This is a genomic window from Rhizobium zaerense (genome assembly GCF_051810725.1).
In the GTDB taxonomy this organism is placed as follows: domain Bacteria; phylum Pseudomonadota; class Alphaproteobacteria; order Rhizobiales; family Rhizobiaceae; genus Rhizobium; species Rhizobium leguminosarum_I.
In genome coordinates this window covers 2,836,244-2,891,339 of record NZ_CM132690.1, presented here as the reverse complement: position 1 = coordinate 2,891,339, position 55,096 = coordinate 2,836,244, and the positions used below count along the sequence as shown (strand labels likewise).

The following is a 55,096-nucleotide window of genomic DNA, read 5'->3' as shown; positions in this document are numbered from 1 at the left end:
GCCGTGCAGGCTGACTTTGATGGCTGTGACCTGTGCGCCCGATGACGGGCGCGGCCATTCGTTCGACAGGATCAGCTCCAGGAACCGGTTGGCGGCCGACATCGGACCCATCGTGTGTGAACTCGACGGCCCGACACCGATCTTGAAGACATCGAATACCGAGAGAAACATGGGTGCGCCTTCTGTATATGAGGATGCAAGCTTAAGCGAGGTCGGTTTCAGATCCGTGCAGCACACCGACATCGCATGGAGCCGGTGCGACATTCCGGCTGCCCACTGGAGCGCCGCGTGTCCCATAAGACGCGCTGGCACTTTGAGTGTGCGCATAATCCCTTCCGAAAATCGAATCCGATTTTCGGGGTCATGCGTTAAGCCAAGCGGTCCGCCTTACCAATGATTGCTGCATTCAATGAAGCCTAGGCGGAGGAAGAACTGGTTGCCTTATCTTGACAGTCTGCACCGACTCCCAATGTCCTGCTGACGTCGATGCTAGAACCTTGCAGATTGGGAGATTGGACACATGGCGCTCAAACGGATGGACAACGTAGGAATCGTCGTCGAAGACCTCGGAGTGACGATTGATTTCTTTCGCGAGCTCGGCCTCGAGCTCGAAGGGCGGGCCACGATCGAAGGAGAATGGGCCGGACGTGTCACTGGACTGGGCAATCAGCATGTCGAGATTGCCATGATGCGCACACCGGATGGCCATAGCCGGCTCGAGCTCTCCCGCTTCCTCACGCCGCCCGTCGTCGCAGATCACCGCAACGCCCCGGTCAACGCGCTCGGCTACCTCCGCGTCATGTTCACGGTTGATGACATCAATGAGACGCTTGACAGGCTGCGTAAGCGCGGCGCGCAGCTCGAAGGCGAAGTCGTGGACTATCAAGACACGTATCGGCTCTGCTACATCCGCGGGCCTGAAGGGCTTCTCATCGGACTGGCCCAAGAACTCTGAGCGCGATACGAAGTCAATGACGACGAACGGCAACTGCGCTATGCGCGAAGCTTTTCGTTACGATCATCTTGAATGACCGTGCCGTCGGCTCCATCCGGTGGGGTGGACGTCGTCGAGATCTGTCGTTGATCGACCATGGTTGACGTTGCCCCGTTCAGCAGGCGTTTTTCGATCTCCTGCAGGTCGAGGATCGCGCGGTTCATTTGGCCAACTGGAGTTTCGCGCCAAACCAGACGCGAGCGATTATCCTGCCATAGCTGGATCAGCCACCGTCGGCCTGGAACCTCGATCGTCTCGTGGATGAACCATGCCCCGACTGCCGCAACGAAAAGCGTCACCATGATGAGCGCCGGTTTCGGCATCAATGCATCAAAAGTCAGACGCGCCAGGAACATGATGGGGACATGGAAAAGGTAAAGTGAAAAGCTGATCTTTCCGAAAAACCGTACCGGCCCAGCTGCCAGGACACGGGCTGCGATGGGAGGCTGTCGAGCGACGAGCCCGACAATGACGGCCGCGGCCACCGCACTTTGCAGGCTCCAAAATACCGGGGAAAAGCCGGGCAAGATATGCCGGTAAGTGAAAAACACCGCCAGAGCGAAGAGCGTTAAAATGCCTGTAAGGGCAGATGGAATCCAGCTGTTCCAGTAGGAATGCATCATTCCGGCAAGTGCGCCGAACAGAAAGTAAGGGAGCTTGGAGACGAGCAGGATTCCCGGGCCTGGCAATTCGACCAGGCCATCCACGACGACGGCCACGGTCAGGCCCACAATTATGCCGCTATAGCGGTGCGGCTGGGCCAAGCAAAGCCACAGGACAGGAAAGAACAGATAGAACTGGATCTCGGGTGGTATCGACCAGAAAACACCACTCGAGCCGAGAAGAAAGATATGACGTACAAAGTCCGTGCCGCTAACGATCGGCTGAATAAAATCCAGATTTTGCATGCTCGACAGCATCGCCACGAGAATGACGGCCGCCAGGTAAACCGGATAGATGCGGGCAAAGCGGCTCACCAGAAAATCCAGCACGTTTTCTCTCGTGACCGGCCGTGAGCCATAGAGATGGGCCATCAGGAAGCCGCTGAGCGCAAAAAACAAACCGACGGCTTCGTCGCCCATCGTCACGAGATGCGGAGCTGTGATCGGAAAGATAAGGCCAATATGGGCTCCAACGACCAGAAGCGCAGCGACACCGCGCAGGCCATCGAGACTCGGGATGTAATCCGGCCGACTCATGGGTCACTTTTGAATTCGGAGTTCAGGTTCAGTCCTGAACAATTGGCCATCACGACTTTACAAGCGGTTAACACGGCGCCCTGCTCGCGCACCTCTAGACTGGTGTGGCGCTAGCATGCATCGTCAAGACGGCAAATTGCTTTGGAAAACGGAACCACTTCTCCATGACAGCCACCAACCGCATCGCCCTCTCCAGCGACCACGCCGCCATTCAACTCCGGCAGGCCATTGCCGGTCATATCGCGGCGCAAGGCTGGATAGCGGTCGACATCGGACCGACAACGCCGGAGAGCACACACTATCCTCACCACGGCCAAGCGGCGGCGCGTCTCGTCGCCTCCGGCGATTGCCGGTTTGGCATCATCCTATGCGGCACCGGCCAGGGCATCATGATGGCGGCGAACAAGGTAAAGGGCATCCGTTGCGGCGTCTGCGCAGACACATTCTCCGCCCGTATGATCCGCCAGCACAACGATGCCAACATGCTTTCGATTGGCGTGCGCGTCGTGGGCGAAGGGCTGGCGCTCGATATCGTCGATGCATTCCTGACCGCTCGCTTCGAGGGCGGCCGGCATGCGACGCGGGTGGGGATGATTGAGGCGGGAGGGGTAGCGCCGTCCTTTTCTCCTTCTTTGGGTTCCATCCCTAATCCCCAGGCTGACGGATCACCGCATTGCTCCATTTAGGCCCAGAAGATGCCGGTCGGCTATCCGCCAAGCCTTGTCGTTTCCCGACGGCTCGATTATGCCGAACTGCCGCATGGCCAAAAGCTCGCGTAAAGCCGCCGAACTCGGCCATGCAGCATAATCCGACTTGCGGCATAGTGGTCGCGTTCATGCGGAGACCGAATCACTGATGACGACGGCGGATTATATCGCTCTGACTTTCTTTGCCTTTGTCTGGATGGGCTATTCCTGGCTGCTGCACGGCCGCACCTTCTTCGGACGCACCAGCCTGACCCATGCGATGACCGAACGGCGCCGGGAGTGGATCTACAATTCGCTGCGCCGCGACCTGAAGATGATCGACACGCAAATCATGGCCGGCCTGCAGAACGGCACCGCCTTCTTTGCCTCGACGTCGATCTTCGCGATCGGCAGCTGCTTTGCTTTGCTCGGAGCGACGGAGAAGGTCGATGCCGTCTTCGCCGACCTGCCCTTCGTCTTCCATGGCGGCCATGCCGTCTTCGAGATGAAGGTCGGTGGGCTGGCAGCGCTTTTCGGCTACGCCTTCTTCAAATTCGGCTGGTCCTATCGGCTGTTCAACTACTGCACCATTCTTTTCGGCTCGATCCCGATGATGCGCGACAGCGAGCGCGACGTCATCGCCGCCGAGCGGGCGGCCGAACGCGTCATCCGCATGAACGTCATTGCCGGCAGCAATTTCAACGAGGGGCTCAGGGCGATCTTCCTGTCGATCGGCTATCTCGGCTGGTTCATCAACCCCTATGTCTTCATGATGACGACGGCGATCGTCATCTTCGTGCTGACACGCCGGCAATTTTTCTCGCAGGCGCGACTGGCGATCATGGATGCCGGTCCGCCATCAAATCTCCACCTTTCTGCTATTGGCCGCGATAGTCCGTCGAGCGGCGGAAATGATTTGCCCGAGGGACTTTGATGATATTGCCGGCAACGAAAGCCGATGCGGCGGTAAAACCGCCGCGCATCGGTCTATTGGATACGGCGCGCGGCGTCGCGCTGATCGCCATGGCGAGCTACCATTTCAGCTGGGACATGGAGTTCATGGGCTATCTCGCGCCGGGCACGGCCGAAACCGGCTGGCTGAAGATCTATGCCCGGGCGATCGCCACGACCTTTCTCTTCATCGTCGGCATCAGCCTGGTGCTCTCAAGCACGCCCGAGATTCGCTGGCCCTCCTACTGGAAGCGCTTCGGCATGATCGCCGCGGCTGCCGCGCTCATCTCGATCGCCACGCGCATCGCGATGCCGAACGAGTGGATCTATTTCGGCATCCTGCACTGTATCGCGGTGCTCACGCTCATCGGCGTCGTTTTTTTGAGGCTGCCGCTCGCCTTCACGCTCATCGCCACGCTCGCGCTCTTTGCCGCCTGGATCACCGATAATTTCGGGCCACCCGGCCTGCTTCGCTCATCCTTCTTCGATCCCAGATATCTCGCCTGGATCGGCCTTGCCGTGACGCCGGAACGCTCTAACGACTACGTCCCGCTGTTTCCCTGGGCCGTGCCCTTCTTCGCTGGATTGAGTATTGCCTCGATCGCCATCAAAACCGGGCTGCCGCAGCGGCTTGCCGCCATTGGCACCGGTTCCTGGTGGCCGGCAAGGCTCGGCCGCCACAGCCTTGCTTTCTATCTCATCCATCAGCCGGTGTTGATCGGCATCGCCTACGGGCTTTCCCTCGTCGCCCCGCCGCAGGCGCCGGATCCGCTCGCGACTTACCTAAGGCAATGCAACGCCTCTTGCGTCATGCAGCAAGGCGAAGCGCTTTGCCGTGGCTTCTGCCAGTGCACGCTGGACAAATTGCAGGCTCAAGCCCTGTTCACGCCGCTGCAGGCGGGAGAGATCGATATTCGGAACGACGAGCGGGTCCAGACGATCGCCGCCGAATGCAGCGTCGAGGCACGATAGAGGTTGGCAGCCCGGTAGCCGCTTTTCAGGTGGTGACGCCGATTTCGGCGAGGCGGCCGAGGCAGGTCTCTTCGATAGCGTCAAGTTCCGCCAGCGTGTCGTCGATATCCTTGCGCTTCTGGCGCAGGTCGTCGCGCTTCTCGTCGACGCGCTTCATCAGGAGCTTCAGCTGGCCGAGTTCGCCCGGCGGCTCCTTGTAGACCTGTATGATCTCGCGGATTTCTGCGATGGTGAAACCGATGCGCCGGCCACGGAGGATTTCCCCGATGAGGCGCCGGTCGGCCTGCCGGAACAGACGGGTGCGCCCGCGCCGCTCCGGATGGATCAGTCCCTCGTCCTCGTAGAAGCGGAGCGTGCGCGTCGAGACCCCGAATTCGCGCGTCAGTTCCGTTATGCTATAATATTTGTTCACCGGCATGTGTTCCCCGTCGTCGGACAGACGATAATATTGACTTTTACGTAATAGTCAATTTTTGGCCGTTCAGATGCCGAACCACCAGGTAGCGATGCCGAGAAAGGCGAAGAAGCCGGTACAATCGGTCACTGTCGTGACGAAGACGGAAGAGGCGATCGCCGGGTCGGCGCCCATCTTGTCGAGCAGCAGCGGCAGAAGGATGCCGGCAAGAGCGGCTGCCATCAGGTTGATGACCATCGCCGCTGCGATCACCGCACCGAGCTGGTAACTTTGGAACCAGATCCCGGCGATGGCGCCCATGATCGTCGCGAAGACGATGCCGTTCAGGATGCCGACGCCCGCCTCCCTGCGGATGATGCGGCCGGCATTGTAGATGTCGAGATCGCGGGTCGCGAGCGCGCGCACCGTCACCGTCATCGTCTGCGTGCCGGCATTGCCGCCCATCGAGGCGACGATCGGCATCAGCACGGCAAGCGCAATCATCTTCTCGATCGAGCCGTCAAACAGCCCGATGACACTGGCCGACAGCATCGCCGTGCCAAGGTTGATCAAAAGCCACAGGAAGCGCGAACGCACCGTCGAGAGCACATTGTCCGAAAGCTCTTCGTCGCCGACGCCGCCGAGGCGCTTGATGTCCTCGTCCGCCTCCTCGTGGATGACGTCGACGACGTCGTCGATGGTCAACACGCCGACCAGCCGGCCGTTCTCATCAACGACGGCGGCCGAGAGAAGGTCGTACTGCTCGAAGAGCTGGGCAGCCTCCTCCTGATCCATCTCGGCTGGAACCGGATGGTTCGTCTCGCGCATGATCTGCTCGATTTTCGTCTGCCGCTTGGTGCGCAGGATCTGATCGAGATCAACGGCGCCGAGCAGCTTGAAGGTCGGGTCGATGACGAAGATCTGCGAGAAGGAATAGGGCAGATCCTCCTCGTCGCGCATGTAGTCGATCGTCTGTCCCACAGTCCAGAACGGCGGCACGGCGACGAATTCCGTCTGCATGCGGCGCCCGGCCGAACTTTCGGGATAATCGAGCGCCCGGCGCAGCCGCACCCGCTCGGTGAACGGCAGCTGGGCGAGAATTTCTTCCCGGTCTTCCTTATCGAGGTCTTCGAGAATGTAGACGGCGTCGTCCGAATCGAGCTCGCCGATCGCGGCGGCGATCTGGTCGTTCGGCATCTGGTCGACGATCTCGCGGCGGATCGCCTCGTCGACTTCGGTCAGCGCCGTCATGTCGAAATCGTCGCCGAGCAGGCGTACCAGCGCCAGGCGCTGATCCGGCTGGATCGCCTCCAGCAGATCGCCTATTTCGGATTCGTGCAGCCGGGCGACATTCTGGCGCAGGAACAGCGTGTCGCGATCGGCGATTGCGGCGCCGACAAGCGCCAGGAAATCGCCGCGGACATTGCCGTCCTCGTCGTAGATATCGGCTTCCTCGTCATCAGGACGCCTGCGAATGCGGTCTTCCCCATCGGTCGTCGTCATCTGCCGCCCTCGCATCTGGTTCGAATTTCAACGACTGCCGCGCCGCATTCGCAAATGTTGGCCGAAAACACATTATCAACAAGCGGATAAGTGAATCCAGCGCGAGGCTCCCGCGGCCGGAATTCTTGGCCCCTGCTAGCCCAAAGCACCGGTGTCGTAAAGCGGCAAACCGCGCTTCGTAATGACAAGGCCCGCGGCCGGCGATAGTTTCCTCACCCGTCCAAGCAGAGGAAGCCTGCCCCATGCCCATCCGTCCGATTCTGCGCTATCCACATCCGGGCCTGAAGACTGTCTGCGCGCCGGTGACGGCCTTCGATTCCTCGCTCGCCACGCTTGCCGACGATCTGCTGGCGACGATGCGCGCAGCCCCCGGCGTCGGCATCACTGCCGCCCATATCGGTGTCTTCAGCCGTGTCACGGTGCTGGAACTCGACAAGGCCGACGGCGTGCGCCTCTATGTCAATCCTCATATCACCTGGTTTTCGAAGGAGACGGTGAGCCATACCGAAGGCAGCGTATCCATGCCTGGCGCGACCGACGAGGTGACGCGCCCGCGAGCAATCCGCTTCCGCTATCAGGATGCCGAGGGCGCCGTGCACGAGGACGGTGCCGAAGATTTCCTTGCCATCTGCATCCAGCACGAAGTCGACCAGCTCGATGGCATTTTCTGGCTGCAGCGCCTCTCGCGGCTGAAGCGCGACCGTCTCGTGAAGAAATGGGAGAGGGCCGAGAGTTAACAATCACAACTGACAATCACGGCTGACAAATCGCCGTCCGCACCGAACCATTCGCCGCTGCCGGCGTTTCCAGCAAAAGCAAGAAGGAGCGACTGCAATGGCAAGGATCGGTGACAAAACCCCGATTTCCCGGGAAAAGCCTGAGCTTTCCCGTGAAGAGGATTATCGCGACCTCGAAGAACGCAACCTCGATGACGGCTGGCCCTATGCCGATGACAGCGGCGCCGGCACCGGCGGCCCGGATAATGGCCCTTACGGCGAGACTGCGGCCAATTTCGACAGCGATCCCAACAAGGGCTTCCGGATAGACGGCACGGATGAGGACGGCAACGAGAACCGCCTGAAGGATTCGCTGCGCGCCGATACGATCGAACGCGATGAAAGTGACGAGCTGGAAGCGCGGGTGAACGACAATCTCGAAAACATCCCTGATGTCGATATCGACAGCATCGAGGTTCATGCAGACGGTCACGTCGTCACCCTGGAAGGTTCGGTGGAAACGATCGGCATCGCCCGCAAGGTCGAACTCGCCGCGCTTTCGGTCGACGGTGTCCATCATGTGCGCAACAAACTGCAGCTGACCGGTGTCGACGCGCATATCCCGAACGAGGACTAGCGTCACGCATACGGACAATCGGCGGAAGGCGCCGATGCCTCCCGCCCGCCTGTTACATTACCAAAAGTTAACAATTTCAGATTGTAGCCCGATACGGCTTTTGAGGTACCGTATTTTGCCGTTTTACTTAGGCAGGTTTTGTAACGCGAACGTCAATTTCGTTGATAACACCGTGATTTCATTTGGACAAAAGGTCGCGGCTGCGTCGCCTTTTTTATCACAAAATTGCCTGAATTGGGGCGCGAACTCGTGTTTGCCGAGGGTTAGTTTATGTTGTGGAATTCAACAACAGATTGAGGAGATAGACCCATGCGCATCAAATTTACCCTTGCCGCTTCCCTGTTCGCCGTCAGCCTTGCAGGCGCTGCCTTCGCCCAGCCGACCTATTCCGATGACTACACCAACGACAGCGACGGCTTCGCGCCGAGCCCGACGTCGAAACCGGCCCCGGTCCACTACAGCAGCCGCAAGGCCCCGGCCTATTCCAGCGACTATACCAATGACAGCGATGGTTTTGCACCGAGCGCCATGGCAGCCCCTGCCGTCGACAAGACCGCAACGGCCAGCATCACGCCGCTGCCCCCATGCCACAGCATGATCGGCCCGAAGGGCTCCCACACCAAAGGTGCCGACAGCGGCGCCTCCCGCACCGAAGCATGCCGCGCGACGCATTGAACCGATAGAAGACCTGGATCCGATTAAAGAAAGGGATCCGACAAAAGAAAGGGCCGGAAACCGGCCCTTCTCTTTTCAATCCATCTTTATGTCGTCTTAGAATGCCAATGGAACGAGCCGGTAACGGGTCGTGGCCATGAAAGCCTCGTAAGCAGGATCCTGCTTGAGCAGACCTTCTTCCGCCAGGAGGCGGAAACATTGTGCGGCCAGGGCCGTCGCATAGATGGCGAAATTCAAAAGGCTCGGATGAGCCAGGAAGAAGCCGATGTGTGTCATCAGATATCCCGCATACATCGGGTGGCGGATAAATTTGTAAGGCCCGCCGATCTTGACGCCGCGATTGGCCGGCACCAGGCCGAAGCTTCGCCGCAATGTCAGCTTTGCCGATATCTGCAAGATGAAACCGAGCGCCATCACCGTCCCGCAGAATGCGAGCGGCGCTAGCGGCTGTGTCGCGGAGGGCGCGGCAAGCAGCGGAAAGATCGTGCCAATGGCGGTAACCGTCCAGTCGAAGAAGCGTAGCGACGCATTTCTCGTCGGCCGGCGGGTCAGGATGAGGAATGCGGCAGCTCCCTCCGAAACGATCAGCAGGCAGTCGATGATCGCGCGATCGTCCTGCATCTGCGGCAGGACCCGCATGACGATCCCAACGAAGAAATAACCGATGAGAACCTTCTCGATAATATCGACAACCAAATACACATCGAGGAACGACCAACTTGCCGCTGCTTTTTTTCTCATTGTCCTCGGACTTCCATATTCACACTGCTGTGATGTCCTATATATTTTCCGCCGCTAATTATCGGTTAAAACGCTGGCTCAGATCTGATGGTGAAGCGATTGCCGAGCCTGACGGTAGAAAGACTCGAACGTCCAAGGGTTCCTCGACAGCGACCTCAACGCCACGCGACCGCCAAAGCTTCCACGAAGCATTGTTCCCCTAGAAACAGCCGAAACCAGCCTTTCTTTCCGATACAAATTGCCCCGGTCGCCGCGATCAGTCAGGTCTCGCCGGTCGTTTCGCCGAAAACCGCTTCGAAGGCGGTGCGCAGCCGGATATCGACATCAGCCACCATCACCGGCAAGCCAAGATCGACGAGGCTGGTCACGCCATAGGCCGATATCCCGCAGGGCACGATGCCGCCGAAATGATCGAGATCGGGATCGACGTTGAGCGACAGTCCGTGGAAGGTCACCCACTTCCGCAGTCTTATGCCGAGGGCGGCGATCTTGTCCTCGGCCATCGTCCCATCGGCCAGCAATGGCTTTTCCGGCCGGCGCACCCAGACGCCGACGCGATCTTCACGTCGCTCACCGCGCACATTCATCATGTCGAGCGTGCGGATGACGACATCTTCAAGGGCGGCAACGAAGGCGCGCACGTCCTGACGCCGCCTCTTCAGATCGAGCATGACATAGGCGACGCGCTGGCCGGGCCCATGATAGGTGTATTCACCGCCACGCCCGGTCGCAAAGACCGGAAAACGGTCCGGCTGGACGAGGTCCCTCTTATTGGCGCTGGTGCCGGCAGTATAGAGCGGCGGATGTTCGACGAGCCAGACGAGCTCATCACCGCCATCTGATATCACCGCCACCTCGCGCTCCATCGTCTCCACCGCCTCCTCATAGGGAATGAGGCCATCGGCGATGCGCCAACGGACCGGCCGCGTGCCGAGTTGGGGAAGCATGGAGAATTCGAGATCGGTGCGAAGCATGGCCATTCCTTGCCGCTCTCCCCGAAATGCCTGTGAAATAGGGGCGGCCGGACAGCTATATGGACCCGTTTCGGGGCCAATTCAAATGCTGTGACCGGTTTTCAAAAAAACTGTCATATCGCCCTTGTGCACCCCAGATGCTTTTGCTACATGCTGCCCCGCCGACGCAAATCGGCACCTACCACGATGCGGTCGTGGCGGAATTGGTAGACGCGCAGCGTTGAGGTCGCTGTGGGGCAACCCGTGGAAGTTCGAGTCTTCTCGACCGCACCATTTCCCTTCAGGGAAACGCTTTCTAAGCGAAGATTTCGTTTTCACCTCGAAGCCATTTGCGATTGCTCGGCTTGATCGCCCGGCCTTCTCATGGTTGATGGCGTCATCCTCGCAAGAATCAGCGGCCATGTCAGCGTCCCATCAAAATCCCCTGCAGGGCATGGCCATCATGTCCGGCGCCATGCTCATCCTGCCGACCATGGATGCGATCGCCAAATATATGGCGACCTTCGAGGCGATGTCGCCGGGTCAGGTGACCTTCTACCGATTCTTCTTCCAGATTGCCTGCACCCTGCCGATTCTTTTCGCCCTTTTCGGGCTGAAGGCGCTCTCGGCCAAACGGCCATGGATGAACCTGCTGCGCGGTGTGCTGCACGGTGCTGCAAGCCTGCTGTTCTTCGTCGCCGTCAAATACATGCCGCTCGCCGATGTCTTCGCCATCTATTTCGTCGAGCCCTTCATGCTGACCGCCCTGTCGGCGCTGTTTCTCGGCGACAAGGTCGGCTGGCGGCGCTGGACAGCGATCGTCGTCGGTTTCGCCGGCGCCATGATCGTCATTCAGCCAAGCTACGAAATTTTCGGCTTGAAGGCGCTGCTGCCGGTCGCCTGCGCCTTTCTGTTCTCGCTCTATCTCTTCCTCAACCGCGCCATCGGCGAGGCCGATCTGCCGCTGACCATGCAGACAATGGCCGGCATCGGCGGAACGGTCTTCATGGCGGCTGCCCTTCTCGTCGGCAGCAGTTCCGGCAATGCCGATTTTACCGTCTCCCTGCCCTCCTCCATGCTCGGCCTTGTCCTGCTTCTCGCCCTCGGCTCGATCTCGGGATATGCGCATATGCTGGTGGTCCGGGCTTTCCGGCTCGCGCCGCTGTCGCTGCTTGCGCCGTTCCAGTACTTCGAGATCATCTCGGCGACCGTTCTCGGTTATGCGCTGTTCAACGATTTCCCGAGCTTTTCCAAGTGGATCGGCATCTTCATCATCGTTGCCTCTGGCCTCTTCATCATCTGGCGCGAGCGGCTGCAGGCGCAATCGTTAAAATCTTCCTGACCTCGGGAATGTCGGGTTAACTCCTCTTCTTGAGGGATCGTCAATTCGCCGGCGCTAAAATTGTCTCCGGTTTCATGATGAAGCCTGGAGTTAAAACATGAGCGAATTTCGTCTCGCTTTTCCGGCCTGTGTGGTGGCCGGCAAGCATCGGCTGACGGCCGAAGATATAGTGCTGCTGCGCAAACATGCTTTTCCGGAGGGCATCCGGACATCCGACGATGTCGTGGCGATGTTGGCGCTCAATAATTCCTGCCCTGAAAAATGTGCCGCTTGGAACGCTTTTTTCGTGGAGCAGCTCGCCGGCTTCATCGTTCATTATACCTATCCGCAAGGCTCGCTTGATGAAATCAACGTCGCCTGGATCATGCGCATGTTTACGACCGATAGTGTCGTCAACTCGGCGCTGGAACTCGAGCTCATTCTTCACGTCATGGAGATCTCGGCCGATGTCCCGGGCGAGTTGAGAGCGCTCGCCCTCGATCAGCTCCGCCTGGCGATCACCGACAATATCGGTGGCTACAAGCTGTCGCGTGCCGTCGATCGCCGGGGCATCACCCGCCAGGACATCGATTTCACGATGCGCATCTTTAGAAGCGTCGCCGAAGGCGGCGTTATCCCCGTCTCGTCGGTCGAATATGGTGTGCTCCAGCAGATCGAGCAGGCAACTCTGGCCTGCGCCAATCATCCGCACTGGGCGGGGATCATGGCCGCCGTCAAGCTGCGCGACTATGCCGAGCCGCGGCGCAGCCGCTGGCTGCGCATCGTCGACGAGGAACCCGTCTCGGAAGCCGCTGTCGCTTGACGCTCCGCAAGCCTGATTGTGCGTTCCGGTGTTTTATGCGTAAAACTCCGGAATGCATTTCTGGGTGGAGTCTCGATGTTCAAGAAAATCCTGATCGCGAATCGCGGCGAAATCGCCTGCCGCGTGATCAAGACTGCGCGCCGCATGGGCATTCTGACCGTCGCGGTCTATTCGGATGCGGATCGGGACGCGCTGCATGTCGAGATGGCCGACGAGGCTGTTCATATCGGCCCGGCCGCAGCGTCGGAGAGTTATCTGGCTGCCGAAAAGATCATCGCGGCCTGCAAGGCGACGGGCGCCGAGGCGGTGCATCCCGGTTACGGCTTCCTGTCCGAACGCGCCTCCTTCTGCGCCGAACTGGAAAAACAGGGCATCGTCTTCATCGGCCCGAAGCCGAAGGCCATCATGGCGATGGGCGACAAGATCGAATCGAAGAAATTCGCCAATGCCGCCGGTGTATCCACAGTGCCTGGCCATCTTGGCATCATCGAGGATGCGGCCCATGCGGAGGTGATCGCTGGCGGGATCGGTTATCCCGTCATGATCAAGGCATCGGCTGGTGGCGGCGGCAAGGGCATGCGCATTGCATGGAACCAGGCAGAAGTGCGCGACGGCTTCGAGCGTGCCCGCTCCGAGGCGAAAAGCTCCTTCGGCGACGACCGCGTCTTCATCGAGAAGTTCGTCGTCGAACCCCGCCATATCGAGATCCAGGTGCTGGCCGACGCGCATGGCAATGTCGTCTACCTCGGCGAACGCGAATGCTCGATCCAGCGGCGGAACCAGAAGGTGGCGGAAGAGGCGCCCTCGCCCTTCCTCGATGATGCCACCCGCAAAGCGATGGGCGAGCAATCGGTGGCGCTGGCCAAGGCCGTCGACTACCAGAGCGCCGGCACGGTCGAATTCATCGTCGACCACGACCGCAATTTCTATTTCCTCGAAATGAACACCCGCCTGCAGGTCGAACATCCCGTAACCGAACTCATCACCGGCATCGATCTTGTCGAGCAGATGATCCGGGTCGCAGCGGGAGAGCCCCTTCCCCTCACCCAGGAGGATGTCAGGCTCGACGGCTGGGCGATCGAGAGCCGGCTCTATGCCGAAGATCCCTACCGCAACTTCCTGCCCTCGATCGGCCGCCTGACAAGTTACCGCCCGCCGGCGGAAGGCAGGACCGGCAATGTCGTCCTCCGCAACGATACCGGCGTCTTCGAGGGTGCCGAGATTTCGATGTATTACGATCCGATGATCGCCAAGCTCTGCACCTGGGCGCCGACACGGCTTGAGGCGATCGACGCCATGGGCCGGGCGCTCGACGGCTTCGTCGTCGATGGCATCGAGCACAATGTTCCTTTCCTGTCGGCGCTGATGAAACATCCGCGCTGGCGCGAAGGCCGGCTGTCCACCGGCTTCATCGCCGAGGAATATCCCGATGGTTTTGCGCCGATGAAACCGGACCCGGCGGAAGAAGCCGTGCTTGCGAGCATTGCCCTCTCCGCTTCGCTGATTGAGACGAACCGCCGCGAACGTTTCGCCGATCGCCTGCGCGCCGCATCGGGCGCGTTGCGCGAAGATTGAGTGGTCAAGATCGGCGACAAGTACGTCGCGGCACGATTGCTCGATGGTCTCGTCACCATCCCCTTCGATATGGACATCGCGATCGAGGGCGAGAACAACAGCGTTGTCACCGATTGGAGACCGGGCGACCCAGTCTGGAGCGGCAAGGTCGGAGGTCGCGACATTGCCGCGCAGATTCGCCCCGTTCTAAACGGGTTGCGTATCGACTGGCAGGGGCTTTCGGTGATTGCCAAGGCCTTTTCGCCGCGTCATGCCGAACTCGACAGGCTGATGCCGGTAAAGCTGCCGCCCGATACCTCCAAGCTCCTGCTCTGCCCGATGCCCGGCCTCGTCGTCGCCATCGCAGTTGCCGAGGGCCAGGAGGTCAAGGCCGGTGAGACGCTTGCGATCGTCGAAGCGATGAAGATGGAGAACGTGCTGCGCGCCGACCGCGATCTCGTCGTCTCGAAGATCAATGCCGCGGCCGGCGAAAGCCTGGCCGTCGATGCCGTGATCATGGAATTCGCCTGAGAGGAAGAGACCGGGCGAATGGCTGTTTTCGCTTGAGCCGAGTTCGTCGACCTTCGCGTCGGGGCTTGGCCAAGTCAGTGGTCATCGGCAGGCCGGCGCCGGCCAGGAGACCTCCATCTTGTCACCGACCGACTGCCGAAGATCGTCGCCTGATACTTGCGAGGTAAGAGCCAAACCGAGCCGATAATCACCCACAACGACGCCGCTTGAAGACATCAACAGAAGCATCGAGCTGATGCACCAGGGCAAGAGCATCCGCTGCGTGGTCTTGTACTAAACACTGCCATAAAGACTGCGGGCTTGAAGTAAAACTGCCCGCTACCCCAAAAATAACTGGCCGGATCTGCAAAGGGCTTCACCAAGTGTGAAGCCCTTTCGTGTTACCGCTTCGGTGCTTGGCACTCATGCTTTGGCAAAGGGGACCCTATGATCTTTCGGACTGTTATTTCGGCTTGCGCATTTGTGTTACTGCCCGCCATCGCACTTGCGGACCCCACAGGTTCCTACAAGGTCGCCGGCACCAGCGAGGACGGCAGCGAGTATCGGGGCACCGTCAAGGTGCTTCGCAACGGCGAGACTTATATCGTCGACTGGATGATCGGCAAGAACGAGTCGATCGGCACCGGCCTCGGCGCAAAATTCAGTGGCGATCGTTTCGAAATGGGTCCGGCAAGCGACGAGGACACGGCGATCTCCGTCGGTTACGTCTCCAAGGAGAATTTCGGCATCGCCATGTATTTCGAGCAGCCGGACGGCAGCTGGCAGGGTGTCTGGACCTATGGCGGCTCGGAAAAGGTTTCGAGCGAAATCTGGACTCGTGAGTAAACCGCGCGTATCAGGCGTCGGCATTGGATCCGGAAGTTTTTAGGTCCGGATCTAAATCAAAGAATTAGAGCATGATGTCTTGCGAAAACCGCCACACTTTTCGGCCTCGTGCTCTGAGTGAGGTAAACAGCCTTTGATCTATGTCGACGCCGATGCCTGCCCGGTAAAGCCGGAAATCCTGAAGGTAGCCGAACGCCACGGCCTCGAAGTTACCTTCGTTGCCAATTCCGGCCTGCGCCCCTCGCGCGATCCGATGATCCGCAACATCATCGTCTCCAACGCCTTCGATGCCGCCGACAACTGGATCGCTGAACGCGCCGGCACGGGCGACGTCGTTGTCACCGCCGATGTGCCGCTCGCCGTGCGCTGCGTCGCGACCGGCGCCTTCGTCAGCGGACCCACAGGGCGCGTCTTCGACGAGACCAATATCGGCATGGCAAGCGCCATGCGCGATCTCGGCGCGCACCTGCGCGAAACCGGCGAGAGCAAGGGCTACAACGCCGCCTTCAGCCCGAAAGACCGCTCACGCTTCCTCGAAACCTTCGATCGCCTCTGCCGCCGCGCCAAAAGCCTTGCCGCGGAGGCTGACGGGCAGCCGTGATGCAGCAACTAAAGGTGCGATAGCGTCCTTTGCACGTCTGAAAGACGCGCGGCGCTGTAAGCGGCAAGAAGCGGCCGGCATGGCAGCTGTGCCGATTCCGATCTTGAACACCGCCGCTTCCTCACGCATATAGGCTTCATCGCAGACGACTGCGGCATCCTCCAGGATGCAACTGTCGCGGGGACGGCCTCGCTCTTCAACAAGGAGAGTCGCATGGCCTGGTTTCTGCTATTTCTCGCCGGTCTTTTCGAATGTGGTTGGGCAATCGGCCTTAAATATACCGGTGGCTTCACCCGGCCGCTGCCGACGGCGCTGACCGTCATATCGATGGTCATCAGCATCGTGCTGCTCGGCCTGGCGGTGAAGCATCTGCCGATCGGCACTGCCTATGCGGTCTGGACCGGCATAGGCACGGTCGGCACCGTATGTCTCGGCATCTGGCTGCTTGGTGATCCGGCAAGTGTCTCCCGCCTTGCCTGCATCACGCTGATCGTCGCCGGCATCGCCGGTCTCAAGCTTACCGCCTGATGTGAGGTTGAGGGGCGTCGCCGACGCCCCTCAGTGTATCGTTCAGGCTGCTTTGCGGTTATCGACGGCAAAAGCGCCGGGACCGGAGAAGAACAGGTAGAGGAAAACGAAGCAGAACAGGATCGCGGCGTCGCCCTGGTTGACGGCCGGGAAGAAGCTGTTCGGGGCATGCGCCATGAAATAGGCGACCGCCATTTCGCCGGCCAGCAGGAAGGCGACAGGCCGCGTCAGCAGGCCGACGAGAATGAGGATACCGCCGATCAGCTCAAGAAGGGCGGCGAAAAGCATCAGCGGCGGCAACGGGCCGGCCATCTGCGCAGCCGGGAAAGCGAAAAGCTTCATCGTGCCGTGTTCGATGAACAGCAGCGCGGTGATGATCCTGAGAGCGGCCAGCCCATAGGGGCGATAGGCAGAAAGACGCTCGAAAGTTGACATTAAACCTCTCCTTTAAAACAATGAGAGTCGAGCGTTAGCCTGTCCCCCGCAGGGATTGAACACACGGATCGCTGACGGCCGTTCACTTTTTCGACAGTGGCTAAACACCTGAGCGGACAGTTTTATTCGTCGGCCAGCCGTCAAAGCGGAATGTTGTCGTGTTTCTTCCACGGATTGGCGAGATCCTTGTTGCGCAGCATCTTTAGACCGCGCGCCAGCCGCCGGCGGGTCGAGTGCGGCATGATCACCTCATCGACATAACCGCGCTCGGCGGCGACGAAGGGCGAGAGGAACCGGTCCTCATACATTTTCGTATGCGCGGCGATCTTTTCGGGATCGGCGATATCCTTGCGGAAGATGATCTCGACAGCACCCCTGGCGCCCATCACGGCGATCTGCGCCGTCGGCCAGGCATAGTTGAGGTCGCCGCGAAGATGCTTTGACGCCATCACGTCATAGGCGCCGCCGAAGGCCTTGCGGGTGATGACGGTGAGCTTCGGCACCGTCGCCTCGGCATAGGCAAAGAGCAGCTTGGCGCCGTGCTTGATGAGGCCGCCATATTCCTGCGCCGTCCCCGGCAGGAAGCCCGGCACGTCGACGAAGGTGACGATCGGAATGTTGAAGCAATCGCAGAAGCGCACGAACCGGGCCGCCTTGCGCGAGGCGTCGCTGTCGAGAACGCCGGCCAGCACCATCGGCTGGTTGGCGACGACACCGACGGTGGAGCCTTCGACGCGGCCGAAGCCGCAGACAATGTTTTTGGCAAAGCTCGCCTGGATCTCGAAGAAATCCCCCTCGTCCGCCACCTTCCGGATCAGTTCCTTGATGTCGTAAGGCTTGTTGGAGCTCGCCGGCACCAGCGTATCGAGCGACATGTCGACCTCCGTCACCGACTGATAGCATTCGATCTCGGGCAGCGGCGCGGTATTCGAAAGCGGCAGGAAATCGATCAGCCGGCGCACCTGCAGCAAGGTTTCGACATCATTGTCGTAGGCGCCGTCGGCAATCGACGAGCGAACCGTATGCACGATAGCGCCCCCGAGTTCTTCCGCCGTCACCGTCTCGTTGGTGACGGTTTTCACCACATCGGGACCGGTAACGAACATGTAGGAGGTGTCCCGCACCATGAAGATGAAATCGGTCATGGCAGGCGAATAGACATCGCCGCCGGCGCAGGGACCCATGATCACCGAGATCTGCGGTATGACGCCGGAGGCGAGCACATTGCGCTGGAATACCTCCGCATAACCGCCGAGAGCCGCCACGCCCTCCTGGATACGGGCGCCGCCCGCATCATAGATACCGACGATCGGCGCGCGGTTCTTCAGCGCCATGTCCTGCACCTTCATGATCTTCTCGGCATGCGCTTCCGATAGCGAGCCGCCGAACACGGTGAAGTCCTTGGCAAAGACGAACACCGTTCGGCCGTTGACCGTGCCCCAGCCGGTAACGACGCCGTCGCCGGCAATACGGCTCTTATCCATGCCGAAATCGGTGGAGCGGTGTTCGACGAACATGTCGAACTCCTCAAACGAGCCTTCGTCGAGGAAGAGGTCGATGCGCTCGCGCGCCGTCAGCTTGCCGCGCTTGTGCTGGGCGTCGATACGCGCCTCGCCGCCGCCGAGGCGGGCAATGCCCCGGCGCCGTTCCAGTTCCTCGAGAATTTCCTTCATGCGATCTCCCTCGCCGCTGCGGGCGGCAATCCGGCGGTTAGATTATGCGCTAGAGCATGATGCCGAAGAGTGTGAGCGGTTTTCGGGCAACATCATGCTCCAATTATTTAGCGCCCGCGCCCGCTGAGTGAGAAAACCGAGCGTATCCTTGCCGCGACGTCCTCGGCCAGAATCTCGTCGGCAAGCTTGGGATCGGCGGCGATGCTGGTCACGTCGAAGGCACTGACGGCGATGACCGAGCCGTCTTCGACCGAGGCCGCATCGATGCTGATCTTGGCGACGTTGCGGTCCTTCTGAAAGCCGAGGCCCTTCTGGACGGAAACCACGCGGATCGTCAGCACCACCCGCGGCAGCACGGTGTCGCGCACGGTAGCGTTGATCGCCGCGTTGACGCGGTCGTTGATGCCGGAAAGCAGCTCGGCCGGCATGTTAGGGCCGGAGAGAACGACGGCGCTGCGCACATCATAGACCGGCGCCGCCGGCTTGGTGGCCGAGAGGCTGCCGCAGGCCGTGAGCGCGACACAGATGAGTGTCGCCCGGCAAAAACACGACCTCAGCCAATTCATTGCAAAATCCCGCACCACCCCGTTGGAGTCGCAGACTTCGTCATAATGCATTGGAAGGCAATATGTTTCAGGCGCTTAGGGCGAAAAAAACATCCGCTGCGGCTTTGAACTCGGCAAAGCGCTTGGCACGCCGCTGCTCGGCTTCCTCGTCGCTGCCCCAATGTTCGATCGTCCAGTCTTCGTCGAGATGGGCCAGCGACCAGGCCTCCTCCACCGTCACCCGGCCCTCGGCCAAGGCGAGCGCCAGGATCGCCGAGCCGGTCAGCGTGGTGACTGTGTGGAGCGCGGCAAGTGCCATCGGGTTATCATATCTCGCGAGTGTGACGGCGAAGGCGGCCGTCGCCTCGCGCGGCTGCTCATGCGGCATCACCCCTTCGACGAGGATGAACCGGGCGCCGAGATCATTCGCCGCCCAGTCGATCACCGGATCCCAGCGCTCGGCCTGGCGCTCGACCAGCAGTTCCGGCTCCTCGGCGCGGTAGCAGATGAGGTCGCTGGAGGAAAAGCGCAGAATATCTTCGAAGATCGCCTGCGCATTGGCGGCAACGCCGTCGAGTGCGGTGTTAACGAGCCGCGTCACCGGCATGCTCATAGGATTGATCTCCTCGCCCTGCGCCTGCCATTCGGCAGCGACAAGCCGCGCCAGCGCCTCGGTCGGCACGGCGAGAACCTGCCGCGCCGGTGTGCGCACCATCTTGCCGTCGAGCGTAATCGCAAAACCGCCCTCGTGCTCGGTGACGGCGACATCGGTATAGAAACGCTTCGGCAGCGGCTTCTTCATCTGGATCTGCGCGCGGCGGATGGGATCGGGATGGCTCAGGCCTTCGGAAAGGTCGTTCAGCAAATCGCGCATGGGCTCACCTCAGGAAAAATGACGCAATATCTCGTTCGGATGGTAGGCGATCGCATCAGCGCCGTTGGCGATCAGCTCATCCACGCTGGCATAGCCCCAGGCAACGCCGATCGCCTTGGCGCCGGCAGCCTTTGCCATCTGCATATCGTAAACCGCATCGCCGATGACAATGGTGTCGGCAGCATTCATACCGGTCTCATCGCAGCATTCCGTCACCATGGCCGGATGCGGTTTGGAGGGGCAATCGTCGGCGGTGCGTGCGACGATGAAATGCTTGTCGAAACCATGCGTCTCCATCACGAGATTGAGCCCGCGGCGGGATTTACCCGTGACCGCGCCGATCAGCAGGTCGTCGCGCCCGATGATCGCGCCGATCATCTCGCCGATGCCGGGAAACAGCGGCTCTTTGTAATCGAGATCCTGACGCACAATCGAGAACAGCGATTTGTAATGCGCCGTCATGTCGATGTCTTCCTGCACAACATGCGGCCTGCCCAGCATGCGGGCAATCGCAATATCGAGGGACAGGCCGATAATGGCCTTGGTATCTTCAAAGCGCGGTTCCGGCTTGCCGAACTTGTCGAAGGTCCTGCGCATGGTTTCGTGGATCAGACCGGCGCTATCGACCAATGTGCCGTCGCAATCAAAAAGCGCCAATTTCATTCGGCGTCCCTTTCGGCACCGGCGAGGTCGAGGCCGAGAAGGTTCCAGGTCTGCACCATATGCGACGGCAGCGGCGCGGTGACGCGCAGGCGCCCGCCGGAGGGGTGCGGGATGTCGATGCGACGTGCGTGCAGATGCAGCTTCTTCTGGACGCCGCCTGGAAAATCCCAATTCGGATCGTCGTCGAAATATTTCGGGTCGCCGATGATCGGATGGCCGATATGCAGCGCGTGCACACGCAGCTGATGGGTACGGCCGGTATAGGGTTCCATCTCCAACCAGGCGAGGTTCTGGGCGGCGGTTTCGAGCACGCGATAGAAGGAAACGGCGTGATCTGCTCCGTCCTCGCCGTGTTTGGCGATCCGCATGCGGTCGCCGTCGATCGTCGGCTCCTTGACAAGCCAGGTCGAGATCTTGTCCTCGTGTTTGCGCGGCACACCCTTGACCAGCGCCCAGTAGGTCTTCTTGGTATCGCGCTCGCGGAAGGCGGCCGTCAGTTTCTGTGCTGCGCCGCGTGTGCGGGCGATGACGAGAACACCCGATGTGTCGCGGTCGAGACGGTGAACGAGCCGCGGCTTCTCGCCCTTCGGGCTGGTCCAGGCTTCGAGCATCTGGTCGATATGCCTGGCCACACCCGAGCCGCCCTGCACCGCAAGACCAGGAGGCTTGTTGAGCACGATTACCTTTTCGTCCTCATGCAGCACCATGCGCGACAGCAGCTCGAAATCCGTCGAATGCTTGAGATCCTTGCCGGCGATCGGTCCGGATTTCAGCTTCGCATCGACGTCGAGCGGCGGCACGCGCACCGTCTGGCCGGGCTGCACGCGCGCATCCGATTTGACACGTCCGCCGTCGACGCGCACCTGGCCGGAGCGCAATAGCTTCTGCAGCGGACCGAAGCCGAGCCCCGGAAAGTGCACCTTGAACCAGCGATCGAGCCGCATGCCCGCTTCGTCAGGTTCAATCTTGATATGTTCTATGCCAGCCATTAGAAATCTTTCGGAAATTGCAGCGCAGGCCGAGCCGGCGTTCTTGCCGCAGCCTTTAGAGCATTTTCACGCAAAACGGAAACCGGAATCGAAATCAGGCCAAAGCGCGCATGGTGGCGAGCCCCGCGATGACGGCCGCCATCGAAAATCCGACGCTCGCAGCGATATAAATACCCCCGGCGACGGTCTCGCCGCGCTCGAACAGCGAGATGGCATCCAGCGAGAACGCCGAGAAGGTGGTGAAGCCGCCAAGGAAGCCGGTGATCAACAAGAGGCGCAATTCCACCGAGGCGTTGAACTTGCGCGCGATCAGCTCGGCGAAGACGCCGATGACGAAGCAGCCGACGACATTGACGGCAAGCGTGCCCCAGGGGAATGCCGGCCCCATCAGTTTCAGCGCCCACCGGCCGACATAATACCTGAGAACGGAACCGATAGCGCCGCCGAAGGCGACAAGGAGAGCCTGGATCATGAGCCGGATTTACCGCGTTGCGAAAGTGATTCCAATCGAGCTCATATGAATTCTTACCATTTTGTAAAATGCCAATGATTTTCTTATGAGGGCACCAAGATCATGCCGATACGGTGACTGGCATGACCCAGCTCCTGTCCGTATCGGCCAATACCGCCGCCATTGCTTTCGAGTCGCTGCGAATCCCGCAGCGTGTCGCGACGAGCACTGCGGCGCGCGACGCACGGCGCGTTGCCGACCGGCAGTTGAAGGCCGAAGGCACTGAGGAAATAGACGAGCCCTCCAGCATCATCCAGTCGACCGAAGTGGCACTCGACCTGATGGCCAAGGGCAACCGCCAGCCGCAGGCCGGCCTGAAACAGGCGCTGCGATCCTACGAAGATTTCTGAGGCGATCGCCTTCCAAACGAAAGCCCGCGACCGCGATGGCAGTCGCGGGCTGTTTGTTTTATCGACAGCGCCGCGCGTCCTTTAAGACGCGCAAAGGGCGCTGTAGCACTTTGAATCGCTGCTCTCACTTGCCCTGGCCGGAGAGCACCTGCAGGACCAGATCGACTTTGCCGGCCTTTTCGAAGGTCAGCGTCACAGGAACCGTGTCGCCCTGCTTGAACGGCGTCTTCACCTTCTGGAACATCAGATGCAGGTTGCCGGGCTCAAGCTTGATCGTCTCGCCCGCGGCGATGGCGATACCGTCCTTCAGCTGGCGCATCCGCATGACGTTATCCTTGGTCTCCATCTCGTGGATCTGAACCTCGCCTGATACAGGCGACGTCACGGACAGCAAGCGATCGTCCGTCTTGCCGTTGTTTTTCACCATGAAAAAGCCGCCGCCGACCGGCTGGCCGGGCAGCATTGCCTTGGCGAACCCGCCGGAGATTTCGAGATCGCCGGCCTTGACCGTTTCGCCAGCCGGTGTAGCAGCGCCCATGCCCGCCGTCCCGCTCATGTTCATACCGGACATGTCCATGCCGGCCATATCGTCATGGTCGTGACCGTGGTCTTCGCCGGCCATGACCTTCAAAAGCGGTGCCGGGCTTTTCAGCCCGTGCGCATCGCCGCCTTCTTTTGCCACCTGGTCCCAGGCCGTGACCATATCGCCGCACATCTGCGTCACCGGAAAGGCGAGCGAGGTGCCGGCCTCGACGCCTGATACTTTACCCTGGATGACGAAGGTGTCGTAGAATTCGTCGGCGAGATTGCCGTTCTTCCAGCGCACTTCGATCGCGCCCTTGTTCACCTTGTCGCCGTGATTGTCGTAGGTCTTCTGATAGTCGCCCTTGATCACCTCGAGCTCCCAGCCGGCCTTCGGTTGCGGTTTGGCGAAGACGAAGCCTTCCGGCAGCTTGACCCGCACTTCCGTGGTCGCCTTGCCGTCGCAGCCGTGCGGCACCTGCAGCGTGGCGAGAATGGTGCTCTCCTGCGTCGCTTGCTTGTCGAGGAAGCTCACATGGGCCTCGGCGCCGGCAATGGCGGTTGCGAAAAGAAGGGCGGCAAGCCCTAGCGTTTTGCCGAATGTCTTGCCAAAAGTCTTGATGGTCTTCATCGGATATCTCCTCACCGGCCGCGGTATTTTCTCGGGCGGACCGGCATGCTGAATCATAGGCGGTGGAGGAAGATCAGACGAGAATGGGAGGCGCGCGCGAATTCGGCCGCCAGACGGCGCTTGCGCCTGAAACGGCCGATGTTTCGATCGGCGCGTTGATCAGCGCAGCGAGTTCGCGCTCGAGCCAAGAGTCCGCATCCGGCGTCGGCAGGATGGTGGAGACCGACAGCCGGCAGGCTTCGCAATTCGGCTTGAAGGCGATGGTCTTGCCGTCGGCATCCTTGACGGTGACGCAGAGCGAGGCGAAGGTGCCGTCGGGCAGCACATAGGCCGCGGCATCGTAGCCTTCGGCAGCGACAGCCTGCGGCGCCTGATGGGCAAGGCCGAGCAAAAGCAGGCTCAATGCGCAAAGCATGCGCAGGAAGAGCGTCGCTTTCAGTCCGGTCTGCCGCATGAGATCCCCTTCAACAGAAGGCCGCGATAGCCGGTTTTAGCACGGAATGCAAAAGCAGATTTGCCTGAGATCAATGCTTGCTGGGAATAAGACGACAAAAATTTGCCCGGTCACGACATTTGGTCTTGCCAAGTGCTGCACCCACCGGATAATTGCGCCAACCTTGTTGGGAGAAGCCGGTGCTTTTGCCCCGGTGCCGAAGGAGCAACCGCCCCGGAAACTCTCAGGCAAAAGGACCAGCAAGGGGCAGACGGAACTCTGGAGAGAAGCGTTCTCGAAACGCTCGCCGAAGGGATAACAATCTCAGGCACAGGGACAGAGGGGGCTCAGGAGAGAAGTGCGCAACCGCGCCTTCAGATTTGAGCCCGCGCCTTCTGGGGAAGGCGCAAACCCCGGAGGCGTCTTTTGGACGATACTGCTGCCCTGAAGAAAACCCCGCTGCATGCCCTGCATCTTTCGCTTGGCGCCCGCATGGTGCCGTTCGCGGGCTATGACATGCCGGTGCAATATCCCGCCGGCGTGATGAAGGAACATCTTCACACCCGCGCCGAAGCCGGTCTCTTCGATGTCTCCCATATGGGCCAGGTCATCGTGAAGGCGAAATCGGGCAGCTACGAAGATGCGGCGCTAGCGCTCGAAAGCCTGGTGCCGGTCGATATCCTTGGCCTTGCCGAAGGCCGCCAGCGCTACGGCTTTTTCACCGACGATACCGGCTGCATTCTCGACGACCTGATGATCACCCATCTCGACGACCACCTTTTCGTCGTCGTAAATGCCGCCTGCAAGGAAGCCGATGTAGCCCATCTCAAGGCCCATATCGGCGACCAGTGCGATGTCACCGTCCTCGACCGCGCCTTGATCGCGCTGCAGGGACCACGCGCGGTCGAGGTTCTTGCCGAACTCTGGGCCGATGTCGCGGCAATGAAATTCATGGACGTGCGCCACTGCCGCCTGCACGATGTTTCCTGTCTGGTCTCGCGCTCCGGCTATAGCGGCGAGGACGGCTTCGAGATCTCGATTCCATCAGACAAGGCCGAAGATGTCACCATGCGGTTGCTCGAACATCCCGACGTCCAGGCGATTGGCCTCGGCGCCCGCGATTCGCTGCGCCTCGAAGCTGGTCTCTGCCTCTATGGCAACGATATCGACACGACCACCTCGCCGGTCGAGGCAGCGCTGGAATGGGCCATGCAGAAGGCAAGGCGCGGCAACGGTGCGCGCGCCGGCGGCTTCCCGGGCTCCGGCCGCATCCTGTCCGAACTCGAAAACGGCGCCGCGCGCCGCCGCGTCGGCCTGAAGCCGGAAGGCAAGGCGCCGGTGCGCGGCCATGCCAAGCTCTATGCCGATGCTGAGGGCAAGGTCGAAATCGGCGAAGTCACATCAGGCGGCTTCGGTCCCAGCGTCGAAGGCCCCGTCGCCATGGGATACGTGCCGGTCTCCCACGCTGCGCCGGGCACGCTCGTCTACGCCGAGGTGCGCGGCAAATATCTGCCGATCACCGTCAGCGCCCTGCCCTTCGTCACACCGACCTACAGACGCTAAACCTTTTCCAGAGAGGACGAACAATGCTGAAATTTACCGAAGAACACGAATGGCTGAAGATCGAAGGCGGCGTTGCGACGGTCGGCATCACCAACTATGCCGTCGATCAGCTCGGCGACCTGGTTTTCGTCGAGTTGCCGGAAGTCGGAGCGACCTTCTCCAAGAACGGCAATGCCGCGACCGTTGAATCCGTCAAGGCTGCTTCCGACGTCTATTGTCCCCTTGATGGCGAGATCACCGAGGTCAATCCGGCCATCGTTGCAGATCCGTCGCTGGTCAATTCCGATCCTCAGGGCGCCGGCTGGTTCTTCAAGCTGAAGCTTGCAAATGCTGCCGACGCCGATGGCCTGCTCGACGAGGCGGCCTACAAGGAGCTCACTGCGTAATGACGACGCCGACAGAATTCCAGTTCACCGACTACCAGCCTTACGATTTCGCCAATCGCCGTCATATCGGCCCCTCGCCGGCCGAGATGACCGACATGCTGAAGGTGATCGGCTATAACAGCCTCGACGGCCTGATCGACGCGACGTTGCCGCCCTCGATCCGCCAGAAGGAGCCGCTCGTCTGGGGCGCGCCGATGACCGAGCGCGAGGCGCTCGACAAGCTGCGCGAGACCGCGAACAAGAACAAGGTGCTGGTCTCGCTGATCGGCCAGGGTTACTACGGCACCATCACGCCGCCGGTCATCCAGCGCAACATCCTGGAAAACCCCGCCTGGTACACCGCCTATACGCCTTATCAGCCGGAGATCAGCCAGGGCCGCCTGGAAGCGCTGTTGAACTACCAGACGATGATCTGCGACCTGACCGGCCTCGACGTCGCCAACGCCTCGCTGCTCGACGAGGCAACCGCCGCCGCCGAAGGCATGGCGATCGCCGAGCGCGTCGCCAAGTCGAAAGCGAAGGCCTTCTTCGTCGATGCAGACTGCCATCCGCAGACCATCTCCCTCATCCGCACCCGCGCCGAGCCGCTCGGCTGGAGCGTCATCGTCGGCAATCCCTTCACCGATCTCGATCCCGTCGACGTCTTCGGCGCGATCTTCCAGTATCCCGGCACGCACGGTCACGTGCATGATTTCACTGGCCTGATCTCGCGCCTGCACCAGACCGGCGCCATTGCCGTGGTCGCCGCTGATATCCTGGCGCTGACGCTGCTGAAATCGCCCGGCGAAATGGGTGCCGATATCGCCGTCGGCTCCTCGCAGCGCTTCGGTGTCCCGGTTGGCTACGGCGGCCCGCATGCAGCCTATATGTCGGTCAAGGATACCATCAAGCGCTCCATGCCCGGCCGCCTCGTCGGCGTTTCCGTCGATGCCCGCGGCAATCGCGCCTATCGCCTGTCGCTGCAGACCCGCGAACAGCATATCCGCCGCGAGAAGGCGACGTCGAACATCTGCACCGCCCAGGTGCTGCTTGCCGTCATGGCCTCGATGTATGCCGTCTTCCACGGCCCGAAGGGCATCAAGGCGATCGCCCAGCAGGTGCACCAGAAGGCCGTGCTGATGGCCAAGGGGCTGGAAAAGCTCGGTTACAAGGTCGAACCCGACACCTTCTTCGACACCATCACCGTCGACGTCGGCCACATGCAGGGTCTGATCATGCGTGCCGCCGTCGCCGAAGGCGTCAATCTGCGCAAGGTCGGCGAAACGAAAATCGGCATGAGCCTCGACGAACGCACCCGGCCGGCGACGCTCGAAGCCGTCTGGCGCGCCTTCGGCGGCAATTTCACCATTGCCGATTTCGAGCCCTCCTATCGCCTGCCGAAGGGCCTGCTCAGAACCAGCGATTACCTCGCCCATCCGATCTTCCACATGAACCGCGCCGAAAGCGAGATGACGCGTTATATCCGCCGGCTTTCCGATCGCGACTTGGCGCTCGACCGCTCGATGATCCCGCTCGGCTCCTGCACGATGAAACTCAACGCGACGGCGGAAATGCTGCCGATCACCTGGCCGGAATTTTCCGACATCCATCCCTTCGTGCCGGCTGATCAGGCACTCGGCTACCGCGAGATGATCGACGACCTGATCGAAAAGCTCTGCGCCGTCACCGGCTACGACGCCTTCTCCATGCAGCCGAATTCCGGCGCGCAGGGCGAATATGCCGGCCTGCTGACCATCCGCAACTATCATATCGCCAATGGCGATAGCCATCGCGACGTCTGCCTGATCCCGACCTCGGCACACGGCACCAACCCGGCCTCGGCCCAGATGGCCGGCATGAAGGTGGTCGTCGTCAAGGTGCGCGAAAACGGCGATATCGATCTTGACGATTTCCGCGCCAAGGCGGAGCAGCACGCCGAGAACCTCGCCTGCTGCATGATCACCTACCCTTCGACGCATGGCGTCTTCGAGGAGACCGTCAAGGAAATCTGCGATCTCGTGCATGAGCATGGCGGCCAGGTCTATCTCGACGGCGCCAACATGAATGCCATGGTCGGCCTGTCCCGCCCCGGTGACATCGGCTCCGACGTTTCGCATCTCAACCTGCACAAGACCTTTTGCATTCCGCATGGCGGCGGCGGACCCGGCATGGGCCCGATCGGCGTCAAGGCGCATCTGGCACCCTATCTGCCCGGCCATCCCGAAACCGACGGGCGTTCGGGTGCGGTTTCAGCCGCCGCCTTCGGCTCGGCCTCGATCCTGCCGATCTCCTGGAGCTATTGCCTGATGATGGGCGGCGAAGGCCTGACGCAGGCAACCAAGGTGGCGATCCTCAACGCCAACTATATCGCCGCCCGGTTGAAGGGCGCCTATGACGTGCTCTACAAATCGGAGACCGGCCGCGTCGCGCATGAATGCATCATCGACACCCGCCCACTGGTCGACAGCGCGGGCGTCACGGTCGACGACGTCGCCAAGCGCCTGATCGACTGCGGCTTTCACGCGCCAACCATGAGCTGGCCGGTCGCCGGCACGCTGATGATCGAGCCGACGGAAAGCGAGACCAAGGCCGAACTCGACCGTTTCTGCGAGGCGATGCTGGCGATCCGCGAGGAAGCCCGCGCCATCGAGGATGGCCGCATGGACAAGGTGAACAACCCGCTGAAGAACGCCCCGCACACGGTGGAAGATCTCGTCGGCGAATGGGATCGTCCTTACAGCCGCGAACAGGCCTGCTTCCCGCCCGGCGCCTTCCGCGTCGACAAATACTGGTCGCCGGTCAACCGCGTCGACAACGTCTATGGCGACCGCAACCTGATCTGCACCTGCCCGCCGGTGGAAAGCTACGCCGAGGCGGCGGAGTAGCAGCCATTCGGCAAGCCCTTCCCACGAGTTGGGAGGGGCTTGCCGCTTCTGGGGCAGAAGGATCAAATTTAACCTTTCTTAGCAAGTCTCTGTTAGCAATTCAGAAAGGCGGCTTCCATCAACATGGATCACCGCTGGTCCCTTGTTTTGCGTGCAGGTTCTCATGCGTCCCTCGGCAGTGCCAGCAATCCTCCTCGCCGCCCTGCTCCTGTCGGGATGCGCTGCCAGTTCTGGCGCCGAAGATGTGCTGGGCAACGTGCCATCGCCGGAAACGACCAATGCCATCGCGCAGCCGAGCGGCCCGATCCCTGCCGCCGCTGTTGGTGATCCTGCGCCGCAGGCAAGCCCGCCACAGCAGGCGTTGAGCTGGGCAGGACAAGTTCCCGAGCCGCAGGCGCTCGTGCCCGCAGACAGGCCGGTCGGGATGCCGCTGCCGACGGAGAAGCCGGTCGCCCTGCTGATGCCGGCCAATCCCGCGGGCGATGCAATGCCCGATGTCGCCGCGAGATCGCCGACACGCGGGCAGATTTACGGCCACCGCTTCCGTGATGCCAAGCCCATCAACTTCGGCTCCACCTCGCCGCGAAAGCTTGCCGTGCACGGCGTCGACGTGTCGCGCTGGCAGGGCGAGATCGACTGGGAGACGCTGCGCAGGCAAGGCGCCAATTTCGTCTACATCAAGGCCACGGACGGCGGCGACCATCTTGATCCGATGTTCAAGAAGAACTGGCGCCGGGCCAAGGAAGCCGGCCTGAAACACGGCGCCTATCATTTCTTTTATTGGTGCCGGACCGCCGGCGAACAGGCCGACTGGTTCATCCGCAACGTGCCCAGGGAAGCAAATGCCCTTCCGCCTGTTATCGACGTCGAATGGAACGGCGAATCGAGCTGCAAGCGGCGCATTTCCCCCGCCCGCGTCCGGGAAAAGATGCAGGTTTTCATGGACAAGCTGGAACGCCATTACGGCCAGCGCCCGATCATCTACACGGCGCCGGACTTCTACCGCGATAATTTGAAGGGCCAAATGCTCGACTATCCCTTCTGGCTGCGCTCGGTGGCCGCTCATCCCTCCAAGGTGTACCCCGGCCGCAAGTGGCTGTTCTGGCAGTATTCCGGCTCCGGCCTTTCCGAAGGCGTTGACGGCAAGATCGACCTCAACGTGTTCAACGGCAACGAAAACGATTGGCACGACTGGGTGGCGACGCGATAGCGACGCTGCCCATGGTTCTGCGCCCCTCCGATATCCTTCCGTGCCGATCCGAAACAGATGGACGGCAAGACGCGCTCAGCTATGGGTCTTTGCTAATGCAATGCCTTCAGCATTTCCTAAACCCTCGCATCTACAAGGTTACCATCCAGTTCTGGGGAAACGGCTGATGGGCATATCGGGCATTGCGAGCACTGCTCTTTCGGGGATGCGAGCACAGACGACGCGTGTCGGCGCAATTGCCAACAACATCGCCAATAGCAGCACGCCGGGCTATGCCAGGCTGAACACCAGCCTCACCTCCGTTGTGTCAGGCGGCGTCCAGGCCATCGTCAGCCCGACGGCATCCGATGTCGATCCGGCCACCGAGCTGACCGATCTGATCGAAGCCGAGCAGACCTACAAGGCGAACGCCGTGGTCTTCGAAACCGGCGCCGACATGTGGGAAATGCTTATGAGCATCAAGCGCGACTGAGCACGCCCCGATTTCATCGAGAATTGGCTGGCTGAGATTTTCCCGCCAGCCTGAAAGGGCGCGACTATCAGGAGTGCGCCGGCTCGACCTGGCGCTGGGCGGCAAGGGCCGCCAGATCGGCAGGCTTCAGTTCGACGGATTCACCGCAGCCGCAGGCCGAGGTCTGGTTCGGATTGGTGAAGGTGAAGCCGGAGCGCAGCGTCGTCGTCTCGAAACCCATTTCGGTGCCGAGCAGATAAAGGGCTGCCGACGGCTCAACCCAGACTTTGGCGCCGTCGCGCTCGATCAAATCGTCCTTGGCATTGGGCTCGGTCACCAGGTCAATGGTATATTCCATCCCGGCGCAGCCGCCCTTCTTGATGCCGACGCGAATGCCTTTGGCATCCGATCCTGAGTTCTCGACGATCGCCTTGACGCGGGCCGCGGCACCGTCCGTCATGCTCATGATTGCAAAGCCCATCGGCTCATTCTCCTTCCGCAACCGGGGTCAAGATCCGGTGCATCGTGATTCAAATGTAGTCGTCCGAGGTAAACGGATCAATACCGTCGGTCAGTACCAGCCGACGGCGACCTGCGCCTCTTCGGACATACGATCCGGCGTCCACGGCGGATCGAAGGTCATGGCTACCTCGACGCCGGACACGCCTTCGACGGCACCGACGGCATTTTCGACCCAGCCGGGCATCTCGCCGGCAACCGGGCACCCGGGTGCGGTCAGCGTCATCATGATCTTCACCATCCGGTCCTCTTCGATGTCGATCTTGTAGATCAGACCCAGCTCGAAGATGTCGGCTGGAATTTCCGGATCGTAGACGGTCTTCAGCGCGCTGATGACGTCGTCGCTCAGCCGCGCCAGTTCATCGGCCGGAATGCTGGAATGCACGATGCCTTCGCGCACGTCGATCTTCTGTTCGCTTTCGTCCAGGCTCATCACGGACACTCCTCAAGCAAAGAACTTGCGCGCATATTCAAGCGCATCGGCCAGGGCATCGACCTCGGCGCGGGTATTGTACATGCCGAAGGATGCACGGCATGTGGAGGTGACGCCGAAGCGTTTCAAGAGCGGCATGGCGCAATGCGTGCCGGCCCTGACCGCAATACCCTGCCGGTCGATCACCATCGAGACGTCATGGGCATGGATACCGGCAAGCTCGAAGGAAAAGATGCTTCCCTTGTCGGGTGCCGTCCCGAAGACGCGCAGCGAATTAACGGATTTCAGCCGCTCGATCGCATAGGCGGCAAGATCGGCCTCATGGCGGGCGATCGCCTCGCGGCCAACCTTCTCCATGTAGTCGAGCGCGTAACCGAGCCCGATCGCCTGCACGATCGGCGGCGTGCCGGCCTCGAAGCGATGCGGCGGGTCGTTATAAGTGACCATATCCTCGGCGACCTCGAAGATCATCTCCCCGCCGCCCTGGAACGGCCGCATCTCGAAAAGCCGCTCCTTCTTGCCGTAGAGCACGCCGATGCCCGACGGGCCGTAGAGTTTGTGACCGGTCATGACGTACCAGTCGCAATCGATATCCTGCACGTCGACAGGCAGATGCACGGCGCCCTGGCTGCCGTCGATCAGCACCGGGATGCCGCGTTCGTGCGCGATCCGGCAGACTTCCTTGACGGGAACGATGGTGCCGAGCGCATTCGACATATGGGTGATGGCAACGAGCTTGGTGCGCTCCGTCAGGCTTTTCTCGAAATCCTCGATATGGAAGGCGCCCTCGTCGTCAACGGGCACCCAGACGAGTTTGGCCCCCTGCCGCTCGCGGATGAAGTGCCAGGGCACGATGTTGGAATGGTGCTCCATAATCGTCAGCACGATCTCGTCGCCTTCACCGATCTTCGGCATGCCCCAGCCATAGGCAACGGTGTTGATCGCTTCCGTCGAATTCTTGGTGAAGACGATGTCGTTCACCGAAGGCGCATTGAGGAAGCGACGGACCTTCTCGCGCGCTGCCTCATAGGCATCCGTCGCTGCATTCGAGAGATAGTGCAGGCCACGATGCACATTGGCATATTCATGGCTATAGGCATGCGAGATGGCGTCGATCACCACCTGCGGCTTCTGCGCTGATGCGCCGTTGTCGAGATAGACCAGCGGCTTGCCATACACCGTCTCCGCCAGGATCGGAAAATCCCGACGGATGGCTTCGACGTCGTATTGCGTGGCCGGCACGATCTTGTCCATTGATATATCCGATCAGGCGTGCTTTTCGAGCCAGGCCGAAATCACGCCTTCAAGCGCCTCGACCAGGTCCTCATCTTCCAGTTCCTCGACGATTTCGGCGACGAAGGCGTTGACGAGCATCGCCCGCGCCTTGTTCTCCGGAATGCCGCGCGCCATCATGTAATAGAGATGGTTGGCGTCGATATCGGTCACCGTGGCGCCATGGCCGCACTGGACGTCGTCGGCGAAGATTTCGAGTTCGGGCTTGACCGAGAATTCGGCATCGTCGGACATCAGCAACGTGTTGCAGGCCATCTTGGCATCGGTCTTCTGCGCATCGGGCGCGACCCGGATCATGCCCTGGAACACACCTTTGGCGCGGTCGAAGACGACGTTGCGGATCACTTCGGTCGAGCCGGTATTCGGCACGTCGTGGCCGAGCACCATCGTCACATCGGTATGCGTGTCGCCGCCGAGCAGATTGATGCCGCGCAGCGTCAGGTCTGCGCCCTCGCCCGTCACCTTGATGTTGAGCTCCTGGCGCACCAGCCTGCCGCCGGCATTGATGACGAAAAGCCGAAGCTTGGCGTCGGCGCCGAGATCGATGCGGATCTGGCCGAGATGCGTATCGTCGGCTCCCTGCTGCTGCAATATGATCCAGGTCAGCTCCGTGCCCTCGCCGACAACGATGTCACTGACGTGAGACACAAAGGCTGCGTCGCCAGTCACCGCAAGGTGACGCTCGATGACGGTCGCCTTGACGTTTGCGCCGAAGGAAACAGGAAGACGCGTGTGCGTCTGCCCACCGGCATGGATGAACTGGATTTCGAGCGGGTTTTCAAGCTCGGTATCGGCAGGCACGTCGACGACATAGCCGTCGCGCACGAAGCTGCCATTGATGCGGCCGACCGCGTCGTCGCTGCCGAGCGCATCCAGGCCGTCCGCGGCGGAGCCGTCGAGCAGACGTTCGGAATAGGGCGAAACGCCAAGGCCGTCAGCGGCAGCCTTCTGGTTGGAATGGCCCTGAATCACCGCCAGCACCGTGGCATCAGCAACGAGCGGCTCCAAAGCGTCCGAGCCGGCATCACCCGCCTGCGACGGGACAGTGCGCAAAAGATTCTTGAGGTCGGTATAGTGCCAAGCCTCGATCCGGCGCGTCGGCAGGCCGGCCTTCTTCAGGTCGTCGAGAAGCCGGTCGCGCAGTGCCGTCACCGCGCCATTGCCCGGCAGTTCGCCGATCTGCTGATTGAAGGCCTCGATCAGCGCCGTCTCGGCCGCAGTCAGGCGGCTCGTCGTCTGCATATTCATGGACGTCGTCCTTTCCACCCGAAACTCAGGCCGCCGTGCCGATGATGTCGGCATAGCCGTTGGCTTCCAGCTCATGCGCCAGCGTCTTGTCACCCGACTTGATCACCTGGCCCTTGTAGAGCACGTGGACGGTATCCGGCACGATGTAGTCGAGCAGGCGCTGGTAGTGGGTGATGACCACGACCGCGCGGTCCGGCGAACGCAGCGCGTTGACGCCGTCGGCGACGATCTTCAGCGCGTCGATGTCGAGCCCGGAATCGGTTTCGTCGAGCACGCAGAGCTTCGGTTCGAGCAGCGCCATCTGCAGGATCTCGGCGCGCTTCTTCTCGCCGCCGGAGAACCCGACGTTCAGCGGCCGCTTCAGCATCTCGGTATTGATCTGCAGCTTGCCGGCTGCATCCTTGACGCGGCGCATGAAGTCCGGCGTCGTCAGCTCGTCCTCGCCGCGCGCCTTGCGCTGCTCGTTCATCGCCACCTTCAGGAACTGCATGGTGGCAACACCCGGGATTTCGACCGGGTACTGGAAGGCGAGGAAGATGCCCTTGGAGGCGCGTTCGGAGGGATCAAGCTCGAGAATGCTCTCGCCATTGTAGAGAATGTCACCCTCGGTGACTTCGTAATCGCTGCGGCCGGACAGCACATAGGAGAGCGTCGACTTGCCGGAGCCGTTCGGCCCCATGATCGCGGCAACCTCGCCGGCTTTCACGGTCAGGTTCAAGCCACGGATGATCTCGGTGCGGTCTTCGGCGATGCGGGCATGGAGGTTCTTGATTTCAAGCATTTCGTTTTTCCTGTGTACTCGGGCACAAGCGACCCAGCGTCTGTACAAAAGTGGATGTGAAGATCAGTTTATAAGAGGCGCTTAAGTGCCACAAAGGCAATAAGCACCATGGCGGCTCCCGCAATGCTCATTATCCAGCTCATTCTCTCCGCGTTCGGCCGTTTGCGGCGAAAAACGAAAAGACTGGCAACCGCCACGCCAATCGGTGTGGCCACCTGATCAATAAACTGCGCAGTTTCCATGTCAGCCGACCGAGCCTTCTAGCGAGATGCTGATCAGCTTCTGCGCCTCGACGGCGAATTCCATCGGCAGTTCCTGCAGCACTTCCTTGACGAAACCGTTGACGATCAGGGCGATCGCCGCTTCGGTCGGGATGCCGCGCTGCAAGCAGTAGAACAGCTGGTCCTCGGAGATCTTTGAGGTCGTCGCCTCATGCTCGAACTGCGCCGTCGAATTCTTCGCCTCGATGTAGGGCACGGTATGGGCGCCGCACTTGTCGCCGATCAGCAACGAATCGCACTGGGTGAAGTTGCGCGCATTCGATGCCTTGCGGTGAGCCGAGACCTGGCCGCGATAGGTGTTGTTGGAAACGCCGGCGGCAATGCCCTTGGAGACGATGCGGCTCGACGTGTTCTTGCCGAGATGGATCATCTTGGTGCCGCTGTCGATCTGCTGATGGCCATTCGAAACGGCGATCGAGTAGAATTCGCCGCGGCTGTCGTCGCCGCGCAGGATGCAGGACGGATATTTCCAGGTGATCGCCGAGCCGGTTTCGACCTGCGTCCAGGAAATCTTCGAGCGGTCGCCACGGCAATCGCCGCGCTTGGTGACGAAGTTGTAAATGCCGCCCTTGCCGTTCTTGTCGCCGGGATACCAGTTCTGCACCGTCGAATACTTGATCTCGGCATCGTCGAGCGCAACCAGCTCGACCACGGCGGCATGCAGCTGGTTTTCATCGCGCTGCGGCGCCGTGCAGCCTTCGAGATAGGAGACGTAGGCGCCCTCTTCCGCGATGATCAGCGTGCGCTCGAACTGGCCGGTGCCCTTCTCATTGATGCGGAAATAGGTCGACAGCTCCATCGGGCAACGAACGCCCTTCGGCACGAAAACGAAGGAACCGTCGGTAAAGACCGCCGAATTGAGCGTCGCATAGTAGTTGTCGCTGGTCGGAACGACGGAACCGAGGTACTTCTTCACCAGTTCCGGATACTCGCGGATGGCTTCCGAGATCGACATGAAGATCACGCCGGCCTTCTTCAACTCTGCCTTGAATGTGGTGACGACCGAGACGCTATCGAAAACGGCGTCGACCGCGATCTTCGGCTTCTCGACGCCGGCAAGGATCTCCTGCTCACGCAGCGGGATGCCGAGCTTTTCGTAAACCTTCAACAGCTCCGGATCGACATCGTCGAGCGACTTCGGACCCGGCGTGCTCTTCGGTGCGGCGTAATAATAGATGTCGTTGAAATCGATCTTCGGATAGTTGACGCGCGCCCAGGTCGGCTCTTCCAGCGTCAGCCAGCGCCGATAGGCCTCGAGACGCCATTCCAGCATCCATTCCGGCTCCTGCTTCTTGGCCGAAATGAAGCGGATGATATCCTCGGACAGGCCTTTCGGCGCCTTGTCCATCTCGATGACGGTCTCGAAACCGTATTTGTACTGATCCACATCGATCAGGCGCACCCGGTCGATTGTTTCCTGCACGGCAGCCATCTCATTCTCCAATCTCGCCGGATACAAGGTCCGGCAGCTTGTAGCGTTGGGGCAATTATCTTGCCCTTTATGTAAGAGGCCAAAAGGGACTTTTCAGCCCGATTGGCAAGCGGAAATTTGCGTTTCCGCAAGTTTTGGCACGGGGCAAACGGCCTCGCCAGCCGACCTGCGTCGGTTGGCGATCTTCGCGAAAGCCGCAATCGCCCTGTCGACATCCTCTTCCGTTGTCGAAAAGCCAAGCGAGATGCGCAGTGCCCCGAGCTTGGCGTCACGGCCCATCGCCGTCAGCACATGGCTTTCGCCGAGCCGGCCGGATGAGCAGGCCGAGCCTGCGGAAAGGGCAACGCCTTCGAGATCGAAAGCGATCTGTCCGGTCTCGGCCTTCAGCCCCGGCAGAGTGAAGAAGACCGTATTGGCGACTCGCTCGCCGCCCTCGCCGTGGATCATCACATCGGCTGCCGCCTCACGCATGCCGGCTTCCAAGCGCTCGCGTAGCGCACCGATGGCCGCATTGCGCGCCTCGAGTTCGTCGGCCGCGGCTTCTGCCGCTGCGCCGAAGCCGATCAGCGCCAGCGAATTCTGTGTCCCTGAGCGGTGACCCCGCTCCTGCCCGCCACCCTGGATCAGCGGCCTGGGCATCAGCGCCTCACCGCGCGCAATGAGCGCGCCCGCTCCCTTCGGCCCGCCGATCTTGTGCGAGGAAACAATAATGAAATCGGCGCCGATCTTTTCGATGTCAAGCGCGATGCGGCCGGCAGCCTGCACGGCATCGACCACGAAGAGGCCGCCATGGGCGTGGACGATCCTTGCCGCCGCCTCAACCGGCTGGACGATGCCGGTCTCATTGTTGACGAGCATGACGGCGACCATCGGCAGGCCGGCGGCCTTGTCATGCGCATCGAGCAGCTTGGAGAGTGCGTCGAGATCGACGACACCGGCTTCCGTCACCGGGATCTCCTTCATACTCTCCCTGGCGAAGCGGCCGCCTTCGCGCACCGCGGGATGCTCAATCGCCGAAAAATAGAGATGGCCAAGCCGAAGCGGCGTGCGGCCCATGCGGAAATCCGGCGTCAGCACCAGATTGGCGGCCTCGGTCGCGCCGCTGGTAAAGACCACATTGCCGGCATCTGTGCCGGCAAATGCCGCCACCTTGCGTCGTGCGCCTTCGATGGCGGCACGCGCCGCGCGACCCTCTCCGTGCACACTGTTCGGATTGCCAAACACGTCCATGGCGCGCATGATCGCCGCGCGTGCTGCGGGGTGCAGCGGCGCTGTGGCATTCCAGTCGAGATAAAGGCGTGGCGGCGCCATGATCTTCAGTCCTGCGCTTGACGAGCTTGCTTCAGCGGCCGCGGTTCATTTTTCTTGAAATTTCCGCCGGGCTTGCCTTATGACACGTTCCACGATGCGTGGATCGCCATGCAAGTTTCGAATTGTTCTAAACTGCGTTTTAGAAAAGCTGACAACACTAGTCAAGTCATGTTGTCGTCCAACGCAGCGCGAACGCGAAATAAAACCCGGAGTACCAATGCCCGAAGTTATTTTCAACGGCCCAGCCGGCCGTCTTGAAGGCCGCTACCAGCCCTCCAAGGAAAAAAGCGCGCCCATCGCCCTGATTCTGCATCCGCATCCGCAGTTCGGCGGCACGATGAACAATCAGATCGTCTATCAGCTCTTCTACATGTTCCAGAAGCGCGGGTTCACGACGCTGCGCTTCAACTTCCGGGGCATCGGCCGCAGCCAGGGTGAATTCGACCACGGCGCCGGCGAACTCTCGGATGCCGCCTCGGCGCTCGACTGGGTGCAGAGCCTGCATCCCGATTCCAAGACCTGCTGGGTCGCCGGTTATTCCTTCGGCTCCTGGATCGGCATGCAGTTGTTGATGCGCCGGCCGGAGATCGAAGGCTTCATGTCGATCGCCCCGCAGCCGAACACCTACGACTTCTCCTTCCTGGCGCCCTGCCCGTCTTCCGGCCTGATCATCAACGGTGAGGCCGACAAGGTGGCGCCGGAAAAGGATGTCAATGGCCTTGTGGAGAAACTGAAGACCCAGAAGGGCATCCTCATTACCCATCGCACAGTTGCCAACGCCAACCACTTCTTCAACGGCCAGGTGGAAACGCTGATGGGCGAATGCGAGGACTATCTCGACCGGCGCCTCAACGGCGAACTGGTGCCGGAACCGGCCGCCAAGCGGATCCGCTGACACCACGAAATCCAGGCGTCATCGATGCCGTGACGGCCCGGAACACAACCGGGCCGGATGTGCCAGAACAGATCACCTATCGAGTTGCAATCCATATTGCAGTGCGGTAGGGTCCTCGCGATCCTAACAAAAGCGAGGTCCGCAATGACCAAGTCGTTCGGGGAAGTCCTGGATAAGTATAGGGGTATTGGTCCGGGGTTCGATTTTCTTCGAATAGGGCTCGCCTTTTCCATCGTATTGACCCATTCCTTTTTGTTAACCGAGAACACTGACTTCATCAGGGGGTCGGTATTCTGGTTTACTGAATACGCTCTTGTTCCGATGTTCTTCGCTTTGAGCGGATTTCTGATCGCCGGCAGCGCACAGCGCCTGAGCCTCCGCAATTTCCTGATCAACCGAGGCTTGCGCATCGTCCCGGCCCTTGCGGTCGATATCGTCGTCTGCTCGTTGATTATCGGGCCGATCATTACGGTCGTGTACCACGCCGAATATTTTACCGATCAGCGGTTTTTCAAATACTTCCTGAATATCGTCGGCTGGATCCATTACGAGCTGCCGGGCGTCTTCCAGGATAATCCGAGCCAGCGCGTCAACGGCGCTCTCTGGACGGTTCCCTGGGAAATCTTCTGCTACATCATCATGTCGTTCCTGATGATCACCGCCATCGTCAAGACGCGCTACAAGCTGCTCGCGGTGACGATCGCTTACATCGTCATCGGCCTTATTGTGCAGAAGATGCCCCATCTGTTGCCTGATACAATCAAGCCGATCGCGCGCTTCCTGTTCATGAGCCGAGGTTCCCAGCTGATAACGGCCTTCATGATGGGCATCGTCGCCTTTCAGTTCAAAGCGGTCATTCCGCATTCCCGATGGCTGTTCGCCGCCGCCTGCCTGGTTTGCATCGTTGCTATCCTCACCCTGGACAGCCGGGCGACGGAGTCGGTGATGAACCGGCCCCTGGTCATCACCTCTCTCGTTTACATCACCGTCTTCGTCGGTCTGTCCGAGGTGCCCATCCCGGCCTTTTTCAGGAAAGGCGACTATTCCTACGGAGTCTATCTCTATCACGACCCGTTTTTGCAGATCTGGATCAGCTCGTTCCCGTCGGTTTTCCTCTATCCGAAATATGGTGCGCTGGCGCTCTACCTCGTCGGCCTGCCATCGGCTCTCGCCGTTGCGGTGCTGTCCTGGCATTTCATCGAGAAGCCGATCCTCGGCCTGCGCAAGAAGTTCTCCTTTATCGCCCAGGTCAGGGGCGTCGAGGATGGCCATCAGGCTGGACGCGAATCCAACGTCCGGCCGGTCGCTGTAAAGAGTTAGAGGCCTTTCCTGGTCAGGAAAGGCTCTCAGGCTTTGCCGGCCGCATCTCGGCGGTGAGCTCGAAAGCCGAGTCCAGCACTCCATCGATGAGGATCGGCGCGCTTTCGCGCATGCCGATCTTCCTCAGCACACGCTGCGAAGCGATGTTGTCGGGATGCGTGAAGGCAATGAAGCCCTGCGCAAACTGCCTTTCGAAGAACCAGTCAGCCAGCACGCTCGCCGCTTCCGTTGCCAGGCCTTTGCCCCACGCCTCCTCGCGCAGGGAGTAGCCGAGTTCGAATTGCTCGTTCCTGAACTTTGAGATCCCGGCACGGCCGAGAAACTGACCATCTTCGGCCAGGAGCTTGTATTTGGTCGTGCCGTCGCGCGCCTGCTCCTCGAACCAGCCGCGCAGCCGCTCTTCAGCCTTCTCCAGGCTCCACGGCGCATTGCCGGACAGATATCGAGTCGTCGCCATCGTCGAATGCAGCTGCTGCACCAGGGCAGCATCGCCTTCGTCCCACATGACGAAGCGCATCCGGGACGTCTTGAGAATGACCGTCTCCGACATCATGCCTCCACGATGACGCCGCCGCTGACCGGGGCGGCCACCCCTGTCGTGCCGGGAAATGTCAGCGGCAGCCCGTGCAGCGAGCGGACGGCGAGATAGGCCCAGGCCTCGGCCTCGATCGCATCGCCGTCAAAGCCCGCCTCCTCGGCGCTCAATATTCTCGATCCCAGCCCTCCGGCCATGGCCGAGAACTCCGCCATCACGGTGGCATTCAGCCGCCCGCCGCCGCAGACGATATAGATCGCTGGGGTCTCGGGCAGGAATCCGGCAGATTTGATGATCGAGGCAGCCGCGACATGCGCCAGCGTCCGGGCGCCGTCTTCAAGGCTCGCCTCCTCCGACCGAAGCGGCGCGAAATCGCCGCGGTCCAGCGACCGGCGGATATTGCCGCGGAAGAACTGGCTTTGCAGATAACGCTCCGCCAGGCCGGCCACGACCTTGCCGCGCCCACCGATTTCGCCGCCGGGATCATAGGTTCTGCCGGTTTGCATCTCCACCCACTGGTCGATCAGCGTATTGCCGGGACCGCTGTCGAAGGCCGATATCCGGCCGTCGGTGCCGATAAAGGTCAGATTGGAGATGCCGCCGATATTGACGAAGCAGACCGCCTGTCCCTGCTGCTGGAATTTTCCCGCAAGTGCGGCGTGATAGGCCGGCACCAGTGGCGCGCCCTGCCCGCCATGGACCATGTCGTTGGCGCGCATGTCGTAGACCACCGATATCCCGGTTCTCTTCGCAAGTTCCTGCCCATCGCCGATCTGGATCGTCAGTGCCTCATCAGGGCGATGGAGCACCGTCTGGCCATGGAAGCCGAGAACATCGACGCCAGCGGCGGAAAGCCCGAAACGCTCCAGGAATGCCGTTACGGCAGTTGCATGCCGCAAGGTAAGTTCAAGCTCGATGTCACGAAGCTCGGCGGGTCGTTGGCTCCTGTCGCTCAGCAGACATGCGATTTCCAGCGCCCGTTTGAGCCGACCGCGAAAATCGGCGTCATAGGGCACGCCCATGAACGGCCCGCGCTCGATGAAGCCGCGGCCGTCGGTCCTGATCAGCGCGACGTCGATTCCGTCCATCGACGTGCCGCTCATCAGACCGATCGCGGTCCTGATGACATCCATGAGGCTTCCTTCCCGCGATTCCCGGATGCACTTTGATAAAAACAGTGCTAAACGCGCCGCGACAGATCAACAACAACGAACTTGCGCGAGGCCGGATGGGCGAGCGCAGATATCAAGAGACGAAACCCATGTCCGAGTTCAAGTCCGATTTCCTCCGCACGCTGAAAGAGCGCGGCTTCATTCATCAGGTCTCCGATGAAAGCGGCCTCGATAACCTGTTCGCCAAGGAAACCGTGACGGCCTATATCGGCTTCGATCCGACGGCGCCCAGCCTGCATGCCGGCTCGCTGATCCAGATCATGATGCTGCACTGGATGCAGAAGACCGGTCACCGCGCCATCTCGCTGATGGGCGGCGGCACCGGCATGGTCGGCGATCCCTCCTTCAAGGAAGAAGCGCGCCAGCTCATGACCGTCGATACGATCGAAAGCAACATCGCCTCGATCAAGCGCGTCTTCTCCAACTACCTGAACTACGGCGACGGTCCCAAGGACGCGCTGATGATCAACAATGCCGAATGGCTGCGCTCGCTGAACTATCTCGAATTCCTGCGCGACGTCGGCAAGCACTTCTCGGTCAACCGCATGCTGTCCTTCGACAGCGTCAAGACGCGTCTCGACCGCGAACAGTCACTGTCCTTCCTGGAATTCAACTACATGATCCTCCAGGCCTACGACTTCGTCGAGCTTGCCAAGCGCTACGACTGCCGCCTGCAGATGGGCGGTTCGGACCAGTGGGGCAATATCGTCAACGGCATCGATCTCGGTCACCGCATGGGCACACCGCAGCTCTATGCGCTGACATCGCCGCTGCTGACGACATCGTCGGGCGCCAAGATGGGCAAGTCGGCGACGGGCGCTGTCTGGCTGAATGCTGACATGCTCTCGGCTTACGATTTCTGGCAGTACTGGCGCAACACCGAGGATGCCGACGTCTCGCGCTTCCTGAAGCTCTACACCACGCTGCCGATGGATGAAATCGCCCGTCTCTCGGCACTCGGCGGTTCGGAGATCAACGAGGTCAAGAAGATCCTTGCGACCGAGGTAACGGCAATCCTGCACGGTCGCGAGGCCGCTGAACAGGCCGCCGAAACGGCGCGCAAGACCTTCGAGGAAGGCGGCCTCTCGGAAAACCTGCCGTCGGTCGACGTGCCCGCCTCCGAGCTCGACGCCGGCATCGGCCTGCTGTCGCTGATCGTTCGCGCCGGCCTTGCCTCATCGAACGGCGAAGCCCGCCGTCACGTCCAGGGCGGCGCCGTCCGCATCAACGACGAGGCGGTCAGCGACGAGCGCAAGATGATCGGCAGCGGCGAAATCACGACCGACGGCGTCATCAAGCTTTCGCTCGGCAAGAAGAAGCACATCCTGATCCGCCGCGCGGCGTAAGCGGCTTCAATTCCGAACCGATATCAAAGCCGGCGCCTGCGCCGGCTTCTTCTTTGCCTCACTATTCGGGTCGGCGAGCAAGATCATTCAGCTCAACGCCGGCATTTCGGGTCATCTCGTCTGGTTTCTTAAGAAGATAGCCGGGTGGATCGACGCTTGAAGCGGGCTTCACCCGCGACCACCAGCTGATCGAGAAGATCGGCGGCGTCATTTCCGCGTCCAGAGGGACCATCAGGACGTGGTCGGAACGGATGACCGCCTCCTGCGATTTCAGCCGTACGCCCTTTTCCGCGGAAAGCGACACGTCGGCAATCGTGACGGCCATCATCGCGGCCGATGCGAAAGAAACTGTCCGGGCGCACTGCATGGCATCCTCCGACATTGCACCGGCCGTTGCTTCCTGGCCGGGACAGTATAGTACATCAGATTTTCCTAAAATAGGCAAAGCATCAATGCCGGATTTGTCAGCCTGGCTTGGAATTGGCTTTGTCGTGGCGGAGCCCACGCATTTCTCTACTGCGAAGCGCCACGACCCGCATAACGAATACTTTGTCGGAACCTTTTCCGCCCGCCGGGATTTGCGACCTGATTGGATTGGAGCGCCGGCATGATCAACGACCTCTGGTATAAAAACGCTGTCATCTACTGCCTGTCCGTCGAGACCTTCATGGATGCGAACGGTGACGGCGTGGGTGATTTTCCAGGCCTGATGCGGCGTCTCGACTATCTCTCCGGCCTTGGCGTGACGGCGATCTGGCTCATGCCGTTCCAGGCCTCGCCCGGTCGCGATGATGGTTACGACGTCTCCGACTATTACAATGTTGACCCGCGTTATGGCTCGCTCGGCGATTTCGTCGAATTCACCCACGGCGCCAAGCAGCGCGGTATCCGGGTGCTGATCGATCTGGTGATCAATCATACGTCCAAGGACCATCCCTGGTTCCAGGACGCCAGGAGCGATCCGCGCTCGCGCTATCGCGACTGGTACGTCTGGTCCGAGAAAAAGCCGGCGAATGCCGATCAGGGCATGGTTTTCCCCGGCGTCCAGAAGACGACCTGGACCCATGACGACAAAGCCAAGGCCTATTATTTTCACCGCTTCTACGATCATCAGCCCGATCTCAATACGTCGAACCCCGAGGTGCAGGCGGAAATCCTCAAGATCATGGGCTTCTGGATTCAGCTCGGCGTCTCCGGTTTCAGGATGGATGCCGCTCCCTTCATCATCGCGACGAAAGGCGCCGACGTTACCAAGCCTGTAGAGCAGTTCGACATGCTGAGGAAATTTCGCGAATTCCTGCAGTGGCGCCTGGGCGATTCAATCATTCTGGCGGAGGCCAATATCCTGCCGAAGGACAATTTCGAATATTTCGGCGATGACGGTGACCGCATGCAGATGATGTTCAATTTCCAGGTCAATCAAGCGCTGTTTTATGCCTTCGCCAGCGCCGATACGCGCCCGCTCAAGAAGGCCCTGGACGCCACAAAGCCGCGCCCAGCGACCGCGCAATGGGGCCTCTTCCTCCGCAACCATGATGAACTGGATCTCGGCCGGCTGACGGAAAAACAACGCGGCGCGGTATTTGCAGCCTTCGGAGCTGAAAAGGACATGCAGCTCTACGACAGAGGCATTCGTCGTCGCTTGGCGCCGATGCTCGGTGGCGACCGCCGCAGGATCGAAATGGCCTACAGCCTATTGTTTTCGCTGCCTGGAACGCCTGTCATCCGCTACGGCGACGAAATCGGCATGGGCGATGACCTTTGTCTGCCGGAGCGTAATTGCGCACGCACCCCGATGCAGTGGTCGACCGAACCGGAGGGCGGTTTCACCAAAAGTCAAAAGCCGATCTCGCCGGTCATCAAGGACGGCCCCTACGGTTTCCAGCATGTCAATGTTGCTGCACAGCGGCGCGATCCCAATTCGCTGCTGAATTGGACCGAGCGGATGATCCGGATGCGCAAAGAAGCCCCTGAGATCGGCTGGGGCGATTTTTCGGTGATCGACACCGGCAACGATGGCGTGCTGGCGCTTCGTTATGACTGGCGCGGCAATTCGGTGTTGATCCTGCACAACCTGCACCCGCAGCCGACGGAAGTGACCTTCGATCCCGACTTCGGTGAAGACGGACGACAGTTGATCGATATTGCCGATGGCGCGAGCAGCAAGGCAAACGGGAAAGGATTTCATATCGTCGTGCTCGATGCCTACGCTTATCGCTGGTATCGCGTCGGCGGTCTCGACTATCTCCTCAGGCGGAGAGAGATTTAGCTACGTCACGCCACGACCACTGCCGTGACCGCTTCCCGCCTCACTGGAATTCGAAGATCTGCCGGAAAACACCCGGCGCGATGATCGACAGCGGGTTGATCTGCAGGTTCGGCTGGTCGAACTTGCCTGTCAGCTTGAAGGTGATGCCGATGAGGCCGCGGTCGCTGCCATTGCCGAGGATAACGCCGATCAACGGCAGTTCGGCAAAGAGGCGGTTGAGGCCGTAGGCCGGCATGAAGGTGCCGGTCATGTCCATGTTGCCCTTGCGGTCGCGCACGATGCCCTGGAAGGTTGCGCCGATCTGGTCGCCTCGCAGCACGCCGTTTTCGATGCCGACCATGCCATTGCGCGAAACGACACGGGCAAAGCCGCGCTGGAAGCGCTGCGACGAGGTATCGATATCGCGCTTGACGGCCTCGTTGAGGCTGCGCTGCTCACTTCCAACGGGCGTCGAGACAATCGAGCGCAGCCGTTGTTCGTTGACGATCGCGAAGCGGCGCACATCGAGGGAGCCGTCCCAGCCGCCCTCCGCCCCCAGCCGGATCGCCAGATTGAGCAGGCCGCCCTGCATGTGCTGGTAGAGATCGGCGAAACGCGATACCGCGCCGGCATCGCCGCTGGTGATGTTGATGACGCCGCCGTCCTGCATCTGGCTGACCACCGCCTCGCCGCTATCGGTAACGGCGGAAAAATTGAGCGTCTGCAGCTTGTCGCCCCGCAGTGATATTTGCGCCTGGAAATTGCCGACTTTCTCGTCGTTGAAGCCGATGACGTTTTTCAGCCTGGCGCGCACCAATACGCCGGTGTCGCCGGCATCCCCATCACCATCGTCACCCGAGCCCGATTTCAACCGCTGGATGACTGGCCGCGCATCGGCGCTGTCGCCGGAGACCGAGACGTCGAAATTGCCCTTGCTGCGTTTCACCGACAGGGCGAAATCGTCGAGCGAGGAGAGCTTGACGCTATCGAAATCGGCCGAGATCAGCCCGCCCTTGCCGATGTTCAACGATCCGCTGGCACCGAAACCGTCGCCCTTCAGGCGGAAGTTCATGATCTGGGTATTGTCGGCCGGGCCTGACGTTTCGAACTCGGCCGTGGCGGCGATGCCGCTGCCTTTAGACCAGCCGATCCAAGGCAATTCGAGCAGCGACTTGGTGAGGTCGAGCTGGACGTCCTGCCGGTCGTCGTCGATCCGCGTCAGCACCATCTTCACGCTGCCGGCGACGATGCCGGAAAGGCCGGGTATCAGCTTGTTGCGCTGGTCCTCGGAAAGCGTCGCGGTGATCACCCGCTGCCGCGCCGCTGTATCGGATGCCTCGACCGGTTCGGTAAGATCGATATCGGCCGGGACACCGTCGATCTGGGCCTTGGCGTCGAGCGTGATCCGTTTCGGATTGCCGTTCAGCGTGCCGTCGAGATTGCTGATCATTCGGCCGGAAAACGGCTTGGCAAGATCGACGTCGGTGAGCTTCATTGCCGCTGTCCATTCGGCAGGCGGCGGGTTTTGCGAGGAGAGCAGGCCGAAATGGGCCTTCACATTCGCCTCGATCCGGCCCTTGAGATCGTCGGGCGTAAAGCCGGCGCGCTGCAGCACCCGGATCGGCCTGTAGGTCAGAAGTTCGCCGACGGCATCCGCCGGGCCGGACACCGCGAGATCGATATCGGCCATCAGCGGCTTATCGTAGGTGGCGGGCAAGATGAACGTCCCCTGCCCGAGACCGACGGACCGGCCGGACGGGAAATAGGACGTGCCGTTCTTGATCGCGATCGTCGCAACCGGGCCGCTCAGGTCGAAATGCGCTGACGTGTCGCGGATCGGCGGAATGTCGCCGGCGACATTCATCCGCGCTCCCGCAATGTCGAAGCCGATGCGGATCTGGTTGGCATCGAGTTTCAATCCCTTGCCGCCGGCTGCCTCATCCAGCCTGCCGAAGGGAATGAAGACCGATATGGTGGCGTTGGTGACGGTGCCGCCAAAGAGATTGCCGTGCACCCAGGTGCGCACCTTGGGCGCCATCCAGAACGGCCAGAGCTGCTTGATCGCTGTCGTCTGCAACTGCGCCGACTGGCCGGCGAAGCTGATTTCCGGCGATTTGTCGCCGAGTTTGACGTGCAGGGACCCGTAGAGCGCACCGAGCGGGCTGGAAGCGGTTATGTTGGGAAACTGGAATTCACGGCCGGCGACCATGTAGCGCCCCGTCGCCTGGACGTCGAAGGAGAGCGTCGGCTCGCCGGAGCCGCCGGGGGCTGCCGTGCCGCCGCTGACGAGCAGGTCGATGCCGAAGCCCTTGCCGGCCTGCGACTCGAGCTTGTCGAGATCGATCAGCGCACCATTGATGGGAAGCGTCGTCGCGCCGAACCGGGCGTTCGATCGGGCGATCTCGATCGTCTGCTTGGCGAAATCATAGACGAGATTGATTTGCCCGCCCGACAGCTCCTGCGGATCGCCGTCGGCATAGATCAGGCCGGGATCGATGTCGAGCGTCGCCGCAAGCGCCGGCTGCACGCCATCGCGCCCTCTGGTGGCCGACACCGTGAGGTCGGCAAAGGCGCTGAGCCCCTGCCGTATTGCGCCCTGATCGTTGCGTTTCAGCCCGAAGGGCGTGAGGTCGGCATGCTTCAGCGTCGCAACGACCTTCGACACGTGGCCGTCTTCCTTCTCGGCCAGCACATCGAGCTCCGCCACTTCGCCGTTCAGCGCGACTTCGCCGGTCAGTTGCAGCGAGGATGGGCCGGCATGGGCAAAGACGAGATTGTCGATGACCAGCGACAGCGGACCGTTGGCGGTATCGGCAAGCTTGATGTCGATGCCGGAGATGCGCATCGAATTCGTCGAGCCGCGCGTCACGATGCTATCGAACATGTCGAACTGCGAGAAGATTTTCTCCATCGCCGCCGGCACGGCGTCGATGCGCAGATCATCGAGCTTGACGGGATTGCCGGAGGGCAAAAGCGCGGTATCGAGCGCGATATCCTCCGCTTCGATGTCCGTCACTGCGATCCGGCCGCGGAAAAGCTGCAGCGGATCGAGCCCCAGGCGCACCGAACCCGTCGTCGACAGGTGCTGGCCGCTCTCCTGGTCGATCATGTTGACGTTGCGCGCTTCAAGCGCCAGCCGGAAATCCGAGGTGAAGCGGATGACGGTGGAACCGACCTCGGCGCGGTAGCGCGGTCCGGCCACGCCATTCAGCGCCGCCTGCGCCTGCTGCGACAGCGGCTTGTCGAATAGGCCGCTCTCGACGGTGAAAACGATGGCAGCAAGAATAAGCAGGATCAGTCCCAGAAATCCTGAGCTCAGCTTCACCGTGCGGCGCATCGGCGAACGCGGCGGCGGGCAATGAACGATGATCGGATCCTCGGCCTGGGCGGACGGCAAGCGGTCCAGCGCAACGATATCCTTCTTGCGAAACGTGACCTTTTCGCCGCGGATGGCTGACATGCGCCCTTGGGCTCTCCCTTTAACTGAAGAATTGAACCCGGCCATGCTGGACGGGTATCCGTCCACTATATAATTCGGGGAGAGTAAGTGTCATCCACAAACCCGGCAAAAGAAAGGTTTTCCCAATGGCGGTTCCCAGCATCGGCGTCTCTGCCCCTGATTTCAACCTTCCCCGCGACGGCGGCGGCCGCGTTTCGCTGGCCGAATTCCACGGCAAACCGCTCGTGCTGTTCTTCTACCCCAAGGACGACACCACGGGCTGCACCGCCGAATCACTGGCTTTCACCGCGTTGGCAGCCGAGTTCGAAGCGGCGGGTGCCGCCGTCATCGGCATGTCGCCCGATTCGGCCGCCTGCCATGACAAGTTCATCAAGAAGCACCGTCTTTCGGTGGCGCTCGCCTCGGACGAGGAAAAGACGACGCTGCAGGCCTATGGCGTCTGGAAGGAAAAGAGCATGTATGGCCGCAACTTCATGGGTGTCGAGCGTACCACTTTCCTGATCCGCCAGGACGGCACGATCGCCACCATCTGGCAGAAGGTGAAGGTGCAGGGCCATGCAGAAACCGTGCTCGAGGCCGTGAGGAACCTGGCGGCGTGACCGGCGATCTCACGATAACCTCGCTGCGCGGCGGCGCCATCGATGCGATCTGTTCGGCCGATCTCGACCGCAAGACGGCACTTGCGCAGGAAAGCGCCACCCGCTGGTTCACCCGCCGGGTGTCGCTGCGCTCGCCGCTCGATGCGGCGCTGCCCGACAGGCCCGGCCGTCCCGAGAAACCGGTGCTGACGCCGCCGACCCAGGTGGAGAAGCGCTCGCTGCATACGCTCAAAGGGCGGATCGCGCTGCTCCACGCCATCGCCCATATCGAACTCAACGCCGTCGATCTGGCGCTCGACATCGTCGCGCGATTCGCGACCGAGCAGGTGCCGAATTCCTTTTTCGACGGCTGGATGCAGGTCGCCTTCGAGGAGGCGAAGCATTTCCGCATGGTGCGCGCCAGGCTCAACGATCTCGGCGCCGATTACGGCGATCTGCCCGCCCATGACGGGCTCTGGCAGGCCGCCCATTCGACCCGCAACGATCTGACGGCAAGGCTCGCCGTCGTGCCGTTGATCCTGGAGGCCCGCGGCCTCGACGTCACGCCGTCGCTGCAGGCGAAGATGCGCCAGACCGGCGATCTCGAAAGTGCCGATGTCCTCGACGTCATCTACAACGACGAGAAAGGCCATGTCGCCGTCGGCGCCAAATGGTTCCGCTTCCTCTGCGCCCGCGAGAAGCGCGACCCTGCAAAAGCCTTCCAGGAGCTGGTGCGGGCGAATTTCCGCGGACCGCTGAAGCCGCCTTTCAACGATCTTGCCCGCGCCGAGGCTGGGCTGACGCCGTCCTTCTACCGCTCGCTCGCATCGATCAGCCACGCTTGAAGTCACTGAAATTTATGATGCGCCGGCGACAATGAAAGCATTCATTAACCATAACGGTGTCTAATTTCCGAAAGAGGCGTAGAGCATCAATCGGGAGAGCCTGCGTGAACAGCGGACATCAGCACCGGGTATTCGGCAGACGGGCGCAGGAACATATCCTCATCCTGGCAAGCGGCGACAAGGTCCGCCATATGACGGTCCGGCCGTGGATGGCTGCGCTGACCCTCTGCTTCGTCGGCGTCTTCTCGATCGGCTATCTCCTGGCCACGTCCTATCTCGTGCTGCGCGACGATCTGATCGGCGCCACCATGGCCCGCCAGGCGCGCATGCAGCACGACTATGAAGACCGCATCGCCGCCCTCCGCGCGCAGGTCGACCGCATCACCTCCCGCCAGCTTCTCGATCAGCAGGTGGTCGAAGACAAAGTCGACAAGCTGATGGAGCAGCAAATGGCGCTCACCTCGCGCCATGGCAAACTCGACAATCTGCTCGACCGGGCCGAAAGCTCCGGCCTGACGGAAAAAGACGGCGCCCTGCCCGCGCCGACTTCCCCGGTTCAGTCTTATGCGCCCGATAGCAAGGACAAGCGTGCATCGCTTAACCGTGGCGGCGTCGAGGCGATCGAGAAACAACTGGCGAGCGGCGCGCCCGCCGATGCGACACCGGACAATTCGACGCTCGCCTATGTGCCGGCCACTGATACGGTCGGCGACCGTGCCGACCGCATCTTCTCCAAGGTGACGCTATCGCTGAAAGATGTCGAACAGGATCAGCGCAGCCGGGTCGAACAGCTGACGAGCGATGCCGGCAATGCCGCCAACGCCATCGAGACCGTGCTGACCCGCTTCAAGATTCCGATGCCCGAGAGCGCTGCCGAGAAAGACGATGACGATGCGGTCGGCGGCCCCTATGTCGAGCCTGAAAGCAACGACGGCTTCAACAATTCGCTGGTTGCGCTCGACGGCGCACTGACCCGGCTCGAGGCAGTGCGCAGCACCGCCGAATCCCTGCCGTTCCGCAATCCCGCTATCGGCAAGGACGTGACCAGCCCCTTCGGAAACCGCCGTGATCCGTTCCTCGGCCGCCTCGCGCTCCATTCCGGCATCGACTTCCGCTTTTCGCCGGGCGAAAGGATCCGCCCGACGGCGCCCGGCAAGGTGATTTCGGCCGGCTGGACCGGCGGCTACGGCAACATGGTCGAGGTCGATCACGGCAACGGCATCTCGACGCGCTACGGGCATATGTCTGAGGTTCTGGTCAAGGTCGGCGACACAGTCGATAGCAACGACGTCATCGGCCTTGCCGGCAGCACCGGCCGCTCGACGGGCACCCACCTGCACTATGAAGTGCGACAGGACGGCAATGCCGTCGATCCAGTATATTTCATGAATGCCGGCCTTAAACTCGCCACCTATATCAAGTAACTCCTGCCCGGTAACCAACGCTTCACTCTGCAATGGGTGCGGCGTCTCTAATTCTTGACTTGCCGGCCATTCGGGGCTATGTCGCGCTGCATTGCGGCATGCAATCCCGCCGACTCGTTCAGAGTTCGGCCGAACCGAATGGAAACAGTTTTCCCTTTGACGACATTTGCTGACCTTGGCTTGAGCCAAAAAGTGCTATCCGCTGTTACGGATGCGGGCTACACGATCCCCACGCCCATTCAGGCGGGAGCCATCCCGTTTGCGCTCGAGCGCCGCGATATTTGCGGCATCGCGCAGACCGGCACTGGCAAGACGGCATCCTTCGTGCTGCCGATGCTGTCGCTTCTCGAAAAGGGCCGTGCACGTGCGCGCATGCCCCGCACACTCATTCTCGAACCGACGCGCGAACTCGCCGCTCAGGTCGCCGAGAATTTCGAAAAATACGGCAAGAACCACCGCCTCAACGTCGCCCTCCTGATCGGCGGCGTTTCCTTCGAAGACCAGGACCGCAAGCTCGAGCGCGGCGCCGATGTGCTGATCTGCACACCCGGCCGCCTGCTCGACCATTTCGAGCGCGGCAAGCTCCTGATGAGCGGCGTCGAGATTCTCGTCATCGACGAGGCCGACCGCATGCTCGACATGGGTTTCATCCCTGATATCGAACGCATCGCCAAGATGATCCCGTTCACCCGCCAGACGCTGTTCTTCTCGGCAACCATGCCGTCGGAGATCCAGAAGCTCGCCGATCGGTTCCTGCAGAATCCAGAGCGTATCGAAGTCGCAAAGCCGGCTTCCGCCGCAGCGACCGTGACGCAGCGTTTCGTCGCCTCGCACGGCAAGGATTACGAAAAGCGCGCCGTCCTGCGCGAACTCGTCCGCGCCCAGACCGAGCTCAAGAACGCCATCATTTTTTGCAACCGCAAGAAGGATGTCGCCGATCTCTTCCGATCGCTCGAACGCCACGGCTTCTCGGTCGGCGCCCTGCATGGCGACATGGATCAGCGTTCCCGCACGATGACGCTGCAGAGCTTCCGTGACGGCAACCTCCAGCTTCTGGTCGCTTCCGACGTCGCTGCCCGCGGCCTCGATATCCCTGATGTCAGCCACGTCTTCAATTTCGACGTACCGATCCATTCCGAGGATTACGTCCACCGCATCGGCCGCACCGGCCGTGCCGGCCGCTCGGGTGCCGCCTTTACGCTCGTCACCAAGCGCGACACGAAGTTCGTCGATGCCATCGAGAAGCTGATCGGCGAAAAGGTCGAATGGCTGAGCGGTGACCTGACGTCGCTGCCGCCGCCGGCAGAAGACAGCCGGGACAGCGAACGCCCGCGCCGCAACAGCCGCGAGCGTGGCGCCAGAGATGGTGCAGGCCGAGATCGTGCGCCGAGAGAGAATGGCGACAAGGATCGTGGACGCGGACGCGGCAATCGCGCCGCCGCGAGTCATAAATCTGACAACGACATACAGGATAATGGCGTCGACGTGATTGAAGCAGCACCAGTAAAGGCCGACATCGTGAAGAACGAGCGCAAAGCAGAGCAGAAGCCGCAGAACAATGCGCGTAACAGTCGGCCTTACCCGGCAAATGATGACAGCCGCGACCGCCGCCGTCATCGCGATCACGACGACGGCCCGACCCCGGTCGGCTTCGGCGACGATATCCCGGCCTTCATGCTGATCGCCGGCAGCGCCAAGGTCTGAACATCCAATGGGCAGGCCCGGCCTTGATTTTCCGGGCTTCGGCGTCGGCCTGGTAATTCTGCGCGGCGCCAAAATCCTTCTCTACAAGCGCTTGCGCGCACCTGAAGCCGGCTACTGGAATATTGTCGGCGGCAAGGTCGATCACATGGAGCCGGCGGAGCAAGCCGCTCGCCGCGAGGCCGAGGAAGAAACCGGCCTCGTGATCGGCCGTATCGAACGGCTCGGCATGACCGAGCAGATCATGGACGTCGACCGCCAGCACTGGATCTCTCTGCTCTATGTCACCCGCGACATCGAGGGCGAGCCGCAACTCACCGAACCGGACAAGCTTTCGGATTTCGGCTGGTTTCCCCTGACCGATTTGCCCGAGCCGCTGTCGGCCTTCACCAAGGCCGCCATAGCAGCCTTGCCGGCTGCAGCACGGGGCGAATAGCTATTCGGCGCGAAGCGACGCCTCATAGGCAAGCCGCACCCATTTCGCCATCAGATCGGGATCGTCATAGGCCTCGTCGGGGATCGACCAGTAGGGCATTTTTACCGGCTTGCCCTTCTTGCCCTCATAGGTCCATTGCGTGGCTCCGGCGGCGGCAAATTCAGGCGCGCTCGTCTCGTCGGCCTTCAACAGCATTTCGTCGCGCACTTCAAGCGCGATAATCCGTCCGAGATGATAGATGCCTTTACCGCCGAACATGCGCTTGATCGTGACTGGCCCGAGCCCCTGAAACATTTCCTCGATCCCGGCATTGTCCATCCTCTATCCCCTTGAAATCTCGATCGCTGCGGAAATCACAACGCGTGATAATCCCGGTTCATATAGATCAGCGCCGGGTGTTTTTCGCTGAAGCGGACAGCCGCGACCTCACCGAAGACGACATTGTGCGTCGGCATTTCCTTAATGTCGGTCACCCGGCAATCGAAGGCGGCGAGCGCATCGAAGAGAACCGGCGCGCCGGTGACGAGTGTGTCGAAACGGGCGCTGGCGAAGCGGTCGTCATTGGTAAGCACAGTGCGCCCGGAGAAAGCGTCGGCAACGGCCTGGTGATGGGCGCCAAGCGTGTTGAGCACGAAGACGCCGCTGCGGAAGAAGATCTCGTTCTTCGGATTAGTGTTGTTGAGGCAAATCAGCACCGAGGCCGGATTGTCGGAGACCGAGCAGGCGGCGGTAATGGTAACGCCGCGGCGCACCCCTTCCATCGCCGTCGTCACGAGCTGTACATGGCCGGCATAACGGCTCATGGCGTCGCGATAAAGGCCAGGGTCGATATGCTGCCTGTTCAACACCTGCTTCTCCGTGCGCGCGCTTTATGCCTGGATTGTCTTGCCATCGCGCCAATATGGCGAGCATCGGTTACCTTTTCTACAATAGGACCGGTGAAAAGCGCCGTGTTGCGCTTGTTTTTCTTTGACGATCGCGGCCTTGCGGATAAAAGGGCATGGACGATGGCTAGGGATGTCCGCCTTTCATGATCAACCTGCGTGGCATAGCAGCTTTTCTGGCGCTGCTGGGAGCGGCGGCTGAAAGCCATGCGGCGGGCGTGACGATCGGCGTCGTCGCTCCTCAGAACGG

56 protein-coding genes, 1 tRNA gene, 2 pseudogenes and 1 riboswitch (2 of these 60 cut by a window edge) are annotated in these 55,096 nt (G+C 61.0%); of the genes and pseudogenes, 30 read left to right on the top strand and 29 right to left on the bottom strand.

Annotated features, from left to right (window positions below):
- Positions 1-171, bottom strand: partial view of an L-serine ammonia-lyase gene (locus ACS4RR_RS13975; protein ID WP_170278065.1) — the 5' end (the start) only. It extends 1,233 nt beyond the left edge of the window; 171 of the gene's 1,404 nt are visible here — the first part of the coding sequence; it begins with the start codon at positions 169-171; its stop codon lies off the left edge, out of view.
- 349 nt (positions 172-520) lie between these two features.
- On the opposite strand from ACS4RR_RS13975, the gene ACS4RR_RS13970 reads away from it, so the two are divergent.
- On the top strand, positions 521-955 hold the full coding sequence (locus ACS4RR_RS13970; RefSeq protein ID WP_162117104.1) for a VOC family protein: 435 nt from the start codon (positions 521-523) through the stop codon (positions 953-955).
- Between the two features lie 38 nt (positions 956-993).
- Here the strand turns inward: ACS4RR_RS13970 and ACS4RR_RS13965 are convergent, their stop codons facing one another.
- On the bottom strand, positions 994-2,193 hold the full coding sequence (locus ACS4RR_RS13965; RefSeq protein ID WP_456188917.1) for an acyltransferase family protein: 1,200 nt from the start codon (positions 2,191-2,193) through the stop codon (positions 994-996).
- 164 nt (positions 2,194-2,357) lie between these two features.
- Here ACS4RR_RS13965 and rpiB point away from each other — a divergent pair.
- The 3 genes and pseudogenes from rpiB to ACS4RR_RS13950 all read left to right on the top strand — a co-directional run.
- Positions 2,358-2,795: pseudogene (rpiB, locus tag ACS4RR_RS13960) on the top strand (ribose 5-phosphate isomerase B); the annotation flags it as partial.
- 253 nt (positions 2,796-3,048) lie between these two features.
- A complete protein-coding gene (locus tag ACS4RR_RS13955) occupies positions 3,049-3,813 on the top strand; it encodes a DUF599 domain-containing protein (RefSeq protein WP_017964420.1) in 765 nt (254 codons plus the stop codon).
- The gene (locus tag ACS4RR_RS13950; RefSeq protein ID WP_017964421.1) at positions 3,813-4,802 is read left to right on the top strand and encodes a heparan-alpha-glucosaminide N-acetyltransferase; all 990 of its coding nucleotides are present in this window, start codon (positions 3,813-3,815) and stop codon (positions 4,800-4,802) included. Before ACS4RR_RS13955 ends, ACS4RR_RS13950 begins: the two co-directional genes overlap by 1 nt.
- A 25-nt stretch (positions 4,803-4,827) precedes the next feature.
- Here the strand turns inward: ACS4RR_RS13950 and ACS4RR_RS13945 are convergent, their stop codons facing one another.
- Positions 4,828-5,220 (bottom strand): MerR family transcriptional regulator, encoded by a 393-nt coding sequence (locus ACS4RR_RS13945; protein ID WP_011652104.1) that lies wholly within the window; start codon positions 5,218-5,220, stop codon positions 4,828-4,830.
- Between the two features lie 63 nt (positions 5,221-5,283).
- Positions 5,284-6,699 carry a magnesium transporter gene (mgtE, locus tag ACS4RR_RS13940; protein WP_260110900.1) on the bottom strand — a complete coding sequence of 472 codons (1,416 nt, stop codon included), beginning with the start codon at positions 6,697-6,699 and terminating at the stop codon, positions 5,284-5,286.
- A gap of 242 nt (positions 6,700-6,941) precedes the next feature.
- Here mgtE and ACS4RR_RS13935 point away from each other — a divergent pair, with 242 nt between their 5' ends.
- From ACS4RR_RS13935 to ACS4RR_RS13925, 3 genes are all read left to right on the top strand, one after another.
- A complete protein-coding gene (locus ACS4RR_RS13935; RefSeq protein WP_260110901.1) occupies positions 6,942-7,436 on the top strand; it encodes a peptide deformylase in 495 nt (164 codons plus the stop codon).
- Between the two features lie 97 nt (positions 7,437-7,533).
- On the top strand, positions 7,534-8,052 hold the full coding sequence (locus ACS4RR_RS13930) for a BON domain-containing protein (RefSeq protein WP_260110902.1): 519 nt from the start codon (positions 7,534-7,536) through the stop codon (positions 8,050-8,052).
- Positions 8,053-8,361: 309 nt separating this feature from the next.
- Positions 8,362-8,727, top strand: coding sequence for a hypothetical protein (locus tag ACS4RR_RS13925; protein WP_222385086.1), 366 nt, complete (start codon positions 8,362-8,364; stop codon positions 8,725-8,727).
- Between the two features lie 96 nt (positions 8,728-8,823).
- Here ACS4RR_RS13925 and ACS4RR_RS13920 read toward each other — a convergent pair whose 3' ends face one another.
- Together ACS4RR_RS13920 and lipB are read right to left on the bottom strand one after the other, a co-directional pair.
- On the bottom strand, positions 8,824-9,468 hold the full coding sequence (locus ACS4RR_RS13920; protein WP_456188916.1) for a methyltransferase family protein: 645 nt from the start codon (positions 9,466-9,468) through the stop codon (positions 8,824-8,826).
- Between the two features lie 260 nt (positions 9,469-9,728).
- Positions 9,729-10,448 carry a lipoyl(octanoyl) transferase LipB gene (gene lipB / locus ACS4RR_RS13915; RefSeq protein ID WP_260110903.1) on the bottom strand — a complete coding sequence of 240 codons (720 nt, stop codon included), beginning with the start codon at positions 10,446-10,448 and terminating at the stop codon, positions 9,729-9,731.
- Between the two features lie 182 nt (positions 10,449-10,630).
- Between lipB and ACS4RR_RS13910 the strand changes: the two genes are divergently transcribed.
- From ACS4RR_RS13910 to sugE, 7 genes and pseudogenes are all read left to right on the top strand, one after another.
- A tRNA-Leu gene (locus ACS4RR_RS13910) sits at positions 10,631-10,715 on the top strand.
- A 97-nt stretch (positions 10,716-10,812) separates the two neighbouring features.
- Complete coding sequence (locus ACS4RR_RS13905; RefSeq protein ID WP_456188915.1) at positions 10,813-11,763, top strand: DMT family transporter; 951 nt, start codon at positions 10,813-10,815, stop codon at positions 11,761-11,763.
- Positions 11,764-11,860: 97 nt separating this feature from the next.
- Positions 11,861-12,565 carry a hypothetical protein gene (locus ACS4RR_RS13900; RefSeq protein ID WP_260110904.1) on the top strand — a complete coding sequence of 235 codons (705 nt, stop codon included), beginning with the start codon at positions 11,861-11,863 and terminating at the stop codon, positions 12,563-12,565.
- 75 nt (positions 12,566-12,640) lie between these two features.
- Positions 12,641-14,650, top strand: a pseudogene (locus ACS4RR_RS13895) (acetyl-CoA carboxylase biotin carboxylase subunit).
- Between the two features lie 426 nt (positions 14,651-15,076).
- Positions 15,077-15,475 carry a hypothetical protein gene (locus tag ACS4RR_RS13890; protein WP_222385090.1) on the top strand — a complete coding sequence of 133 codons (399 nt, stop codon included), beginning with the start codon at positions 15,077-15,079 and terminating at the stop codon, positions 15,473-15,475.
- A gap of 133 nt (positions 15,476-15,608) precedes the next feature.
- Positions 15,609-16,076 (top strand): YaiI/YqxD family protein, encoded by a 468-nt coding sequence (locus ACS4RR_RS13885; protein ID WP_017964432.1) that lies wholly within the window; start codon positions 15,609-15,611, stop codon positions 16,074-16,076.
- A 213-nt stretch (positions 16,077-16,289) separates the two neighbouring features.
- Positions 16,290-16,604 (top strand): quaternary ammonium compound efflux SMR transporter SugE, encoded by a 315-nt coding sequence (sugE, locus tag ACS4RR_RS13880; protein ID WP_260110906.1) that lies wholly within the window; start codon positions 16,290-16,292, stop codon positions 16,602-16,604.
- A gap of 42 nt (positions 16,605-16,646) precedes the next feature.
- Here sugE and ACS4RR_RS13875 read toward each other — a convergent pair whose 3' ends face one another.
- From ACS4RR_RS13875 to crcB, 7 genes are all read right to left on the bottom strand, one after another.
- On the bottom strand, positions 16,647-17,039 hold the full coding sequence (locus ACS4RR_RS13875) for a DoxX family protein (RefSeq protein WP_003559672.1): 393 nt from the start codon (positions 17,037-17,039) through the stop codon (positions 16,647-16,649).
- A gap of 140 nt (positions 17,040-17,179) precedes the next feature.
- Positions 17,180-18,712: an acyl-CoA carboxylase subunit beta gene (locus tag ACS4RR_RS13870; RefSeq protein ID WP_170278150.1), complete on the bottom strand. Its 1,533-nt coding sequence runs from the start codon at positions 18,710-18,712 to the stop codon at positions 17,180-17,182.
- A 107-nt stretch (positions 18,713-18,819) separates the two neighbouring features.
- The gene (locus tag ACS4RR_RS13865; protein WP_456188914.1) at positions 18,820-19,278 is read right to left on the bottom strand and encodes a calponin homology domain-containing protein; all 459 of its coding nucleotides are present in this window, start codon (positions 19,276-19,278) and stop codon (positions 18,820-18,822) included.
- Between the two features lie 67 nt (positions 19,279-19,345).
- Complete coding sequence (locus ACS4RR_RS13860) at positions 19,346-20,131, bottom strand: ATP12 family chaperone protein (RefSeq protein WP_017964436.1); 786 nt, start codon at positions 20,129-20,131, stop codon at positions 19,346-19,348.
- A gap of 9 nt (positions 20,132-20,140) precedes the next feature.
- A complete protein-coding gene (locus ACS4RR_RS13855; RefSeq protein WP_456188913.1) occupies positions 20,141-20,794 on the bottom strand; it encodes an HAD-IA family hydrolase in 654 nt (217 codons plus the stop codon).
- Positions 20,791-21,783, bottom strand: coding sequence for an RluA family pseudouridine synthase (locus ACS4RR_RS13850; RefSeq protein WP_017964438.1), 993 nt, complete (start codon positions 21,781-21,783; stop codon positions 20,791-20,793). Before ACS4RR_RS13850 ends, ACS4RR_RS13855 begins: the two co-directional genes overlap by 4 nt.
- Before the next feature lie 94 nt (positions 21,784-21,877).
- Positions 21,878-22,255, bottom strand: a complete 378-nt coding sequence (gene crcB / locus ACS4RR_RS13845; RefSeq protein ID WP_162117089.1) for a fluoride efflux transporter CrcB — start codon at positions 22,253-22,255, stop codon at positions 21,878-21,880.
- Positions 22,256-22,377: 122 nt separating this feature from the next.
- Here crcB and ACS4RR_RS13840 point away from each other — a divergent pair, with 122 nt between their 5' ends.
- The gene (locus ACS4RR_RS13840) at positions 22,378-22,644 is read left to right on the top strand and encodes a hypothetical protein (RefSeq protein WP_024321788.1); all 267 of its coding nucleotides are present in this window, start codon (positions 22,378-22,380) and stop codon (positions 22,642-22,644) included.
- A gap of 124 nt (positions 22,645-22,768) precedes the next feature.
- On the opposite strand, the gene ACS4RR_RS13835 is transcribed toward ACS4RR_RS13840, so the two are convergent.
- Positions 22,769-23,797, bottom strand: a complete 1,029-nt coding sequence (locus ACS4RR_RS13835) for a DUF1775 domain-containing protein (protein WP_456188912.1) — start codon at positions 23,795-23,797, stop codon at positions 22,769-22,771.
- Between the two features lie 73 nt (positions 23,798-23,870).
- Positions 23,871-24,251: a hypothetical protein gene (locus tag ACS4RR_RS13830; RefSeq protein WP_222385096.1), complete on the bottom strand. Its 381-nt coding sequence runs from the start codon at positions 24,249-24,251 to the stop codon at positions 23,871-23,873.
- A 157-nt stretch (positions 24,252-24,408) separates the two neighbouring features.
- Positions 24,409-24,500: riboswitch (glycine riboswitch) on the top strand.
- A 156-nt stretch (positions 24,501-24,656) separates the two neighbouring features.
- Here ACS4RR_RS13830 and gcvT point away from each other — a divergent pair.
- From gcvT to ACS4RR_RS13805, 5 genes are all read left to right on the top strand, one after another.
- Positions 24,657-25,793, top strand: a complete 1,137-nt coding sequence (gene gcvT / locus ACS4RR_RS13825; protein ID WP_456188911.1) for a glycine cleavage system aminomethyltransferase GcvT — start codon at positions 24,657-24,659, stop codon at positions 25,791-25,793.
- A gap of 23 nt (positions 25,794-25,816) precedes the next feature.
- Positions 25,817-26,179 (top strand): glycine cleavage system protein GcvH, encoded by a 363-nt coding sequence (gene gcvH, locus ACS4RR_RS13820; protein WP_017964444.1) that lies wholly within the window; start codon positions 25,817-25,819, stop codon positions 26,177-26,179.
- A complete protein-coding gene (gene gcvP, locus ACS4RR_RS13815; RefSeq protein ID WP_456188910.1) occupies positions 26,179-29,043 on the top strand; it encodes an aminomethyl-transferring glycine dehydrogenase in 2,865 nt (954 codons plus the stop codon). Before gcvH ends, gcvP begins: the two co-directional genes overlap by 1 nt.
- Positions 29,044-29,206: 163 nt before the next feature.
- On the top strand, positions 29,207-30,253 hold the full coding sequence (locus ACS4RR_RS13810) for a glycoside hydrolase family 25 protein (protein WP_222385098.1): 1,047 nt from the start codon (positions 29,207-29,209) through the stop codon (positions 30,251-30,253).
- Positions 30,254-30,419: 166 nt separating this feature from the next.
- Positions 30,420-30,725: a flagellar basal body rod protein FlgC gene (locus ACS4RR_RS13805; RefSeq protein WP_456188909.1), complete on the top strand. Its 306-nt coding sequence runs from the start codon at positions 30,420-30,422 to the stop codon at positions 30,723-30,725.
- A gap of 67 nt (positions 30,726-30,792) precedes the next feature.
- On the opposite strand, the gene sufA is transcribed toward ACS4RR_RS13805, so the two are convergent.
- The 8 genes from sufA to ACS4RR_RS13765 all read right to left on the bottom strand — a co-directional run bounded on the left by sufA (position 30,793) and on the right by ACS4RR_RS13765 (position 38,002).
- Positions 30,793-31,185 (bottom strand): Fe-S cluster assembly scaffold SufA, encoded by a 393-nt coding sequence (sufA, locus tag ACS4RR_RS13800; RefSeq protein WP_170255827.1) that lies wholly within the window; start codon positions 31,183-31,185, stop codon positions 30,793-30,795.
- 90 nt (positions 31,186-31,275) lie between these two features.
- Entirely contained in the window at positions 31,276-31,656 is a 381-nt protein-coding gene (locus ACS4RR_RS13795; protein ID WP_170255826.1) for an SUF system Fe-S cluster assembly protein, read from the bottom strand.
- A 12-nt stretch (positions 31,657-31,668) separates the two neighbouring features.
- A complete protein-coding gene (locus ACS4RR_RS13790; protein ID WP_456188908.1) occupies positions 31,669-32,910 on the bottom strand; it encodes a cysteine desulfurase in 1,242 nt (413 codons plus the stop codon).
- Between the two features lie 12 nt (positions 32,911-32,922).
- Positions 32,923-34,197: a Fe-S cluster assembly protein SufD gene (gene sufD / locus ACS4RR_RS13785; RefSeq protein ID WP_260058737.1), complete on the bottom strand. Its 1,275-nt coding sequence runs from the start codon at positions 34,195-34,197 to the stop codon at positions 32,923-32,925.
- A gap of 25 nt (positions 34,198-34,222) precedes the next feature.
- Positions 34,223-34,978, bottom strand: coding sequence for a Fe-S cluster assembly ATPase SufC (gene sufC, locus ACS4RR_RS13780; protein ID WP_456188907.1), 756 nt, complete (start codon positions 34,976-34,978; stop codon positions 34,223-34,225).
- A gap of 68 nt (positions 34,979-35,046) precedes the next feature.
- Positions 35,047-35,220: a hypothetical protein gene (locus ACS4RR_RS13775; RefSeq protein ID WP_158081411.1), complete on the bottom strand. Its 174-nt coding sequence runs from the start codon at positions 35,218-35,220 to the stop codon at positions 35,047-35,049.
- A 1-nt stretch (position 35,221) separates the two neighbouring features.
- Positions 35,222-36,691, bottom strand: a complete 1,470-nt coding sequence (sufB, locus tag ACS4RR_RS13770) for a Fe-S cluster assembly protein SufB (RefSeq protein ID WP_020050101.1) — start codon at positions 36,689-36,691, stop codon at positions 35,222-35,224.
- A 93-nt stretch (positions 36,692-36,784) separates the two neighbouring features.
- Entirely contained in the window at positions 36,785-38,002 is a 1,218-nt protein-coding gene (locus tag ACS4RR_RS13765) for a cysteine desulfurase family protein (RefSeq protein ID WP_222385105.1), read from the bottom strand.
- 217 nt (positions 38,003-38,219) lie between these two features.
- Here ACS4RR_RS13765 and ACS4RR_RS13760 point away from each other — a divergent pair, with 217 nt between their 5' ends.
- Both ACS4RR_RS13760 and ACS4RR_RS13755 read left to right on the top strand, forming a co-directional pair.
- Positions 38,220-38,897: an alpha/beta hydrolase gene (locus ACS4RR_RS13760; RefSeq protein ID WP_003559715.1), complete on the top strand. Its 678-nt coding sequence runs from the start codon at positions 38,220-38,222 to the stop codon at positions 38,895-38,897.
- A 144-nt stretch (positions 38,898-39,041) separates the two neighbouring features.
- Positions 39,042-40,217: an acyltransferase family protein gene (locus tag ACS4RR_RS13755; protein ID WP_162117079.1), complete on the top strand. Its 1,176-nt coding sequence runs from the start codon at positions 39,042-39,044 to the stop codon at positions 40,215-40,217.
- Between the two features lie 13 nt (positions 40,218-40,230).
- Here ACS4RR_RS13755 and ACS4RR_RS13750 read toward each other — a convergent pair whose 3' ends face one another.
- Both ACS4RR_RS13750 and ACS4RR_RS13745 read right to left on the bottom strand, forming a co-directional pair.
- Positions 40,231-40,770: a GNAT family N-acetyltransferase gene (locus ACS4RR_RS13750; protein WP_170255820.1), complete on the bottom strand. Its 540-nt coding sequence runs from the start codon at positions 40,768-40,770 to the stop codon at positions 40,231-40,233.
- Complete coding sequence (locus ACS4RR_RS13745) at positions 40,767-41,885, bottom strand: anhydro-N-acetylmuramic acid kinase (RefSeq protein ID WP_170278164.1); 1,119 nt, start codon at positions 41,883-41,885, stop codon at positions 40,767-40,769. Before ACS4RR_RS13745 ends, ACS4RR_RS13750 begins: the two co-directional genes overlap by 4 nt.
- Before the next feature lie 128 nt (positions 41,886-42,013).
- On the opposite strand from ACS4RR_RS13745, the gene tyrS reads away from it, so the two are divergent.
- Entirely contained in the window at positions 42,014-43,270 is a 1,257-nt protein-coding gene (gene tyrS, locus ACS4RR_RS13740) for a tyrosine--tRNA ligase (RefSeq protein WP_170278165.1), read from the top strand.
- Positions 43,271-43,331: 61 nt separating this feature from the next.
- On the opposite strand, the gene ACS4RR_RS13735 is transcribed toward tyrS, so the two are convergent.
- Positions 43,332-43,652, bottom strand: coding sequence for a hypothetical protein (locus ACS4RR_RS13735; RefSeq protein WP_162117076.1), 321 nt, complete (start codon positions 43,650-43,652; stop codon positions 43,332-43,334).
- Between the two features lie 225 nt (positions 43,653-43,877).
- On the opposite strand from ACS4RR_RS13735, the gene ACS4RR_RS13730 reads away from it, so the two are divergent.
- Complete coding sequence (locus tag ACS4RR_RS13730) at positions 43,878-45,539, top strand: alpha-amylase family protein (RefSeq protein ID WP_456188906.1); 1,662 nt, start codon at positions 43,878-43,880, stop codon at positions 45,537-45,539.
- A 40-nt stretch (positions 45,540-45,579) separates the two neighbouring features.
- Here ACS4RR_RS13730 and ACS4RR_RS13725 read toward each other — a convergent pair whose 3' ends face one another.
- Positions 45,580-48,978 (bottom strand): hypothetical protein, encoded by a 3,399-nt coding sequence (locus tag ACS4RR_RS13725; protein ID WP_456188905.1) that lies wholly within the window; start codon positions 48,976-48,978, stop codon positions 45,580-45,582.
- A gap of 125 nt (positions 48,979-49,103) precedes the next feature.
- On the opposite strand from ACS4RR_RS13725, the gene ACS4RR_RS13720 reads away from it, so the two are divergent.
- From ACS4RR_RS13720 to ACS4RR_RS13700, 5 genes are all read left to right on the top strand, one after another.
- The gene (locus tag ACS4RR_RS13720) at positions 49,104-49,577 is read left to right on the top strand and encodes a peroxiredoxin (RefSeq protein ID WP_170255815.1); all 474 of its coding nucleotides are present in this window, start codon (positions 49,104-49,106) and stop codon (positions 49,575-49,577) included.
- Positions 49,574-50,401, top strand: a complete 828-nt coding sequence (locus tag ACS4RR_RS13715) for a ferritin-like domain-containing protein (RefSeq protein WP_222385114.1) — start codon at positions 49,574-49,576, stop codon at positions 50,399-50,401. Before ACS4RR_RS13720 ends, ACS4RR_RS13715 begins: the two co-directional genes overlap by 4 nt.
- 104 nt (positions 50,402-50,505) lie before the next feature.
- Positions 50,506-51,825, top strand: coding sequence for a M23 family metallopeptidase (locus ACS4RR_RS13710; RefSeq protein ID WP_222385115.1), 1,320 nt, complete (start codon positions 50,506-50,508; stop codon positions 51,823-51,825).
- Between the two features lie 138 nt (positions 51,826-51,963).
- Positions 51,964-53,529 (top strand): DEAD/DEAH box helicase, encoded by a 1,566-nt coding sequence (locus tag ACS4RR_RS13705; protein WP_017964466.1) that lies wholly within the window; start codon positions 51,964-51,966, stop codon positions 53,527-53,529.
- A 7-nt stretch (positions 53,530-53,536) separates the two neighbouring features.
- Positions 53,537-53,962 carry an NUDIX domain-containing protein gene (locus tag ACS4RR_RS13700; RefSeq protein WP_260110921.1) on the top strand — a complete coding sequence of 142 codons (426 nt, stop codon included), beginning with the start codon at positions 53,537-53,539 and terminating at the stop codon, positions 53,960-53,962.
- Here the strand turns inward: ACS4RR_RS13700 and ACS4RR_RS13695 are convergent, their stop codons facing one another.
- Entirely contained in the window at positions 53,963-54,280 is a 318-nt protein-coding gene (locus ACS4RR_RS13695; RefSeq protein WP_017964468.1) for a TfoX/Sxy family protein, read from the bottom strand.
- A gap of 35 nt (positions 54,281-54,315) precedes the next feature.
- The gene (locus tag ACS4RR_RS13690) at positions 54,316-54,810 is read right to left on the bottom strand and encodes a flavin reductase (RefSeq protein ID WP_170281267.1); all 495 of its coding nucleotides are present in this window, start codon (positions 54,808-54,810) and stop codon (positions 54,316-54,318) included.
- A gap of 182 nt (positions 54,811-54,992) precedes the next feature.
- Here ACS4RR_RS13690 and ACS4RR_RS13685 point away from each other — a divergent pair, with 182 nt between their 5' ends.
- Positions 54,993-55,096: the 5' portion of an ABC transporter substrate-binding protein gene (locus ACS4RR_RS13685; RefSeq protein WP_260110923.1), read on the top strand. 979 nt of this gene lie beyond the right edge of the window; only the first 104 of its 1,083 coding nucleotides appear in the window; it begins with the start codon at positions 54,993-54,995; the stop codon falls past the right edge of the window.

Excerpts from the sequence above, each read along its gene's own strand:
- ACS4RR_RS13755 (WP_162117079.1), top strand. The coding sequence starts at position 39,042 with ATGACCAAGTCGTTCGGGGAAGTCCTGGATAAGTATAGGGGTATTGGT.
- ACS4RR_RS13750 (WP_170255820.1), bottom strand. The coding sequence starts at position 40,770 with ATGATGTCGGAGACGGTCATTCTCAAGACGTCCCGGATGCGCTTCGTC.
- ACS4RR_RS13890 (WP_222385090.1), top strand. The coding sequence starts at position 15,077 with ATGATCTTTCGGACTGTTATTTCGGCTTGCGCATTTGTGTTACTGCCC.
- ACS4RR_RS13935 (WP_260110901.1), top strand. The coding sequence starts at position 6,942 with ATGCCCATCCGTCCGATTCTGCGCTATCCACATCCGGGCCTGAAGACT.
- ACS4RR_RS13955 (WP_017964420.1), top strand. The coding sequence starts at position 3,049 with ATGACGACGGCGGATTATATCGCTCTGACTTTCTTTGCCTTTGTCTGG.
- ACS4RR_RS13850 (WP_017964438.1), bottom strand. The coding sequence starts at position 21,783 with ATGGCTGGCATAGAACATATCAAGATTGAACCTGACGAAGCGGGCATG.
- ACS4RR_RS13695 (WP_017964468.1), bottom strand. The coding sequence starts at position 54,280 with ATGGACAATGCCGGGATCGAGGAAATGTTTCAGGGGCTCGGGCCAGTC.
- ACS4RR_RS13760 (WP_003559715.1), top strand. The coding sequence starts at position 38,220 with ATGCCCGAAGTTATTTTCAACGGCCCAGCCGGCCGTCTTGAAGGCCGC.
- gcvP (WP_456188910.1), top strand. The coding sequence starts at position 26,179 with ATGACGACGCCGACAGAATTCCAGTTCACCGACTACCAGCCTTACGAT.
- ACS4RR_RS13945 (WP_011652104.1), bottom strand. The coding sequence starts at position 5,220 with ATGCCGGTGAACAAATATTATAGCATAACGGAACTGACGCGCGAATTC.
- crcB (WP_162117089.1), bottom strand. The coding sequence starts at position 22,255 with ATGATCCAGGCTCTCCTTGTCGCCTTCGGCGGCGCTATCGGTTCCGTT.
- ACS4RR_RS13970 (WP_162117104.1), top strand. The coding sequence starts at position 521 with ATGGCGCTCAAACGGATGGACAACGTAGGAATCGTCGTCGAAGACCTC.
- sufD (WP_260058737.1), bottom strand. The coding sequence starts at position 34,197 with ATGAATATGCAGACGACGAGCCGCCTGACTGCGGCCGAGACGGCGCTG.
- ACS4RR_RS13835 (WP_456188912.1), bottom strand. The coding sequence starts at position 23,797 with ATGAAGACCATCAAGACTTTTGGCAAGACATTCGGCAAAACGCTAGGG.
- ACS4RR_RS13920 (WP_456188916.1), bottom strand. The coding sequence starts at position 9,468 with ATGAGAAAAAAAGCAGCGGCAAGTTGGTCGTTCCTCGATGTGTATTTG.
- ACS4RR_RS13745 (WP_170278164.1), bottom strand. The coding sequence starts at position 41,885 with ATGGATGTCATCAGGACCGCGATCGGTCTGATGAGCGGCACGTCGATG.
- ACS4RR_RS13860 (WP_017964436.1), bottom strand. The coding sequence starts at position 20,131 with ATGCGCGATTTGCTGAACGACCTTTCCGAAGGCCTGAGCCATCCCGAT.
- ACS4RR_RS13875 (WP_003559672.1), bottom strand. The coding sequence starts at position 17,039 with ATGTCAACTTTCGAGCGTCTTTCTGCCTATCGCCCCTATGGGCTGGCC.
- ACS4RR_RS13765 (WP_222385105.1), bottom strand. The coding sequence starts at position 38,002 with ATGGCGCCGCCACGCCTTTATCTCGACTGGAATGCCACAGCGCCGCTG.
- mgtE (WP_260110900.1), bottom strand. The coding sequence starts at position 6,699 with ATGACGACGACCGATGGGGAAGACCGCATTCGCAGGCGTCCTGATGAC.
- ACS4RR_RS13700 (WP_260110921.1), top strand. The coding sequence starts at position 53,537 with ATGGGCAGGCCCGGCCTTGATTTTCCGGGCTTCGGCGTCGGCCTGGTA.
- ACS4RR_RS13735 (WP_162117076.1), bottom strand. The coding sequence starts at position 43,652 with ATGTCGGAGGATGCCATGCAGTGCGCCCGGACAGTTTCTTTCGCATCG.
- ACS4RR_RS13720 (WP_170255815.1), top strand. The coding sequence starts at position 49,104 with ATGGCGGTTCCCAGCATCGGCGTCTCTGCCCCTGATTTCAACCTTCCC.
- ACS4RR_RS13730 (WP_456188906.1), top strand. The coding sequence starts at position 43,878 with ATGATCAACGACCTCTGGTATAAAAACGCTGTCATCTACTGCCTGTCC.
- ACS4RR_RS13805 (WP_456188909.1), top strand. The coding sequence starts at position 30,420 with ATGGGCATATCGGGCATTGCGAGCACTGCTCTTTCGGGGATGCGAGCA.
- gcvH (WP_017964444.1), top strand. The coding sequence starts at position 25,817 with ATGCTGAAATTTACCGAAGAACACGAATGGCTGAAGATCGAAGGCGGC.
- ACS4RR_RS13950 (WP_017964421.1), top strand. The coding sequence starts at position 3,813 with ATGATATTGCCGGCAACGAAAGCCGATGCGGCGGTAAAACCGCCGCGC.
- ACS4RR_RS13930 (WP_260110902.1), top strand. The coding sequence starts at position 7,534 with ATGGCAAGGATCGGTGACAAAACCCCGATTTCCCGGGAAAAGCCTGAG.
- ACS4RR_RS13905 (WP_456188915.1), top strand. The coding sequence starts at position 10,813 with ATGGCGTCATCCTCGCAAGAATCAGCGGCCATGTCAGCGTCCCATCAA.
- tyrS (WP_170278165.1), top strand. The coding sequence starts at position 42,014 with ATGTCCGAGTTCAAGTCCGATTTCCTCCGCACGCTGAAAGAGCGCGGC.
- ACS4RR_RS13810 (WP_222385098.1), top strand. The coding sequence starts at position 29,207 with ATGCGTCCCTCGGCAGTGCCAGCAATCCTCCTCGCCGCCCTGCTCCTG.
- ACS4RR_RS13795 (WP_170255826.1), bottom strand. The coding sequence starts at position 31,656 with ATGAGCCTGGACGAAAGCGAACAGAAGATCGACGTGCGCGAAGGCATC.
- ACS4RR_RS13840 (WP_024321788.1), top strand. The coding sequence starts at position 22,378 with ATGACCCAGCTCCTGTCCGTATCGGCCAATACCGCCGCCATTGCTTTC.
- sufA (WP_170255827.1), bottom strand. The coding sequence starts at position 31,185 with ATGGGCTTTGCAATCATGAGCATGACGGACGGTGCCGCGGCCCGCGTC.
- ACS4RR_RS13830 (WP_222385096.1), bottom strand. The coding sequence starts at position 24,251 with ATGCGGCAGACCGGACTGAAAGCGACGCTCTTCCTGCGCATGCTTTGC.
- ACS4RR_RS13925 (WP_222385086.1), top strand. The coding sequence starts at position 8,362 with ATGCGCATCAAATTTACCCTTGCCGCTTCCCTGTTCGCCGTCAGCCTT.
- lipB (WP_260110903.1), bottom strand. The coding sequence starts at position 10,448 with ATGGCCATGCTTCGCACCGATCTCGAATTCTCCATGCTTCCCCAACTC.
- ACS4RR_RS13870 (WP_170278150.1), bottom strand. The coding sequence starts at position 18,712 with ATGAAGGAAATTCTCGAGGAACTGGAACGGCGCCGGGGCATTGCCCGC.
- sufB (WP_020050101.1), bottom strand. The coding sequence starts at position 36,691 with ATGGCTGCCGTGCAGGAAACAATCGACCGGGTGCGCCTGATCGATGTG.
- ACS4RR_RS13855 (WP_456188913.1), bottom strand. The coding sequence starts at position 20,794 with ATGAAATTGGCGCTTTTTGATTGCGACGGCACATTGGTCGATAGCGCC.
- sufC (WP_456188907.1), bottom strand. The coding sequence starts at position 34,978 with ATGCTTGAAATCAAGAACCTCCATGCCCGCATCGCCGAAGACCGCACC.
- ACS4RR_RS13900 (WP_260110904.1), top strand. The coding sequence starts at position 11,861 with ATGAGCGAATTTCGTCTCGCTTTTCCGGCCTGTGTGGTGGCCGGCAAG.
- ACS4RR_RS13705 (WP_017964466.1), top strand. The coding sequence starts at position 51,964 with ATGGAAACAGTTTTCCCTTTGACGACATTTGCTGACCTTGGCTTGAGC.
- sugE (WP_260110906.1), top strand. The coding sequence starts at position 16,290 with ATGGCCTGGTTTCTGCTATTTCTCGCCGGTCTTTTCGAATGTGGTTGG.
- ACS4RR_RS13790 (WP_456188908.1), bottom strand. The coding sequence starts at position 32,910 with ATGGACAAGATCGTGCCGGCCACGCAATACGACGTCGAAGCCATCCGT.
- ACS4RR_RS13775 (WP_158081411.1), bottom strand. The coding sequence starts at position 35,220 with ATGGAAACTGCGCAGTTTATTGATCAGGTGGCCACACCGATTGGCGTG.
- ACS4RR_RS13965 (WP_456188917.1), bottom strand. The coding sequence starts at position 2,193 with ATGAGTCGGCCGGATTACATCCCGAGTCTCGATGGCCTGCGCGGTGTC.
- ACS4RR_RS13865 (WP_456188914.1), bottom strand. The coding sequence starts at position 19,278 with ATGAATTGGCTGAGGTCGTGTTTTTGCCGGGCGACACTCATCTGTGTC.
- ACS4RR_RS13725 (WP_456188905.1), bottom strand. The coding sequence starts at position 48,978 with ATGTCAGCCATCCGCGGCGAAAAGGTCACGTTTCGCAAGAAGGATATC.